At 70.1% G+C, this 57,671-nt stretch carries 7 protein-coding genes and 2 pseudogenes (1 of these 9 running past the window's edge); 8 read left to right on the forward strand and 1 reads right to left on the reverse strand.

The genetic code is table 11. The annotated features are described in order from the left end of the window. A partial coding sequence (locus tag ON37_RS06515) for an esterase/lipase family protein (protein WP_040717881.1) occupies positions 1-525 on the forward strand: 525 nt, incomplete at its 5' end. Positions 526-676: 151 nt separating this feature from the next. Continuing rightward, on the forward strand, positions 677-1,015 hold the full coding sequence (locus ON37_RS06520; protein WP_040717882.1) for a hypothetical protein: 339 nt from the start codon (positions 677-679) through the stop codon (positions 1,013-1,015). A gap of 21 nt (positions 1,016-1,036) precedes the next feature. On the opposite strand, the gene ON37_RS06525 is transcribed toward ON37_RS06520, so the two are convergent. Next, the gene (locus ON37_RS06525) at positions 1,037-2,410 is read right to left on the reverse strand and encodes an ABC1 kinase family protein (RefSeq protein WP_040717927.1); all 1,374 of its coding nucleotides are present in this window, start codon (positions 2,408-2,410) and stop codon (positions 1,037-1,039) included. 353 nt (positions 2,411-2,763) lie between these two features. Between ON37_RS06525 and ON37_RS06530 the strand changes: the two genes are divergently transcribed. The 6 genes and pseudogenes from ON37_RS06530 to ON37_RS33780 all read left to right on the forward strand — a co-directional run. Further along, complete coding sequence (locus tag ON37_RS06530) at positions 2,764-3,408, forward strand: maleylpyruvate isomerase family mycothiol-dependent enzyme (protein WP_040717883.1); 645 nt, start codon at positions 2,764-2,766, stop codon at positions 3,406-3,408. A 662-nt stretch (positions 3,409-4,070) separates the two neighbouring features. After that, positions 4,071-18,425, forward strand: coding sequence for a type I polyketide synthase (locus tag ON37_RS33615; protein ID WP_281004674.1), 14,355 nt, complete (start codon positions 4,071-4,073; stop codon positions 18,423-18,425). A 27-nt stretch (positions 18,426-18,452) separates the two neighbouring features. Beyond that, positions 18,453-29,267, forward strand: coding sequence for a type I polyketide synthase (locus tag ON37_RS06540; protein WP_051031271.1), 10,815 nt, complete (start codon positions 18,453-18,455; stop codon positions 29,265-29,267). Continuing rightward, positions 29,264-38,380: pseudogene (locus tag ON37_RS06545) on the forward strand (SDR family NAD(P)-dependent oxidoreductase); the annotation flags it as partial. The gene ON37_RS06540 and the pseudogene ON37_RS06545, both read left to right, overlap by 4 nt. Before the next feature lie 306 nt (positions 38,381-38,686). Continuing rightward, positions 38,687-38,880 (forward strand): annotated as a pseudogene (locus ON37_RS34810) (acyl carrier protein); the annotation flags it as partial. Between the two features lie 270 nt (positions 38,881-39,150). Further along, positions 39,151-57,671, forward strand: partial view of a type I polyketide synthase gene (locus ON37_RS33780; protein WP_051031273.1) — the 5' portion only. It continues 3,034 nt past the right edge of the window; the window shows 18,521 of its 21,555 coding nt (coding positions 1-18,521); the start codon lies at positions 39,151-39,153; its stop codon lies off the right edge, out of view.

The following is a 57,671-nucleotide window of genomic DNA, read 5'->3' on the forward strand; positions in this document are numbered from 1 at the left end:
GGGCACTCGCAGGGTGGCGCGATGTCGCGGTGGTATCTGAAGTTCGATGGTGGGGCGGCGAAGGTGCATCACATGATGACGTTCGGTGCGACCAATCATGGGACGACGCTGGATGGTATCGGTGCGTTGGGTCGGGCGATCAATAATTTCGGTATCGATGTGCTGGGGTTGGTGGAGATCTTCGTCGGGCATGCGGGTATTCAGCAGACGGTGGGGTCTGATTTCGTGAATCAGCTCAATGCCGGTGGGGATACGGTGCCGGGGGTGGATTACACGGTGGTGGGTAGTCGGTACGACGAGATCACCACGCCGTATGATTTGACGTTCTTGCAGCCGGGTCCGGGTGCGACGGTGCGTAACATCACGTTGCAGGACGGGTGTGAGCAGGATCTGTCGGATCATTTGACGATGATGTATTCGCCGCGGGTCCTGTCGATCATCTTGAATGCGTTGGATCCGGCGCAGACCCCGGCTCTGACGTGCAGCTTCAACCCGTGGCTGCTGGGCGGCGGCGGCAAACTCTGAGGCCTCGCAGCCCCTTGCCCTCCGCCACGACCGCAGAGTTCGTCCGACACTCCTCACAAGCCGGATTCGTGGCGGCGGGTGCCCGCCGGGTGGTTCACCACCCGGCGGGCGCTTTCGCAACCGCGACGGCGGTTATCGATCGGAGGTTTCGATGGTCGAATTCGATTCCCGCTCAGCCGGTCTCGGCATCGACGAGCTTTTCGGCGGATACTGCTACGGCGTTCGGATCCATCCACTCGACGACGGTTACGGCTGGGTCGCTTATGGTCATCCGCCGCGGCGGCGCATCGTGGCCGCCATTCTTCGCGCGGTTCGGCAATCCGCGGCCTTTCCGCCCGTGCGCGACACCTACACCTATGCCGACCTGTGCGACGGAATCGAACGGTGGTGGGTGACGAATCTGCTCCGCGACGGCGACGGCTATCTGAGCTGGCGTCCGGAGATCGCCGGATACCCGGGAGCGGTGCCGATCACCACCGTCACGCCGTAAGCCGGCGCGACCGACCGTGCCTCACGAGGACCGTGCGCGCCAATCCGCCACGGCCAGGCCGATTTCCGTGGTCGGCGGCTCGTCGTAGAGCCATTCCCGGGCCAGGCGGTGCCAGTTGTTGGTGGTGTGCAGCTGGCCGAGGACGGCGTAGGTGAACAGGTCGGCCCGCCGGGAGAACACGTGCTCCGGTGGCAGCCGCTGGCGCCGCATTCCGCTGAAGTCGGACGCGCGCGGATCGACCGCCAGGACGACGGCACTGGTCGCCAGCTCCGGTGTGACCGTGATGTCCTCGTCGATGAGATGCCAGCCGGTGGCGGCCAAGATGTAGCCGAGACATTCCTCGGGTGTCACTCCCGCATCGGGATCGACGATGCCCTGCTCGACCCATGCCCGGTAGATCTCGTCGGCGCGGTCTTCGCCGGCGGCGCGGATGATGACGCGCTCGAGTTCGACATCGGCCGCGCTCATCCGGGTGTAGAGGCCGAAGTCGACGAAGGCGAGCCGTCCGTCCGGGGCCAGCAGGATGTTGCCGGGATGCGGATCGCCGCAGAACTCGTGCTCGGTGAACAGGGCGGTGATGTAGAAGCGGTAGATCAGCTCGCCGAGCCGGGTGCGCTCGGCGTCGGGCAGGCTCCGCAGCTCCTGGAACGGGCGGCCGTCGACCAGGTCGGTGACCAATACGTTGGGCCCGCAGTGGTTTTCGATGGCATCGGGCACCGTGATGTAGGGGTGTCCGCGGTAGCGGGTGGCCACGTGGTGCTGGGTCCGCGCCTCGCGGGCGTAATCCAGTTCGCTGCCGATATTGCGGGCGATCTCGGCGAGCACCTCTTCGTCGGCGGCGCTGGGGAGGATGGCCTTCCAGAGGCGGCTGATCATCATCAGATTGCGCATATCGGCCTCGACGGCCCGATCGACGCCGGGGTACTTCACCTTGACCGCCACCTGGCGCCCGTCGTGCAGTTGCGCGCGATAGACCTGTCCGATCGAGGCCGCCGCGATGGGCGTCGGGTCGAAATCGGCGAAGGTCCGGCTCAGCGGTCCGAGGTCGTCCTCGATGACGTTCTGCATGGCGGCGAAGGGAAAGGCCGGAGCTCGATCGCGCAGTTCGGCGAGTTTGGCGCGGAACATCTCGCGTTGTTCTTCCGGCAGCAGGTCGAGATCGAGCACCGACAGCATCTGCCCGAGCTTCATCGCGGCGCCCTTCATACCGCCGAGTACCGTCACCAGCTGCTGCGCCGCCTGCATCGCCGACCGCTCACTGAGCCGCCGGCGGGCCTCTTCGGTGCGCCCCACCATCGACAACCGGGTCCCGACACCGCGGATCGCTTGACCCGCCGCCAGCCGGCCGAGCCGGCCGCCGCGCGCGATCCGCCCGTTGGGCACACGGTTGCTCACTGCTGGGACCTCCATCGGCTCGGCGCGGGCGCCGACGGTCGATGCCGGACGACATCCACAGGTGCGTCGACGCCACGCTAACGATCGCATGCGGCGCCGCCGTCCGGACCCGTTCGAATCGCGTGAGGTTCACCAGATCGCGCCGCCGGATTCGGGCCCGTGCACAAAACGTTGTCGCCACCGCGGAACGTACGGCCGGTCGGCCGCGACGGCCGGACTCCACGGGCTCGTATCGCTGCCGGCCGAGACGGCGCAGATGACTTTTCGGGCGCCGCACCGTCTGCATTGCCGAAGATCCGCCGTCGGGACCCCACGACGCCGCGGCGGGCGGGTATCCGAATCGGAGGTTGACCATGACGAATGTTGTTGCTCGGGAGGAGATTTGGGCGATGGTGCGGGCCGAGCGCGCCGCCCTGGCCGATGATCTCGCCGAGTTGGACGAGCAGCAGTGGAAGGCGCCGACACTGTGCGGGCAGTGGACCGTCGAGGAAGTCGTCGCCCACCTCACCGCGACGGCACGCATCGGGCGGCTGCGCTGGCTGCGCAGTGTCATCGGGGCCCGCTTCGATTTCGACAAGCACAACGCCCGGCGGCTCGCCGAGTGCCGCGGCGCGACCCCGGCGGAGACGCTGGAATTGTTCCGCGCGAGTATCCACAGCACCGTCGCGCCGTCCGGGCACACCCCGGCGTGGCTCGGTGAGGTGGTGGTCCATGCCCAGGACATTCGCCGTCCGCTCGGGCTGTCCAGCGCCCCCGGCATCGCGGCCGCCACCGAGGTCGCCCGCTTCTACGCCGCACGCGATTTCACCGTCGCCAGCCGCAGCGCGATCGACGGCCTGCGGCTGGAGGCGACCGACGGCCCGTTCGCTGCCGGGACGGGACCGCTGGTCAGCGGTACGACGATCGCCCTGACGATGGTCATGGCCGGACGTGCGGCATATTGCGAGGATCTCTCCGGACCGGGCCTGGCCACGCTGCGCGAGCGGATCGCCCGGTAACGACAGGACTCGGCGGGGCTTGCCGGGAAACCGTCCGGCAAGCCTTCGGTCCGCACCGGCGAGGTGCGCACATCCGGTCGCACGGCTGCCGATACCGACTCCTTCGCGGACGGGCGTCATGGCGACCTGTGCTCTGGTGCGGGTCGGCGCGGACAGCTGACGCGGCCCCCGGCATCCAGGTGAGGTCGGGCTCCGCAATGTTCGTAGCGGCTGGTCGCCGGGCCCGACCCAGGCCCTCGGTAGGGGGTATTCCCATTGTTGACAAGGCCGAGAACGGCCAAATACTGTTCGGTAACTATGAGTTCCTGTGTTGTAGCCCGAAGCCCGAAAGGGATCATTGTGATATTCCACGGCGTCGTTTCGTAAGTACGACGCACCCTTCTTCCTCGGGCACCACCTCCTCACAGACGCCGATTCTCCGGCAAGGCCGGTAGCGCTCCCGCTTTCCCGTGCAGGCCGTTCGCCGCACCGAACCCGCGGCGTACGGCCTTCGGTATCGCCGGCTTCGTGCCGGTCCAGCGGATGATGCCCCACGGATCGTCCCGGACCTCGCGGGTCCTGGGCGTATCGAAATCGATTGTGCCGAAGCAGGATTCGTCCTCGTGCCCGCCCGGCGGCCGAGGACGTGGGTCCGTGCGTTCGTCCAGGAAGGCTTGTCAAAGGTGACCGGATCGGCATTTGCCGTCGCTATCGTCGGCATGTCCTGCAGAATCCGGGGGGTAGTGGAGTTCGGGGCGGGGACCGTCGGCGCCGGGGTATCCGAGCCGGGGGAGTTGGGCGCCGAGGGGTTCGGCGCCTTGGGATTCGATGCCGAGGGGTTCGACGCCGAGGGGTTCGGCGCCGAGGAATTCGACGCCGAGGAATTCGACGCGGACTTCTTCGGGATCGCGCCCGAGGAGGCGGGGGAGCTCGGTCCGCGGCCGCTGTCGGCGCTCGAACTCGGCTGGCAGGCACTCGAGAACGCGGGCCTGGTCGCCACGCCACTCGGCGGTCTGCGATGCGGCGTGTTCGTCACCGGCGCCGGGCCTCGGACCGCCGAGCGCATCTCGACCTACTTCGGATTCGAGGGTCCGAGCATCGCGCTCGACGGCCCGCAGCCCTCCTCGCTGGTCGCGGTCCGAATGGCCTACGACAGCCTGCGCAGTGGCGACAGCGATCTCGCACTGGCCGGCGGTATGCCGACCGCGGGTGAGCTGATCGAGCGGTCGGGCGAGTCGCCGGAGGCCGGCGCGATGGTGGTGCTGAAACCGCTCACCCGGGCGATCGCCGACGGCGATCTGATCCACGCCGTGCTCCGCGTCGATCCGGTCGATGACGAGAACCGAGCGGCGAGCGCCTCCGAGGAGGCGCGGGAGACACCGCAGGCCGTCGGCTCGGACTCCGCGGCGGTCGGCCGTCGTGGCGATGGACAGGGCATCGCGAGCCTGCTCGAGGCCGTGTTCCGGGTGCGCCGGGATCGACGAAATCGGTTCGGCAACAACGTAGTTCATGACGAGAGTGACGGTGCGGAATGCTCCGTCGCGGAATTCCGGGTGACGAGCGTGTCGCCGTCCGGCACGGGCCGCACCGACACCGCCGCGATCGTGGCGGAGCCCGCGGCCACCGAATCCACCGCCCCGGCGGACGGTACCGCCCCGGTGGTGCCCTGGGTGGTCTCGGCTCGAAGCGAGGGCGGTGTGCGGGCCCAGGCGGCCCGGTTGCGGGAATGGCTGCTGCATCACCCGGATGACGCCGCGACCGACGTGGCCTACTCGCTGCTCACGACGCGAGCCCAGATGCCTTGGCGGGGAAGTGTCGTCGGAGCGGACCGGGCGGAGCTGCTGGCCGGTCTGGCGGCGCTGGCCGATCCGGCCGCCCCCGCGCCGGCGCGAAATCCGATCACCGGCCGGGCCGAGCGGCGACGGATCGCCTTCGTCTTCCCCGGCAACGGCAGCCAGTGGGCGGGCATGGCGCGGGATCTACTCGAGTCGGATCGCGCCTTCGCGGAGTCGATCGCCGAGTGCGAGGCTGCCCTCGCCCCGCACGTGGACTGGTCGCTGACCGCGGTGCTGCGCGGCGACGCGGACGCGCCCGCGCCGGAGACCGCGGATGTGGTGCAGCCCGTTCTCTTCGCGGTGATGGTCTCGCTGGCCCGGATGTGGCAGGCGGCCGGTGTGCGGCCGGACGTCGTGATCGGCCATTCCCACGGCGAGGTCGCCGCCGCCCACATCGCCGGTGGGCTGTCGTTGGCCGATGCGGCCCGGGTGGTGGCGCTGCGATCCCGGGCGATCGCCGACGACCTGGTCGGGCGGGGTGCGATGGCCTCGGTCGGGCTGGACGCCGAGGCGGTGCGCGAACGCCTGTCGAGGTACGCGGGCCGGCTGGCATTGGCCGCGGTGAACGGCCCCGCGCAGAGCGTGGTCTCCGGCGAGGTGTCGGCGGTCGAGGAGTTCCTGGCCGACTGTGCCGGCGAGCAGGTCCGGGCTCGCCGGGTCGCGATCGATTACGCATCGCATTCGACGGCGGTCGAGCGGATCCGTGCCCGGTTGCTCGCGGACCTGGCGCCGATCCGGCCGCGGTCCGGCTCGGTGCCGTACTTCTCCCCGGTCGTCGCCGACCGGCTGGATACGGCGGAACTGAACGCCGAATACTGGTATCGGTCGGAACGGGAACCTATCCGATTCGCCGATTCCGTGGCGGCCTTGATCGACGGGGGCGTCACCGGATTCGTCGAAATCAGTCCGCATCCGGTGCTCACGATGGGTATTGCCGGGACCGCCGAGGCGGCCGGAGCCGCCGACCGGGTGGCTGTCGTCGGATCGCTGCAGCGCGGCGCGGGCGACCGAGCCCGATTCCTGGTCTCGCTGGTACAGGCCTACTGCGCCGGTCTGCCGGTGGATCCGGCCGTGCTGGTGCCCGGCGGAGCACGGGTAGAGCTGCCGCCGTACGCGTTCCAGCGGCGCGGCGCCCGGTCCGGCGCGTCGTCCGACTCCGCAGCATCGGCCGCGGCGGGTCCCGCCGCCGCGGGCGACGGCACGTGGGACGACAGCCCGCTGGCCCGCAGCTTGGCGGCGGTCCCCGACTATCAGCGTCACTCCCTGGTCCTCGATATCGTTCGCGAACATGCCGCGGCGGTGTCGGGCCACGACTCGGCCCGCTCGATCCGGCCCGACCTGCCGTTCACCGACCTCGGTCTCGACTCCGTCACCGGGCTGGAACTACGGAACCGGCTGGCACGGGTCACCGGGGTGGCGCTGCCGGCATCGCTGGTCTTCGACCATCCGACCGCGAATGCGGTGGCCGCCCTGCTGCAAGCCCGGGTTACCGGCGCCGACCGGGGGCCGCATCGGGTGAACCGACGGACGACCACGGACGAACCGATCGCCATCGTCGGCATCGGCGCCCGATTCCCCGGTGGTGTGCGGTCGGCCGAGGACCTGTGGGATCTCACCGACGCGGGCCGGGACGTGATCGGCGATTTTCCGACCGACCGGGGATGGGATCTGGACCGGTTGTTCGATCCCGATCCGGACAAGCCCGGAACGGTGTACACCCGGCGCGGCGGATTCCTCGGCGACGCAGGTGATTTCGATCCCGGGTTCTTCGGCATCAGCCCCCGCGAGGCCTGGGCGATGGACCCGCAGCAACGACTGTTTCTCGAAACGTCGTGGGAGGCACTGGAGGACGCGGGCATCGACCCGACGTCGTTGCGCGGCAGCGATACCGCGGTCTTCGTCGGCGCCTGCGCCTCGGGCTACTCCCGACGGGTGAGCGGCGAGCTGGAGGGATACCGGCTGACCGGCACCTCGCACAGCGTCGTCTCGGGCCGGGTCGCCTACGTGCTCGGGCTGGAAGGTCCGGCCGTGACGGTGGATACGGCCTGCTCGTCGTCGCTGGTGGCGCTGCACCTGGCCTGCCGGGCGCTGCGCCAGGGCGAGACCTCGCTGGTGCTCGCCGGCGGTGTGACGGTCGCGGCGAGTCCGTATCTGTTCGTGGACTTCGCCCGCCAACGTGGCTTGTCTCCCGACGGCCGGTGCAAGGCGTTCTCGGCCGACGCGGACGGCGTGGTGTGGTCCGAGGGTTCGGGCGTGCTCGTGCTCGAGCGGCTTTCGGACGCGCAGCGGCTCGGCCATCACGTGCTGGCCGTCGTTCGCGGCAGCGCGGTGAACCAGGACGGCGCGAGCAACGGATTGACCGCACCGAACGGGCCGGCCCAGGAGCGGGTGATCGCGCAGGCCCTCGCCGACGCCGGGATCTCGCCCACCGAGGTGGACGCGGTGGAGGCGCACGGCACCGGCACCAGGCTCGGCGATCCGATCGAAGCGCAGGCGTTGATCGCCGTATACGGCCAGGGCCGCGACGCCCGCGAGCCGGTGCGGATCGGTTCGGTGAAGTCGAATATCGGCCACACCGTCGCGGCCGCCGGCGTCGCCGGTGTGATCAAGATGGTGCAGGCCCTGCGACACGAGCGGTTGCCACGGACATTGCACGCCGAAACGCCTTCGCCGCACGTGGATTGGTCCGCGGGCGCGGTGCGGCTGCTCACCGAATCCGAACCCTGGATCGCCGGGGACCGGGTGCGCCGGGCCGGGATCTCGTCGTTCGGAATCAGCGGGACCAATGCGCATCTGATTCTCGAGGAAGCGCCGACGCCCGCGCTCCCGGCGGCCGAGGACCACCACCCGGCTCCACTGCCGGTCGTGCCGCTGCTGGTGTCGGGCAAGGGCGAAGCCGCGCTGCGGGCGCAGGCTGCTCGACTGCGGGCTTGGCTCACCGAGCGCCCCGAGCTGGATATCGCCGATGCGGCCTACGCGCTCGCGACATCGCGGGCGCAGCTCGAATCCCGCGCCGTGGTCCTGGGCCGCGACCGCGCCGAAGTGCTCGAGCGGCTGGCGACCGTCGCCGAGGCCGGGGCCGGCGCCGGGGTGGTCGAGGGTGTCGTCGGTTCGGGGCGTACTGCCTTCCTCTGCACGGGGCAGGGCGCCCAGCGGGTCGGGATGGGTGCGGGCCTGTACCAGGCGTTTCCGGTATTCGCGGCGGCCCTGGACGAGGTGTGTGCGCACATCGACCCGTTGCTCGGCCGTTCCCTGCGCGAGCTGATGTTCACCGATGCCGAGGGCGTGCTGGATCGGACCGAGTTCACCCAGCCCGCGCTGTTCGCCTTCGAGGTGGCGCTGTATCGGCTGCTGGAATCGTTCGGCGTCACCCCGGACGTCCTGATCGGCCACTCGATCGGAGAGGTCGCGGCCGCCCATCTCGCGGGCCTGTGGTCCGTGGCGGACGCCTGCCGGTTGGTGGCGGCCCGCGGTCGGCTGATGGGTGCGCTGCCGCCGGGTGGCGCGATGCTGGCCGTCGCGGCGGCCGAACCGGAGGTGAACGAGGTCGTCGCACGGTATTCCGGGCGGGTGTCGGTCGCCGCGGTGAACGCGCCCGAGGCCCTCGTGGTGTCGGGAGTGGAGGCGGCGATCGCCGAGATCGAAGCGCTGTTCGTCCGGCGCGGGCGCAAGACGTCGCGACTGCGGGTCGGGCACGCGTTCCACTCGGCGCTGATGGAGCCGATGCTGGACGAATTCGCCGCTGTCGCAGCGGAGTTGACCTATCACCGGCCCCGGCTGCCGGTGGTGTCGAACCGGTCCGGCCTGCTCGCCGGTGACGAGCTGATGGAACCGTCCTACTGGGTGCGGCACGTGCGCGACGCGGTCCGCTTCGCACCCGGGATCGAGACGTTGCTCGCCTCGGGCGTGCGTCGGTTCCTGGAGGTCGGTCCCGACGCGGTGCTCACGGCGCTGACCCGGCAGATCCTCGGAGACAGCGCGGAGTCGGTGGTGACGGCCGCCGCTCGCCGCGACCACGACGAGGCCCTGCAACTGTGCACGATGCTGGCCCAGGTCCACACGTCCGGTGTCCGGGTCGATTGGACGGCGCTGCTCCGGCGCCGCCCCGGGCACCGAGTTCCCTTGCCCACGTACGCTTTCCAGCGTCGGCGGTACTGGCTGCCGGAGGTCGTGGCGAGCGCCGACGTGCGGCTGACGGGTCTGGATCGCATCGATCATCCGCTCCTGGGTGCGGCGGTGTGGTTGCCCGATGCGGACGGGGTGGTGCTGACCGGCCTGCTCTCGTCGGCGAGCCACCCGTGGCTCGCCGATCACGTGATCGACGGTGCCGTCCTGCTGCCGGGGACGGCCTTCGTGGAGCTGGCGCTGCACGCCGGGGCGGTCGTCGGCAGTCCACGCCCGGCCGAGCTGATCGTCACCGCCCCGCTGATCGTGCCGGCGGCGGGCGCCGTCGAACTGCGGGTGCTGGTGAGCGGGCCCGATGCGGGCGGTTCTCGGCAGCTGTCGGTGCATTCCCGGCCCCGGCACGACGGTGCCGCGGAGCAGGCGCCGTGGGTGCGCCATGCCACGGGAACGCTGGTGGCACCGGGGGATTCGGCTGCCGCGCAGCAGCCGGAGAGCTGGCCACCGGTCGCGGCGCAGCCCGTGCCGATCGAGGACGCCTATGCGGAGCTGGCCGAGCGCGGCTACGACTACGGTCCCGCGTTCCGTGGGCTGACCGCACTGTGGCGGCGTGACGGCGAGGTCTTCGCCGAAGTGACATTGCCGGAGCCGGTGCAGTCCCCGGATGCCCGCACGACCGGGCACGCCTCGGCGGACGGATTCGGGCTGCACCCGGCTCTGCTGGACGCGGTGCTGCACGCGCTGCTGCTCGGCGGCCTGGCCGAGGGTGCGGCGCCGGGCACGATTCCGGTGCCGTACTCGTGGGAGAACATCGACATTCACGCGGTGGGCGCCACCTCGTTGCGGGCCCGGCTGGTGGCCGACCGCGACGGGGACGATCGGCGGATCACGGTGTCGCTCACCGACCCGCACGGCGCGCCCGTGGCCGAGATCGGTGCGGTGATCATGCGCCCGATTCCCACCGGAACGCTCGGCGACGAGGCGGCGGATCGATCCGGCGTGTACCGAATCGGTTGGGAGCCGGTGCTTCCGGTGCCGGCCGGTCCGTCCGCGGCCACCATCGCTGCGCTGGCGGGCGCCGATATCTCCGGCATCGCCGATACGTATCCCTCGCCGGCCGACCTCGATGCGGCTCGGTCCCTTCCGGATGCGGTCGTCTGGCGGGTTCCCGTCGGTCCCGCGGCGACCGAACCGGGCACGGTCCGCGCGGCAGTGCACACCACGATGACGATGGTGCGGGCGTGGCTCGCGGTGGAACGGCTTTCCGATGTCCGCTTGGTGGTCGTCACCACGGGCGGAGCCGGACCGGTGGACGCGGGCCCACACCTCGGCGCCGCGGCGGTGTGGGGCGCGATGCGCAGTGCGCAGTCGGAGTATCCGGATCGGTTCGTGCTGATCGACGAGGATCCCGCCGCACCGCTGTCGGCCGACCGGATCGCCGAGGTTGTGCGTTCGGGCGAGCCCCAGGTCGCGGTGCGCGAGGGGCAGATTCTGGTGCCCCGGCTGACCCGAGCGCCCGCGCCGGCGGCAGATCTGCCGGGGTTGGCGGCCGCGACGGTGCTGATCACCGGCGGTACGGGTGGTCTCGGCGCGGTCTTTGCCCGCCACCTCGTCGCCGAACACGGGGTGCGACGCCTGGTGCTGACATCGCGGCGTGGTCTCGAAGCACCCGGTGCGGCCGCACTGGTGCGCGAGTTGACGCAGGCGGGCGCCGACGCGCGAGTGGTCGCGTGCGATGTCGCCGATCGTGCTTCGGTACGAAACCTGCTGGGCACCATCGCAACCGACGAGCCGCTGGCGATCATCCATGCCGCCGGGGTGCTGGACGACGGCACCGTGTCGTCGCTGACCCCCGAGCAGGTGGATCGGGTGCTGGCGCCGAAGGTGGACGGCGCGTGGCATCTGCACGAGCTGACCCGGGACCGCGATATCTCGGCGTTCGTGCTGTTCTCGTCGATCGCGGCATCGGTCGGCTCGGCCGGGCAGAGCAACTACGCCGCGGCCAACGCCTACCTGGACGCGCTGGCACAGCAGCGGAGGGCAGCCGGGGCGACCGCGACAGCGCTGGCCTGGGGGCCGTGGCATCAGGGCAGCGGGATGACCGGTGAACTCGACCGCGCGGCCGTGGCGCGTTGGGAGCGAATGGGTTTCGGCCAGCTCGAGAACGCCGACGGCGTGCGACTGTTCGATCGTGCCCTCGGCCACGCCGAGGCGCAGCTGGCTCCGATCCGCTTCGACGCGGCGGCGGTGCGCCGGCAGACCGATGCCGCCGCGGTTCCCGCGATACTCCGCGGCTTCGTGCGGCGGGCACCCGCGCCGGTTGCCGCCCGGACGCCCGGGTCGCTCGGATCCCGATTGGCGGCGGTACCCGACGCCCGGCGCGGTGAGCTGGTGCTCGACCTCGTGCGCGAGCACGCGTCCGCGGTGCTGGGGTACGCCTCGCCGGGCGAGGTCGATGTCGAGAAGCCTTTCGGCGATCTGGGTCTGGACTCGCTGGGCGGTGTGGAATTCCGTAACCGGCTCGGCAAGGCGACGGGCGTGCGGCTGCCCTCGACCCTCGTTTTCGACCATCCCACCCCGGCGGCGGTGGCGACATTCCTCCGGTCGCTCGTGGAATCCGAGAAGGCGGACGACTCCGCCGACACCTCCCGAAGCCGGGTAGCCACACCGATTCGCGCGGACGAACCGATCGCCATCGTCGGAATGGCGTGCCGGTATCCGGGCGGTGTCGGATCGCCGGACCAGCTGTGGGATCTGCTGGTGTCGGAGACCGACGCCATCGGCGAGTTTCCCGCGGACCGCGGCTGGGATCTCGAGCGACTGTTCGACCCCGATCCGGAGCACTCCGGCACGTCGTATATCCGCGAGGGCGGATTCCTCACCGGCGCAGCGGATTTCGACGCCGGATTCTTCGGCATCGGTCCTCGGGAAGCGTCCGCGATGGATCCGCAGCAGCGCCTGCTGCTCGAGGTGTCATGGGAGGCGTTGGAGGATGCGGGAATCGACCCGGCCTCCTTGCGGGGCAGCGATACCGGCGTCTACACCGGCGTGATGTACCAGGACTACGCGGAGGTGACACGCAAGGCCGGGGCCGAGGTCGAGGGCTATGCGGTCACCGGTGTCATGGGCAGCGTGGCCTCCGGACGGGTGTCGTACGCGCTGGGTCTGGAGGGACCGGCGCTGACCGTCGACACCGCGTGCTCGTCCTCGCTGGTGGCATTGCACACCGCCTGCCGCGCACTGCGCCAAGGCGAGAGCTCGCTGGCTCTCGTGGGCGGCGCGACGGTGATGGCGACACCGATGGTGTTCGTGGAATTCTCGCGCCAGCGCGGTCTGGCCCGGGATGCTCGGTGCAAGTCGTTCTCCGCGGCCGCCGACGGGATCACCTGGTCGGAGGGCGCGGCGATGCTCGTGGTCGAGCGCCTGTCCGATGCTCGCCGGCTGGGTCACCGGGTTCTCGCCGTCGTGCGGGGCTCGGCGGTGAATCAGGACGGGGCGAGCAACGGTTTGACCGCGCCGAACGGTCCGGCACAGGAGCGGGTGATCATGGCGGCGTTGGCCGATGCCGGCCTGACACCGTCGGATGTGGATGCGGTGGAAGCGCACGGCACCGGGACCCCGCTCGGTGATCCGATCGAGGCGAACGCACTGCTCGCCACCTACGGACAGCACCGGTCGCGGCCGCTGCTGCTCGGCTCGTTGAAGTCGAATATCGGCCACGCGCAGGCCGCCGCCGGGGTGGGCGGCGTGATCAAGATGGTGCAGGCGCTGCGGCATCGGATGCTGCCCCGCACCCTGCACGTGGACGAGCCCAGCCCGCACGTGGATTGGTCGGCCGGTGCGGTCGAGCTGCTGACCGAGGCGCGGCCGTGGCAGGACAACGGACGGGTCCGGCGTGCCGGGGTGTCCTCGTTCGGGATCAGCGGCACCAACGCGCACGTGATTCTCGAGGAAGCGCCCGCCTCGGCCGAGGTATCGGCCGCCGGGCCGGAGCGTCCGCGACCGGCCGACGCCGGCGAAATCGACCGGCCCGTCACCTGGGTGGTGTCCGCGCAGAGCCGGGAAGCGCTGCGGGAGCAGGCGGTTCGCCTCGCGCAGTGGTTGGGGACGCATCCGGATGCGAAGCCGGGCGATATCGCGCATTCATTGTTGCGGCACCGGTCGCAGCTGGAGTGGCGCGCTGCGGTGGTGGCCCGGAACCCGGCGGACCTGGTCGCCGGGGTGGCGCGGCTGGCCGAATCGGGCTCCGGCGCCGACGGCGTCGTCTCCGGGCGTGCCGTGTCGCGTCGGGTGGCGTTCGTATTTCCGGGGCAGGGCAGCCAGTGGGCGGGTATGGCCGCCGAATTGCTCGCCGCCGGTGGGGTATTCGCGGATGCGATCGCCGAGTGTGAGGCCGCACTGGCACCGTTCGTCGATTGGTCGTTGACCGCGGTGCTGCGCGGGGAACTCGGCGCGGCGGCGCTGGAGCGGGTGGATGTGGTCCAACCGGTGCTGTTCGCGGTGATGGTGTCGCTGGCGCGGCTGTGGCGCGCGAACGGTGTCGAACCCGTTGCGGTGCTGGGACATTCGCAGGGGGAGATCGCGGCGGCCGTGGTCGCCGGTGGGTTGTCGACGGCCGACGGCGCCCGGGTGGTCGCCCTGCGGTCCCGGATCGTCGCCGAGGAGCTCGCCGGCCGCGGCGGCATGGCCTCGGTGCGGCTGACCACCGCGGCGGTCGAGCAGCGGGCCGCCGAATTCGGCGGCCGGATCTCGGTGGCGGCGGAGAACGGTCCGGGCGAAACCGTGGTGTCCGGCGAGGCATCCGCCGTGGACGAGTTCGTCGCCGCGTGTGCGGCCGACGGGGTGTGGGTGCGACGGATTCCGGTGGACTACGCGTCGCATTCGGCGGCGGTGGAAGCGATCCGGGATCGGGTGACGGCCGAACTGTCCGCCGTCGAGCCGGTGCCGGGTTCGGTGCCGTTCTTCTCGACCGTGTCCGCGGACTATGTGGATACCGCGCGGTTGGATGCGGACTACTGGTACCGGGGGCTGCGCGAGCAGGTGCGGTTCGCGGAATCGGTGGCGGCGCTGGCCCGGGCCGGGGTGAACGCCTTCATCGAGGTGAGCCCGCATCCGGTCCTGACGGTCGGGATGGCTTCGACCGTGGACGCGCTCGGGATGGCCGATCGGGTGGCGGTGTTCGGCACCTTGCAGCGCGATCGGGGCGGGCCGGAGCAGGTCGCCGTGGCGTTGGCGCAGGCGCATTGCGCGGGCGTGACGGTGGCGCCCGCGGCGCTCGCCCCGCCCGCCGAGCGGGTGGCGTTGCCGACCTACGCGTTCCAGCATCGGCGGTACTGGCTGCGGCCCGCCGCCGCGCACGATGTGCGGCAATCGGGCCTGGCCGACGCCGGACACCCACTGCTGGGCGCGATGCTGCGACTGCCGGATGCGCCGGACGTGGTCTTCACCGCCCGGCTGTCCACGACCGATCAGCCGTGGTTGGCCGACCACGCCGTCGCGGGCGTCGCTCTGCTGCCCGGCGCCGCGCTCGTCGAGCTGGCCTTGCACGTCGGAACGCTGCTGGGATCGCCGCGGGTGGCGGAGTTGGTGCTCGAGGCGCCGCTGCCGGTGCCCACCTCCGGCGCCGTCGAATTGCGGGTCATGGCAGGCGGTCCCGACGAGTCCGGGGCGCGCCCGGTATCGGTGTACTCCCGTGCGCACGACGCCGACGAAGCCGAGGAATGGACGCGGCATGCGGTGGGATCGGTCACCGCGCAGGCGGACGCACCGGCGGCCGATCCGGGAACGGCCGCCTGGCCGCCCGCGGGTGCGACCGCGATACCGGTCGCGGACGGGTATGCGGTCCTGGCCGAGCGGGGATACGAGTACGGGCCGGTGTTCCAGGGCCTCACGGCCCTGTGGCGGCGCGACGACGAAGTGTTCGCCGAGGTCGCACTGCCGGAAACGGCGCCGCACGGCGGCGAGTTCGCGATCCACCCCGCGCTGCTGGATGCCGCGCTGCACGCGATCCTGCTGGGCGGGTTGCTCCCCGAGGCCGGGCCCGATGTCGTGGCCGTCCCGTTCTCCTGGGAGAACGTCGAGCTGTACGCGACCGGCGCGGCGTCGTTGCGGGTTCGCGCGGTTCGCTCCGGCAGCGATCGGATCGCGGTGCGCGTGACCGATGCCGCGGGCGCCCCGGTGGCCGAGGTGGCCGCGCTGACGCTGCGGCAGCTGTCGACCGACACCCTCCTGGGTGCTGCCCGCCGGCGCAGTGACGGCGTCGGTTACCACGTGGAATGGGTGGCGCTGCCGTCCCCGGACGAACCGGGCGACCTCGATGTCGAGGGCTCCGGCCGGGACGAGGACGTCGTCACGGTGGCCGGTCGGCGGGTGACCGTCGTGCGGTTCGATCCCGCCCGTTCTTCGAGCGGCAGTGCCGACGGGGATCTCCCTGCGGCCGTGCGGGATTCGGTCACCGACCTGACCGTGCGCATGCAGCGGTTGCTGGCCCGCGAGGAACCGATCGTGGTGGTGACCCACCACGCGGTGGCCACCCATCCGGGCGAAGCGGTGGATCTGGTCGCGGCCGCGGCGTGGGGGCTGTTGCGCACGGCGCAGAGTGAGCACCCGGATCGAATCCTGGCCGTCGACATCGACGATCGGGACGGTTACGGGTGGGCCGTGGCGGTCGCGGTGACGCTCGGTGCCGAACCCCAACTGGCCATCCGGCGCGGGGCGCTGTACGCACCCCGGCTGACCCGGGGTCCGGGCGATATCGTCGGCGCGAGCGAGCTGATTCGCGCGCGGGCCTGGCGGCTGACCCATGCCGGCAAGGGCACCTTGACCGGTGACAACCTCGCCGTGGTGGAGACGCCGGAGGAGTTGCGCGAGCTCGCGCCCGGGCAGGTTCGGATCGCGCTGCGCGCGGCGGGCGTGAACTTCCGCGATGTGCTGATCACCTTGGGCATGGTGTCGGATGCGATGACCGGAGACCGATCGATCAGCCCGACCATCTGCGTCGAGGGCGCCGGTGTCGTGCTGGAGGTGGCGTCGGATGTCACCGAATTCGCGCCCGGCGACCGGGTTTTCGGATTCACCTCCGGGGCGGGCTCGGTGACGGTCACCGATCATCGCCTGCTCGCCCGGATTCCGCGCGGCTGGTCCTTCGCCCAGGCCGCCGCGGTGCCGGTGGTGTACGCGACCGCCTATTACGGCCTCGTCGATCTGGCCGGGGCACGACCGGGCCAGACGCTGCTGCTGCACGCCGCCACCGGCGGAGTCGGGCTGGCGGCGATTCAGCTGGCTCGGTATCTGGGGTTGCGGGTGTTGCCGACCACGAGCCGATCCAAATGGGATGTGTTGCGCGAGTTGGGATTCGACGATTCCGAGATCGGTGATTCGCGGACTCTCGACTTCGAGCGGAAGTTCTTCGACGCCACGGCCGGCCGCGGCGTGGACATCGTGCTGAATTCGCTGACCCTCGACTTCGTGGACGCGTCGTTGCGGTTGCTGCCGCACGGCGGCAAGTTCATCGAGATGGGTCACCTCGACGAGCGCGACGCCGAGCAGGTGGCCGCCGATCACCCCGGCGTGGACTACCACCACTTCATGCTTCTGGACGTGCCGCCGGACCGGCTGGGGCAGATCCTGCGGGCCGTCGTCGGGCTCTTCGAAGCCGGTGCCCTGACGCCCTCGCGGATCACCGCGTGGGACCTGCGTCAGGCGCCGGAAGCGTTCCGGCACATGAGTCAGGCCCGGCATATCGGCAAGAACGTGCTCACCGTGCCGGCCCCGCTGCGTCCCGAGGGCACCGTGCTGATCACCGGTGGTACGGGCGGTTTGGGTGCCGTGGTCGCGCGGCAGCTGATCACCGAATACGGTGTGCGCCACCTGGTGCTGGCCGGCCGGCGGGGTCCGGCGGCGCCCGGTGCGGCCGAATTGCGGGACGACCTCGCCGCGCTGGGCGCACAGGTCGAGGTGGTGGCGTGTGACGCCGCCGACCGCGACGCCGTGGACCGGGTGCTGGCGGCCGTTCCGGCGGACCATCCGCTCACGGGCGTGGTTCATGCGGCGGGTGTGTTGTCGGACGGTCTGCTGGCCACCATGACACCGGAGCGAATCGCCGAGGTCCTGCGTCCGAAGGTCGATGCGGCATGGAATCTGCATGCGGCGACGAAGGATCTGGATCTGTCGATGTTCGTCCTGTACTCGTCGATCGCGGGTGTGATCGGTAACCCGGGCCAGGCGAACTATGCCGCCGCCAACGTCTTCCTCGACGCGCTGGCCCAGCATCGGCACATCCACGGACTGCCCGCGACGTCGATGGCGTGGGGGCTGTGGGCCGAGAGCACCGGAATGACCGGCGACCTCGGTGCCGCCGACATCGCCCGGTTGCGCCGGGACGGTTTCCCGCCGCTGGAGATCGAGGACGGTGTGGCGCTGTTCGACGCGGCCGTGGCGAGTGGTCGCGCGGAGGTGGCCGCGGTCCGGATCGACCGGTCCGCGCTCGCCGCGCACGGCCGATCGATCATGCGCGGGTTGGTGCGGCCCACCCGTCGGCGGGCGACCGCCGCGGCGGCGAGCGAGTCGTCGACGTTGGCCGCGCTGGTGGCGGGCCGCACCCCGGCCGAGCAGGAACGTATCGTGCTCGACGTGGTCCGCACCCAGGCCGCGGCGGTGCTGGGCCACGACGGTAGCGGGTCGATCGCACCGGATATGCCCTTCAAGGACATCGGTTTCGATTCGCTCAGCGTCATGGAGTTCCGCAATCAGTTGGTCCGGGCGACCGGTCTGCAGTTGCCCGCGACGCTGGTATTCGACTATCCGACCGCCGAGGATCTGGCCGGGTTCGTGTACCGGCAGCTGGTTCCGGCCGAGGATCCCGCGGAACGCATTGCGGCCGAGATCGATTCGCTGACCCGAAGCTGCGCCGCGGCCGAGCTGTCACCCGAGGACCGGTCGGACGTGGCGCGCCGGTTGACCGTACTGCTGCGCCAACTCGAGGACGGCGCCGCCGACGACCCCGGCGCCGACAGCGTCGTCGACCGGCTCGACACCGCGGACGATCGCGAGCTGTTCGACTTCATCGACAACCTCGGCTGAGCCGACGTTCTTAGGAGTTACCCACCGATGGCCGACAACGACGAGCTGCGGCAATATCTCAAGAAGACCGCGAAAGAGCTGTACGAGACCAAACAACAACTCCGCGAGCTCACCGACCGGTCGACCGAGCCCATTGCCATCGTCGGCATGTCCTGCCGGTATCCCGGCGGCGTGCGGTCACCCGAGGACCTGTGGCGCCTGACCGCCGACGGGGTGGACGCGATCGGCGGCTTTCCCACCGACCGCGGATGGGATCTCGAGCGGCTGTACCACCCGGATCCGGATGTGCCGGGCACGGTGTACACCCGCGAAGGCGGATATCTCGACGACGCCGGTGACTTCGACGCGGCCTTCTTCGGCATCAGCCCGCGGGAGGCCGCGGCGATGGATCCGCAGCAGCGCCTGATGCTGGAAGTGTCGTGGGAGGCCCTGGAGGACGCCGGGATCGATCCGACGTCGTTGCGCGGCAGCGGAACCGGCGTGTTCGCCGGTGTCATCCACCAGAACTACGGGCCGCGCATCGGCGCCCCGACCACCAGCGGTGAAACGGAGGGCCACGCCTACTTCGGCGTCGCGAACAGCGTGCTGTCCGGCCGGATCGCCTACAGCCTGGGCTTCAAGGGGCCGGCGATCTCGGTCGATACCGCGTGCTCGTCGTCGCTGGTGGCGATTCACCTCGCGTGCCAGGCGTTGCGCAACGGGGACGCCACGCTGGCGCTGGCCGGGGGTGTCACGGTGATGTCGGATCCCTCCCTGCTGATCTCGTTCGCGCGCCAGCGGGGGCTTTCGCCCGATGCCCGGTGCAAGGCGTTCGCGGCGGCCGCCGACGGCACCGGCTTCTCCGAGGGCGTGGGCATGCTGGTGCTGGAGCGGCTCTCGGAGGCCCGCCGGCTCGGTCACACCGTGCTCGCGGTGGTGCGTGGGAGCGCGGTCAACCAGGACGGGGCGAGCAACGGCCTGACCGCTCCGAACGGTCTGTCCCAGGAACGAGTCGTCGCGCAGGCGTTGACGAATGCGGGCCTGGTGGCCGCGGACGTCGACGTGGTGGAGGCACACGGCACCGGCACGAAGCTGGGCGACCCGATCGAGGCGTCGGCACTGATCAGCGTCTACGGGAAGGGCCGCGAGCACGGGCCGCTGCGACTGGGCTCGCTGAAGTCGAATATCGGGCACACGCAGGCCGCCGCGGGGGTGGCCGGCGTGATCAAGATGGTGCAGGCGATGCGGCACGAGATGTTGCCGCGGACACTGCATGTGGATGCGCCGTCGCCGCATGTGGATTGGTCCGCGGGCACGGTACGACTGCTGCGCGGCAGTGAGCCGTGGCCGGCGGGTGAGCGCGTGCGCCGGGCGGGGGTCTCCTCGTTCGGCGCCAGTGGTACCAACGCCCATCTGATCGTGGAGGAAGCGCCCGCCGATCAGGTCCCCGCCCGGGCGAGCGTGGCCGCGTCGGGTACCGATCCCATCGCATCCGATGTGGTCCCGCTGGTGGTTTCGGCCAAATCCGGCGACGCGCTGCGGGCACAGGCGGATCGCTTGCGGCAGTGGATGATCGGGGATCCGGCCGCCGATCCGTGGGATCTGGCCTATTCGTCGGCGACGTCGCGGGCGCTGCTGGACCACCGCGGCGTGGTCCTGGGACGCGACCGCACCGAACTCCTGGCCGGGCTGGCCGATCTGGCCGCCGGTGCGCCGATTACGATCGCGTCGACGGCGAGCGCGGGACAGACCGCTTTCCTGTTCACCGGGCAGGGCGCCCAGCGGTCCGGGATGGGTGCCGGTGTGTACCAGGCGTTTCCGGTGTTCGCGACCGCGCTGGACGAGGTGTGCGCTGAGTTCGACCCGCTGCTCGGCCGTTCCCTGAAACAGGCGATGTTCACCGATCCCGATGCGGTGCTGGATCGGACGGAATTCACGCAGCCTGCGCTGTTCGCATTCGAGGTGGCGATGTTCGGGCTGCTCGAATCGTTCGGTGTGACACCGGATGTGGTGATCGGGCATTCGATCGGAGAGTTGGCGGCCGCGTACGTGGCCGGGGTGTGGTCGCTGCCGGACGCGTGCGCGCTGGTGGCGGCGCGCGGCCGGTTGATGGGTGCGCTCCCCGCGGGTGGCGCGATGCTCGCCGCCGCGGTCGAGGAGACCCGGGCGGTCGAGCTCGCCGCCGATTTCGGTGGCGCGGTAGAGGTTGCGGCGGTGAACGGTCCGTCCTCGACGGTCCTGTCCGGAGATGTCGACGCCATCGCGGAGATCGAGCGGCGACTCGGCGCTCTCGGTGTTCAGACGCATCGCCTGCGGGTCACGCGGGCGTTTCATTCGGCCCGGATGGATCCGATGCTGGCCGAGTTCCGGTCGGTGGCCCAGCGCGTCACCTACCGCCCGCCGCGTCTGCCGGTGGTCTCGAACGAGTCGGGCGAGTTCGCCGGGGACGCGGTGACGGACCCGGAGTACTGGGTGCGTCAGGTACGTGGCTGCGTGCGGTTCGCGCCGGGGGTCGCGGCACTGGCGGCGACGGGGGTCCGGCGTTTCGTCGAGCTCGGTCCGGATGCGGTGCTGGCGGCGATGACCCGCGAGTGCCTGGCCGAGAACCCGGAGGCCGAGTCGGCCGCCTCGGTGGTGGCGGTAGCACGGCGCTCGGCGGACGAGACGATGCGCTTCGTCACCTCGTTGGCGGAGCTTCAGGTGGCGGGCGGGCCGGTGGATTGGCGTCCGTGGTTCGCGGGCCGCGACGTCCGCCGGGTTCCGTTGCCGACCTACGCGTTTCAGCACCGACGGTACTGGCTGCAACCGAGCGACGAGGTGTCGTCGGCATCGGATCATCCGATTCTGACCGGCGTGGTCGGATTGGCGGGTACCGACGAGTGGTTGTTCACCGGCCGGCTCTCGTTGCGCACGCATCCGTGGATCGCCGATCACACGACCTACGGCGTCGTGGTGGTGCCGAGCGCGGCGCTGATCGAGTTCCTGCTCGTCGCCGGCGGCCGGATCGGCTTCGGGGTGGTCGACGACCTCACCCTGCAGGCGCCGATTCTGCCGACCGCGGACGACGAGGTCGAGTTGCAGGTATTGGTGCAAGCGCCCGACGAATCCGGGCGTCGCCGGTTCGAGTTCTATTTCCGCAACTCCCCGAACGACGAATGGGTGCACAACGCCACCGGCGCGCTGGCGGCGGACCGGGACGGCGGCTCGGAGTTGTCGGCGCGGTTGCGGGCGGAGCAGTGGCCGCCGGCCGATGCCGAATACATCGATACCGCGGGCCTGGCCGAGCGGATCTACCAGGATGCCGGACTCGAATACGGTCCGGCGTTCATCGGGGTGCGCGCCGCATGGCAACGCGACGACGCGGTCTTCTCCGAGGTCGTCCTCGATACCGCGGCCGCTCCGGAGGCCGGCCGGCACGCGCTGCATCCGGCCCTGCTGGATCTGGTCCTGCACGCGGGCTTCTCGCGGTTGATGTGGCGGGACGCGGATTTCCCACCCGATACGGGCAGGTTGTTGTTCCGGTGGGGCGGTGCGCGATTCCATCGGCCGACGGGCGGCCGGCGAACCGAGGTGACCTCGCTCCGGGTCGTCGCGATCGCGAGCGGGAACGAAACCATCTCCGTGGCGGCGGTCGACGCGAGCGGTGAACCGATCGTCTCGGTCGACGCGGTGGTGATGCGCCCGTACGACCTCGCCGAGTTCCGGCGCACGCTGGCGCGCGACGCGGCCGAGCTCTACGAGGTGCAGTGGGAGCCCGTGGCGGCGAGCCCAGCTCCCTCGCCGGTCTCGTCGATGGCGGTGCTCGCGGGCCCGGCGCTGCCGGGAATCGGCGCCTGCTACGGGTCCGTTGCCGATATCGTTGCGGCCGAACAGGTTCCGGATGTGGTGGTGTGGCGTGCCCCTGCGCGGGCCACGGCCGACGTCACCGATCTCGCGGCGGCGACGCGGGCGCACGTGGCGGACACGCTGGCGCTGCTGCAGTCCTGGCTCGCGCAGCCGTCACTGTCCGCCGCGCGGCTGGTCGTGGTGACGGCGGACGGAGCCGGATTGCCCGGTACCCGACCGGACGTGGTGGCCGCCGCGGTGGCGGGATTGGTGCGGAGTGCGCAGTCGGAGCATCCGGGGCGGTTCGTTCTGCTCGACGCCGATACCGCCACATCGTTGGACGGTGATCGCATCGCGGCGGTGATCCGGTCCGGCGAACCTCAGGTCGCCCTGCGCGGCGGGCAGCTGCTGGTTCCTCGGCTGACGCGTGCGTCCGCAGCCGACAACGGCGAGGTGCCGGAGTGGCCGGCGGACACGACGGTGCTGATCACCGGCGGCACCGGCGGCCTGGGCGCCGTGTTCGCCCGCCGTCTGGTCGCCGAGCACGGCGTGCGGCGGCTGGTGCTGACCTCGCGTCGCGGCCCCGCCGCGCCCGGCGCCGACACCCTGGTCGCCGAGCTGACGCGGGCCGGAGCCGACGTGCGGGCGATCGCCTGTGACGTCGCGGACCGCGAGTCCGTGCGAAACCTGTTGGCGGCCATCGCTCCCGGCGCCGCGCCGATCGCGATCGTGCATGCCGCCGGAGTCCTCGACGACGGCACCATCGAATCGGCGACCCGGGAACAGGTGGACCGGGTACTGGCGCCCAAGGTCGACGGGGCGTGGCATCTGCACGACCTGACCCGGGATCGCGAGGTACCGGCGTTCGTGCTGTTCTCCTCCGTCGCCGGCGTGCTCGGATCGGCCGGGCAGGGTAATTACGCGGCGGCGAACGGTTTTCTGGATGCCCTCGCCCACCGGCGGCGAGCGGCGGGGCTGACCGCGACCGCGGTGGCGTGGGGGCCGTGGCATCAGGGCAGCGGTATGACCGGCGCCCTGGACGGCGCGGCGCTGTCCCGCTGGGAGCGGTGGGGTCTGGGGCAGCTGACCGACGCCGACGGCCTGCGCCTGTTCGATGCGGCTCTCGCGCACGCCGGCGCGCGGCCGATACCCCTGCGATTCGACCCGACGGTCCTGCGGCGCGCATCCGAGGCCGGCGCGGTGCCCGCCGTACTGCGTGGCTTCCTGCCGCGCTCGGTGCGGTCGGCGCGGACCGAATCGGCCGCGGCCGCCTCGCTGGGCGCGCGGTTGGCCGGAGTGCCCGCGGCGCAACGTGGTGAGGTCGTGCTGGCGGTGGTGCGCGAGCAGGTGGCCGCCGTACTGGGGCACGACTCGGCCGAGGACATCGCCCCCGACCAGCCCTTCGACGAGATCGGATTCGATTCCCTGGCCGCGGTGGAGTTCCGCAACCGCCTGGCCGAGGCCACCGGCGTACAGCTGGTGTCGACGCTCGTGTTCGACCACCCGACCCCGTCGGCGGTGGCGAAACTCGTGCACTCCCGCCTCGCGCCGGTCGTGGCCGACCGACCCGCCGTCGAGCCCGCACGCCGGGTCCGGGCCGACGAACCGATCGCGATCGTCGGAATGGCCTGCCGCTTCCCGGGCGGTGTCGGATCACCGGACGACCTGTGGGAGCTCGTCGCCGCCGGAACCGACGCCACCGGTGAGTTTCCGTCGGACCGGGGCTGGGAGCTCGAGAAACTGTTCCACCCGGATCCGGACGAGCCCGGTACCGTCTACACCTCCCGCGGCGGATTCCTCTCCGACGCAGCGGATTTCGATCCGGGATTCTTCGGGATCAGCCCCCGCGAAGCCGTCGCGATGGATCCGCAGCAGCGATTGCTGCTGGAAGTGTCGTGGGAGGCGTTGGAGCACGCGGGTATCGACCCGGTGTCGCTGCGCGGCAGCGATACCGGCGTGTTCGCCGGCGCCGGCGCCTCGGGCTATGTCGATCGCGTCGACGGCGAACTCGAGGGCTACCGCCTCACCGGCAACACCAGCAGCGTGATTTCCGGGCGAGTGGCCTACGTCCTCGGGCTGGAGGGGCCCGCGGTCACCGTGGACACCGCCTGCTCGTCGTCGCTGGTGTCGTTGCATCTGGCCTGCCAGGCGCTGCGTCAGGGAGACAGCTCACTGGTGCTGGCGGGCGGTGTCACCGTGGCCGCCAGTCCCTATCTGTACGTGGATTTCGCACGGCAGCGCGGACTTTCGCCCGACGGGCGCTGTAAGGCCTTCTCCGCCGAAGCCGACGGCGTCGCCTTCGCCGAGGGCGTCGGCGTGCTGGTGCTCGAGCGACTCTCCGACGCCCGGCGCCGGGGCCACGACGTGCTCGCGCTCGTGCGCGGAACGGCCGTGAACCAGGACGGTGCGAGCAACGGTTTGACCGCGCCGAACGGTCCGTCCCAGGAACGAGTGATCGCGCAGGCGCTCGCGAACGCCGGCCTCGCTCCAGCCGACGTGGACGCGGTGGAGGCGCACGGAACCGGCACGCCGCTCGGTGATCCGATCGAGGCCCATGCGCTGATCGCCGCGTACGGGCAGGACCGCGGAGACCGGGAGCCGTTGCGGATCGGCTCGATCAAATCGAATATCGGGCATACCGTCGCCGCGGCCGGGGTCGGTGGCGTGATCAAGATGGTGCAGGCGTTGCGCCACGAAACGCTGCCCCGGACCCTGTACGCGGATACGCCGTCCCCGCACGTGGATTGGTCCGCGGGCGCGGTCCGGTTGCTGACTCGCCCGGAACCGTGGCCCGCGGGGGAGAGGGTGCGCCGGGCCGGTGTGTCGTCGTTCGGTGTCAGCGGCACCAACGCGCACGCGATCCTCGAGGAGGCGCCGGCCAGCCCGCCGATCGATGCGGCGCCGGTGGCCGACGGCCCCCGGCCGGCAATGCCGTGGCTGGTGTCGGCCAAGAACGAGACCGCCCTGCGGGCGCAGGCGGCGAAGCTGCGGAACTGGCTGCTCGACCACCCGGAGGTCGACCCGGCGGATGTGGCGTATTCCCTGGCGACCGCCCGCACGCAACACGAGTGCCGCGCGGTGGTGCTCGGTGGTGATCGCGAGCAGATGTCGGCGCGTCTCGCGGCGCTGGCGGCCGGAACACCCTCGGCCGCAGTGATCTCCGGCACGGTAGGCACGGGCAGGACGGCCTTCCTGTTCACCGGCCAGGGCGCGCAACGCGTGGGAATGGGCGCGGAGCTGGCAGCGGCGTTCCCGGTGTTCTCCCGGGCGCTGGACGAGGTGTGCGCCCGGTTCGACCCCCTGGTGGGATGTTCGCTGCGGCAGGCCATGTTCACCGGCCGTGGAAGCGACGCGGACGTCGCGGAGGCCGGGATCCTGGATCGGACCAGCGTGACCCAGCCCGCCCTGTTCGCCTTCGAGGTGGCGATGTGCCGGCTGCTGGAGTCGTTCGGTCTGCGCCCCGACCTGGTGATCGGGCATTCGATCGGCGAATTGGCCGCGGCGTATGTGGCCGGGGTGTGGACTCTGGACGACGCTTGCACACTGGTCGCGGCCCGCGGGGGGTTGATGGCGGAGCTGCCGGAGGGTGGCGCGATGCTCGCGATCGCCGCATCGGAAGCCGAAGTCGCTTCGGCCACAGCCGAATTCGGGGATCGAGTGGCGATCGCTGCGGTGAACGCCCCGGCGGCCGTGGTGGTCTCCGGTGACGAGGACGCCGTCGGCGAGATCGAGCAGCGGTTCACCGAGCAGGGGCGCCGGACGAGCCGATTGCGGGTCTCGCACGCGTTCCATTCCGCCCGAATGGAGCCGATGCTGGCCGAATTGGAGAAGGCGGCCGCCGGAGTGTCCTTCGCCGCCCCACATATTCCGCTGGTGTCCGATGTCTCGGGCGGGATCGCCGGGGAGGAGATCACGGCTCCGGAGTACTGGGTGTCGCAGGTGCGTGCCGCGGTGCGGTTCGCGCCGGGGATCGAGACTCTGGTGGCGGCCGGCGTGCGCCGCTTCCTCGAGGTCGGGCCCGACGCGGTGCTGGCGGCGATGACGCGGCAGACCCTGCCCGCGGAGATCGAGGCGCGCTCCGCGGTCGCCGCGGCTGCCCGCCGAGAGCACGACGAGGTCGAGCAGTTCCTCACGCTGCTCGGCCACGCCCACATCGCCGGGCTGCCGGTCGACTGGACCCGCCTGTTCGCCGATCGCCGCAATACCCGGGTTTCCTTGCCCACCTACGCCTTCCAGCATCGCCGGTACTGGCTGGAATCCGCGGCCGGCACGGCGCGGAATGCTTCGGAGCATCCGCTGCTCACCGACGTGGTGCGGGTGGGGGATCGCGACGAATGGCTGTTCTCCGGACGCCTGTCACTGCGCACCCACCCCTGGATCGCCGATCACACCAGTTACGGCGTGGTGCTCGTCCCGAGCGCCGCGCTCATGGAGATGCTGCTGGTCGCCGGTCGGCGGATCGGTTGCGGCACCGTGGACGAGCTCACGCTCGAGGCGCCGATCCTGCCGCCGGCGCAGGGCGATGTCGAACTTCAGGTGCTGGTGCGGGAACCGGATGCGACCGGGCGCAGGCCGTTCACCTTCCACTACCGCCTGCCCGGGCGGGATCTCGACTGGGTCCGCAACGGCAGTGGTGTGCTGAGCGTCGGACAGCCCCCCGCCCACGGGCTCGCCGATGTCCTGCGGACCGAGCCGTGGCCGCCGGTGGGCGCCGAACCGGTCGATCCCGACTGGATTCCCGCGCAGGTGGCGCGGGTCGCGGGCCTGGAATACGGGACCTCGTTCCTCGGCATCGAGGCGGCCTGGCGTCGGGGTGACACGATCTTCTCCGAGGTCACGCTGAATCAGGAGGTTTCGGCCGATCGGTTCCAGCTGCATCCGGCGCTGTTCGATATGGCGTTGCATGCCGGGCTCGTCTGCCTGATCTGGTCCGACGACCCCGGCGACCGCAGCGAGGGCAAGCTCCTGTTCCGCTGGGGCGCAACGCGATTGCACACCACCTCGCGAGTAACCACGCTGCGGGTGATGGCCGTGCAGCGCGGGAGCGAGACGACCAGCGTCGTCGCCGTCGATCCGGACGGCAATCCGGTGTTCTCCGTCGACGAAGTGGTGATGCGTTCCTACGATGTCGGGCAGTTGCGCGCCACGCTGCCCGACGACTGGGCCGGCCGGTACGGGTTGCGCTGGTCGGTGGTCGAGCCGGGCGAACCGGTATCGACCGGACGCATCGCTCTGCTCGGGAGTGCGCGGGTGCCCGGAGTCGAGGAGCGGTATCCGGATCTCGCCGCACTCGCAAAGGTGCCGGCCGTCCCGGATGTCGTGGTCTGGACCGAATTCTCCGGCGCGCACGATGGTTCGGCTGCGGCGAGTGATCGTGTGACGACGGCCTTGCGCACGCTGCACGACTGGCTGGCGGACGCTCGATTCACGCGGTCGCGACTCGTGGTGACGACCGAGAATGCGGCCGCCCTGCCCGGCGAGGCGCCCGACCCCGCGTCGGCGGCGATCTGGGGATTGATCCGCAGCGCCCAGACCGAATATCCGGACCGGTTCGTGCTGCTCGACACCGCCGCGGCCGACGCGGCGCAGAACATCTCGGCCGAGCGGATCGCGGCCGCGATCGCGACCGGCGAACCACAGGTGGCGCTGCGCGCCGGCCGCGTCCTGGCGCCGCGCCTGGAGCGGGTGACATCCGGTGCGGGCGAGCAGATTTCGTTCGGTTCCGGAACCGTCCTGATCACCGGCGGCACCGGGGGACTGGGTGCGCTGCTGGCCCGGCATCTGGTCGACACGCACGGCGTGCGCCGACTGCTGCTGGTATCGCGGCGCGGTGAAACCGCCGCGGGCGCACCGGAACTCGCCGAGGAATTGGCGCGCCTCGGTGCCGACGTGCGGATCGTCGCCTGCGATGTCACCGATCGCGAGGCGGTGCGGGAATTGCTGGCCGGCATACCCGCCCAGCACCCACTCACCGGGATCGTGCACGCCGCGGGCGTTCTCGACGACGGGACTTTCGATGCGCTCACCGGCGCGCAGGTGGATCGGGTATTCGCGCCCAAGGCGGCCGCGGCCGAATATCTGCACGAACTCACCCGCGAGATGGGCCTTTCGGCGTTCGTGATGTTCTCCTCGATCGCCGGAATTCTGGGATCGGCGGGGCAGGCGAATTACGCGGCCGCGAACGCCTTCCTGGACGCGCTCGCCGCGCGCCGCCGCGCCGAAGGACTGCCGGCCGTCGCCCTCGCCTGGGGGCCGTGGCAGGCGGACGTCGGTATGACCGGCGGTCTGGATCGCGCCGCGCTCGGCCGATTGGAGCGACTGGGCCTGGTGCCGCTGGACCGCGCCGAGGGCCTGCGGTTGTTCGACGAGGCACTGGCCGCGGGTGACGCGTCCGTGACGCTGGTGCATCTGGATACCGACACGTTGCGAGCGGCGGGATCCGGCGGCCTGGTGCCGCCGGCACTACGCGGATTCGTTCGCGCCGGCGCCCGCTCGGCCACCGCGCCCGCCGGACCGGCACCCGGTGCGCGGCTGCACGACGTGCCGGAGGCGAAACGCCCCGGCGTCGTCCTGGACCTGGTGCGCGAACAGGTGGCTGCCGTACTGGGCTACGGATCGCCCGACGACGTCGGGCCGGATCGTGGATTCGACGAACTCGGCTTCGATTCCCTCGGCGGAGTGGAGTTCCGGAACCGGTTGTCGAAGGCGACCGGATTGTCGTTGCCCTCGACCCTGGTGTTCGACCACCCGACCGCACGAGAGGTCGCCGATTACGTGTCGGCGCAGATCGCGACCGCCGCGCCCGCCCCGGCGCCGGCCGCGGTGTCCGACGACATCGCCCGGCTCGAGGCGCTGCTCGACCGGATCATCTCCGCCGGCGCCGACAACGACGAGGTCGTGGCCGGATTGCGCGGAGTCGACGAGCGCCTGCGTACCTTCCTCCGTGGCGAGCCGTCCGATCCCGAGTACGACGATCTCGAATTTTCCTCCGACAGTGAGCTCTTGGACTTGATCGACAAGGAGTTCGGCCCGGCATGAGCAACCCCGAGACCAGCAACGAGGAACGGCTCAGCCGGTATCTGCGGAAGGTCACCGCGGAGCTGCGCGCCGCCAAGAAACAGATTCGGCACCTGGAAGACCGGGCCGCCGAACCGATCGCGATCGTCGGGATGAGTTGCCGATATCCGGGCGGCGCCGACACGCCGGAGCGGTTGTGGGAGTTGGTCGCCACCGGCACCGATGCCGTCGGCCCGTTCCCTGCCGACCGTGGCTGGGACCTCGAGCGGCTGTTCGACCCCGACCCCGGCACGCCGGGCACGGTCTGCACCCGGGAAGGTGGATTCCTCGACGCCGCAGGCGATTTCGATCCCGGCTTCTTCGGTATCGGTCCGCGCGAGGCCGCGGCCATGGATCCGCAGCAGCGGTTGTTCCTGGAAGCGGCGTGGGAGGCGCTGGAGGATGCCGGGATCGATCCGATCTCGCTACGCGGCGGCGACACCGGGGTGTACGCCGGGGTGATCCATCAGGACTACGGGCCCCGCGTCGGTTCACCGGGCCTGACCGCGGAGGCGGAAGGCCATGCCTACCCGGGTGTTTCGTCCGCGGTCCTGTCCGGGCGGGTCGCCTTCACCTTCGGATTCAAGGGCCCCGCGCTGTCGGTGGATACCGCGTGTTCCTCCTCGCTGGTCGCGCTGCACCTCGCCTGTCAGGCACTGCGTCAGGGCGACACCTCGCTGGCCCTGGTCGGCGGGGTCACCGTGATGTCGGACCCCACCCTGCTGATCGCCTTCGGCCGGCAGCGCGCGCTGTCCCCGGACGGACGGTGCCGGGCATTCGCGGCCGGAGCCAACGGGACCGGATTCTCCGAGGGGCTCGGCATGCTCGTCGTGGAACGCCTGTCGGATGCGCGCCGCAACGGTCATCAGGTCCTCGCGCTCATCCGGGGCAGCGCGGTCAACCAGGACGGCGCGAGTAACGGCCTGACCGCACCGAACGGCCCCTCGCAGGAAAAGGTGATCACCGATGCGCTCGCCAACGCCGGTCTGACCCCCGCCGATATCGACGTGGTCGAAGCGCACGGCACCGGCACGACGCTCGGCGACCCGATCGAGGCGCAGGCGTTGATCGCCACCTACGGCCGCGAGCGGGTCGCGGGCCCGCTCCGGCTCGGCTCGCTGAAGTCGAATATCGGACACACGTCCGCCGCGGCCGGGGTCGGCGGGGTGATCAAGATGGTGCAGGCGCTCCGGCACGACCTGTTGCCCGCGACATTGCACGTCGATGCCCCGACCCCGCATGTGGACTGGTCGGCCGGGACGGTGCGGCTGCTCACCGCCGCGGAACCGTGGCCGGCGGGCGAGCGGGTGCGCCGCGCGGCGGTGTCGTCCTTCGGTGCCAGTGGTACCAACGCCCACCTGATTCTGGAGGAGGCGCCCGCGCCGGAGGTGGCGTCCGACGACCCGGACGGCGCCGATCGGGTACCGGTGGTGGCGCCCGGCCTGTCACCCTGGCTGATCTCGGCGAAAACCGAGTCGGGTCTGCGCGCGCAGGCGGCCGCGCTGTTGACCTGGGTGACCGACCATCCCGACCTGGCCGTCGACGACATCGGCTGGTCGCTGGTGACGACCCGGGCGCGGCTGGAGTGGCGGGGCTCGGTCGTGGGCGCGGACCGGGCGACGATGCTCGCCGGGCTGGCGGCACTCGCCGAGCACGGCGCCGCGGCCACGGCCGGCGCGGTCGCGACCGGACAGGCGGTCGACCGTAAGGCGGCCTTCCTGTGTACCGGTCAGGGGGCGCAGCGGGTCGGCATGGGCCGGGAGCTGTACGCGGCGTTCCCGGTGTTCGCCGCCGCGGTGGACGAGATCTGCGAGCAGTTGGATCCGCTGCTGGGCGGCTCGCTCGCCGAACTGATGTTCACCGGACGATGGTCCGGCGGCGCTCCGGACGACGTCGACGGCCCTGTGCTGGACCGGACCGAGTTCACCCAGCCGGCGCTGTTCGCCTACGAGGTCGCGCTGGGCCGGCTCCTCATCTCCTTCGGCGTGACACCCGACGTGCTACTGGGGCATTCGATCGGCGAGCTGGCGGCCGCGCACCTCGCCGGCGTGTGGTCGCTGCCCGATGCCTGCCGGCTGGTGGCGGCCCGCGGGCGGTTGATGGGACGGTTGCCGCGGGGCGGCGCCATGCTCGCCGTCGCGGCGAGTGAGGCCGAGGTGGCCGCGGCGCTCGCCGACGACACCGGCCGGGTAGCCGTCGCGGCCGTGAATTCCCCGGTGTCGGTGGTTGTTTCCGGTGACGAGGACGCCGTGACCGCACTGGGCCGGCGGTTCGCCGCGCGCGGGCGCAACACATCGCGGCTGGCGGTGTCGCACGCCTTCCATTCACACCGGATGGAACCCATGCTGGCCGAATACGAGGCCGTCGCGCGGGATCTGACCTATCACCGTCCGCAGATTCCGCTGGTATCCACCGTGTCGGGGCGGCTCATGGGCGACGAGGTACTCGATCCCCGGTACTGGGTCGAACAGGTCCGGGCGACGGTGCGGTTCGCCCCGGGCGTCGACGCCCTGGTGGCCGCGGGTGTCCGCCGATTCGTGGAGGTCGGCCCCGACGCCGTCCTGACGGCGATGACTCGCGAATGCCTGCCGGAGCACATCGAATCGCAGGCGTCGGTCGTCGCGGGCGCTCGCCGGGGGCGCCCGGAGGTCGAGCAGTTCGTGAGTTGCCTGGCGCACGCGCATGTGGTGGGCGCCGACGTCGACTGGCCCGCGTTCTTCGCCGGACGGCGGGTGAGCCGAGTTCCGTTGCCCACCTACGCCTTCCAGCGCCATCGCTACTGGCTGGACTCGGGCCCCCGCACCGCCGTCGTCGACGTGGCCGGTCTCGCCGCGGTCGACCCTGCGCTGCCGGGCGCGGCGAACTCGGTCCCCGAATCCGAGGTGCTGCTGTCGACCGTGGAGTGGGTGGCCGCCGCGCAATCCTCGGCCGCGACCGTCGCGCCGGAACGTGTCGCCGTGCTGGGTGCGGCGGCCGACCATCCCGACCTCGCGGCGCTGATCGACACGCTGTCCGCGGCCGCGGATCCGGTTGTTCCGGAGATCGTGCTGTGGCAGTGCCCCGAGCCCGAGGGCGCGCCGCCGGAGGCGGCCCGGCAGGTCGCGGCCGGTGTGGTCGACACGCTCCAGCGGTGGTTGAGCGATTCGCGCTTCGACCGCTCCCGCCTGGTCGTGGTGACCCGTTCCGCCGTGGCCGTCGACGCTGCCGAACCGGTGAGCCTGAGCCAGGCCCCGGTGTGGGGCGTGGTGCGCGCCGCACAAGCCGAACACCCGGACCGATTCCAGGTACTCGACCTGGACCGCACCGAACCGGCTCGGGACCCGATCGCGGTGGCGTCGCTGTCCGCCGCGGTGACCGGCGAACCCGAGGTCGCGGTGCGGGGTGCGACCGTGTTGGTTCCCCGGTTGCGGCGACGGGAGGCCGGCACCGAGGTGCGGCCGGTGGAACCCGGCACGGTGCTGATCACCGGCGGGACCGGTGGTCTCGGCGCGGTGATCGCCCGCCATCTCGTGGCGAATCATGGTGTGCGGCAGCTGCTTCTGGTATCCCGCCGCGGTCCGGATGCTCCCGGCGCGACGCGGTTGCGCGACGAGCTGGCCGAACTCGGCGCGCAGGTCGATATCGCCGCCTGTGATGTCTCCGATCGGGACGCTCTGGCCGCGGTGATCGACGGTATTTCCGACGACCGCCGCCTCGTCGGAGTCGTGCATGCGGCCGGGATCGTCGACAACGGCGTGATCGAGTCGATGACCGCAGATCGGATCGACGCCGTTTTCGCTCCGAAGGTCGATGCGGCGTGGCACCTGCACGAGCTCACCCGCGATCGTCCGCTGTCGCTGTTCGTCTTGCTGTCCTCGGCGGGTGGTCTCGTCCTGGCGGCAGGGCAGGCGAATTACGCTGCGGCGAACGTCTTCCTGGACGCACTGGCCGCCTATCGTCATCGTTCGGGGTTGCCCGCGACATCGGTGGATTTCGGTTTGTGGGCGCGGTCGAGCGGTCTCGGCACGGAGCTGTCCGAGGCCGATTTCGAGCGGATGCGCCGGCAGGGCTTCCCGCCCTTGACCGAGTCCGAGGGTGTGGCGCTGTTCGATGCGGCGGTGGCCGCCGATTCGGCTCAGCTGGTGGCGCTGCGGATCGATCCCGCGATGCTTCGAGCCCACGGTGCGCGGATCCCGGCGCTCGCCCGTTCGATCGTCACGGACCGCGCGCCGCGAGTGGCGATACCCGCTGCGGCACAGGAATTCCGGCGGCGACTGGCCGCGTCGTCGGACTCCGAGCGGACGGCGGCGGTGCTCGACCTGGTTCGGTCGGTGGCCGCCGCTGTTCTCGGGCATCCGTCCGCGGATGCGGTGGAACCACAGCGGGCGTTCCGGGAATCGGGGTTCGATTCGCTCGGCGCGGTCGAGTTCCGGAACCGGCTCGATGCCGCGACCGGTCTGAAACTGCCGGCGACACTGATCTACGACTATCCGACGCCGGAGGCCGTCGCGGACTTCATCCGCTCGGAACTCGACGGTGCGGCCGGGACCGATACCGTTGCGGTGGAACGGGTTGGGACGAGTGCGGATCCGATCGCGATCGTCGCGATGAGCTGTCGATATCCGGGCGGGGTCGGCTCACCGGAAGACCTGTGGCGGGTGGTCGAATCGGGCGCCGATACCACCGGTGATCTGCCCACGGATCGAGGCTGGGAGATCGACTCCCTCTACGATCCCGAGCCCGGAAAGGCGGGTCGCACCTACACCCGGAAGGGTGGATTCCTCTACAGCGCGGCCGAATTCGATGCCGACTTCTTCGGCATCAGCCCCAACGAGGCCACCACGATGGATCCACAGCAGCGATTGCTGCTGGAGACCTCGTGGGAAGCGCTGGAGCGGTCGGGGATCGACGTGACCGCGCTGCGCGGCAGCGCGACCGGCGTCTTCACCGGCGTGTCGTTTCACGACTATCCCACCGGTGCGACCACGGGATCCATTGTGTCCGGGCGGGTTTCGTACGTATTCGGCTTCGAGGGTCCGGCGGTCACGGTGGATACGGCGTGTTCGTCGTCGCTGGTGGCCATGCATCTGGCCGCGCAGTCGCTGCGATCCGGCGAATGCGATCTGGCCTTGGCCGGCGGCGTGACGGTGATGGCGACACCGGATGTCTTCGTGGAGTTCAGTCGCCAGCGTGGGCTTTCGCCCGATGGGCGGTGTAAGTCGTTCGCGGATGCGGCCGATGGTGTGGGCTGGTCCGAGGGTGTCGGTGTGTTGGTGTTGGAGCGGTTGTCGGACGCGCGCCGGAATGGGCACGATGTGCTTGCGGTGCTTGCGGGTTCGGCGGTGAATCAGGATGGTGCGTCGAATGGTTTGACCGCGCCGAATGGTCCGTCGCAGCGTCGGGTGATTCGGCAGGCGTTGGCCAACGCCGGGATTTCACCGGCCGATGTGGATGCGGTGGAGGCGCACGGTACCGGCACTACCTTGGGTGATCCGATCGAGGCGCAGGCCCTGTTGGCGACCTACGGGCAGGACCGTGATCGTCCGTTGTGGTTGGGTTCGTTGAAGTCGAATATCGGTCATGCTCAGGCTGCGGCGGGGGTGGGTGGTGTGATCAAGATGGTCATGGCCATGCGCCACGGCGTGTTGCCGCGCACTCTTCATGTGGATCGTCCGAGTACGAAAGTGGATTGGTCGCAGGGCAATATCGAGTTGCTGACCGAGCCGGTCGAGTGGCCGGAGGTGGATCGTCCGCGTCGGGCCGGGGTGTCCTCGTTCGGAGTCAGCGGCACGAATGCGCATGTCATTCTCGAAGAGGCCCCCGACCCCGATATGGCACCGACGCCGGATGCGAAGAAGGCGCTGCCGGGCGGCGTCGCGCCGTGGGTGATTTCGGCGCGTACGGGTAACGCACTCACCGAGCAGGCGCGGCGGTTGGCGGCGCACCTTGCCGACCGGGACGACGATCCGGTGGATATCGGGTCTTCCTTGTCGTCGCGGGCGGTGTTCGAGCATCGCGCGGTGGTGTTGGGGGAGCACGGTGGCGATTTGCTGGCGGGTGTGCGGGCATTGGCTGCTGGTGAGTCCGATGCGCGTGTGGTGGCGGGCCGGGTGGTGTCGGGTTCGACGGGTGTGGTGTTTTCCGGTCAGGGCGCGCAGTGGGCCGGGATGGCTGCCGGGTTGCGTGTGTATCCGGTGTTCGCCGAGCAGTTCGATGCGATCGTCGCGGAGCTGGATCCGCTTCTGGGGCAGTCTGTTTCGCTCGCGGAGGCGTTGGGGTCCGAGTCTTTGGTGGATCGGACGGTGTTTGCGCAGGCGGGTTTGTTCGCGTTCGAGGTGGCGTTGTTCCGTTTGCTCGAGTCGTGGGGGATGCGTGCGGATGTGGTGGCGGGTCATTCGATCGGTGAGGTCGCGGCGGCGCATGTGGCTGGTGTGTTGTCGTTGTCGGATGCGTGTGTGTTGGTCGCGGCTCGTGGTCGTTTGATGCAGGCCCTGCCGGTCGGCGGGGCAATGGTTGCCGTCGGTGCCTGCGAGGCCGATGTTCTGTCGTTGCTGGGCGAGGTTGGGGTCTCTGCCGGCCAGGTGTCGATCGCTGCGGTGAATGGTCCGTGGTCGGTGGTGGTTTCGGGTGTCGAGGATGCGGTGGGGGCGGTTGTCGAGGGTTGTGTGGGGCGTGGTTGGCGGACGCGTCGGTTGCGGGTGTCGCATGCGTTCCATTCGGTGTTGATGGAGCCGATGCTGGATGAGTTCGCTTCGGCGATAGCCGGTTTGACGTTCGCTGCGCCGTCGTTGTCGGTGGTGTCGACGGTGTCGGGTGCTGCGGTCGGTGCGGAGATGTCGGATCCGGCGTATTGGGTGGGTCAGGTTCGGGAGGCGGTGCGTTTCGCGGATGCGGTGACGACGATGGCGGAGTTGGGTGTCACCCGGTTCGCCGAAATCGGCCCCGATGCCGCACTTTTCCCGATGATCAACCAAATCTTCGACGGTGGGCGAGGATCCGATTCCACCGGCGCGGAGCCGGTCGTGGTGGCGCTGGCGCGGCGGGACCGCGCGAATGCGGCCACGATGCTCGCCGGGGTGGCCGAACTGTTCGTCGGCGGCGCCGACGTCGATTGGGCCGCAATATATTCCGGTACCGGAGCCCGCCGCGTCGACCTGCCCACCTACGCCTTCCAACGTCGGCGCTACTGGCTGGCCGACCGGGCCGCCGCCGACGGCGGCGCCCGGGCGCTGGGCTTCGCCGCCACCGGACATCCGTTGCTGTCGGCGGTGGTGTCCCAACCGGATTCCGGCGCGGTCACCTTCAGCGGTCGCCTGTCGGTGCAGTCGCAGCCGTGGCTCGCCGATCACCAGGTGCTCGATACCGTGCTGTTCCCCGGTACCGGATTCGTCGAGCTCGTGCTGCACGCCGGGGAACGGATCGGCTGTGCGACGGTCGCCGAGTTGGTTCTGCAAGCGCCCATGGTGCTGCCACCGACCGGCGGGGTCGCGGTCCGGGTGGTCGTCGCCGACCGGGACGAGACGGGGCAACGCGCCGTGCGGGTCTACTCGTGCCCGGACGGCGACGTCGAAACGGCCGCGTCGTGGACCTTGCACGCCGAGGGGGTGCTCGCCCCCGCGGAACCGGTGGCCGCCGTCGATCTGGTGACCTGGCCGCCGGCCGGCGCTACCGCCGTCGACATCGGCGGCGTGTACGACGCGCTCGCTGCGCAGGGTTACCGCTACGGTCCGGTATTCCAGGCGTTGACATCGGTGTGGCGCGCGGGCGACGCCATCTATGCCGAGGTCGCCCTGCCCGAATCGGCGGGTGCCGATGCCGGCGGGTTCGGTCTGCATCCGGCCTTGCTGGACGCGGCACTGCATGCCGCGCAGGTCGCCGGAGATTCCGCAACCGACGAGGTCGCGCTGCCGTTCGAATGGTCCGGTGTCAGCGTGCACGCGGCCGGGGCCGATGCGTTGCGGGTTCGGCTCACCCCGACGGGCGAGCACGCGCTCGCAGTGGACCTCGCGGATTCGGCGGGCGCCCCGGTGGCGTCCGTGCGGCAGCTCGCGACCCGGCCGATCGAGCGCGCCCAGCTCGACGGCGGAGCCTCATCCACCCGGAATTCGCTGTTCCATGTCGACTGGACACCGATCTCCGTTCCCGACGCCGCCGTCGACGCGGTGCCGTGGGCGGATCTCGGCGAGGACCTGCCCGCCGCCGTGACGGTCGATTGTCCGACCGGCAACGATCCGGAGGCCGTCCGCGCCGCGATCCACGAGATACTGCCGGTGCTGCAGGCCTGGACGACCGATCCTCGGTTCACCGACGCCGTCCTGGTGATCCGCACCGCGGGTGCGGTCTCCGTTGCGGGAGAGGACATCACGAACCTCGCCGGCGCGGCTGTCGCCGGTCTGGTCCGTTCCGCCCAGACCGAACATCCGGACCGAATCCTGTTGGTGGACGACGATTCCGGAGATTTCGGTGTGCTGGGCGGGATAGTCGCCGCCGCGGAGCCGCAGACCGCGGTGCGCGCGGGCCGGGTGTACGTGCCCCGTCTGGTCCGAACGCCGGCCGATCCGGCGTCCGCGGTGGCGAGCGACTTCGGCCCGGCGGACACCGTGCTGGTCACCGGCGCGAGTGGACTGCTCGGCGGGTTGTTCGCCCGGCATCTGGTGACCGCATACGGGGTGCGGCGGTTACTGCTGTCGAGTCGTCGCGGCGCGGACGCGCCCGGCGCCGCCGAGTTGCGCTCCGAGTTGCGTCGGCTCGGCGCCGAGGCCGAGTTCGTCGCGTGCGATGTCGCCGACCGGGACGCACTGGCCCGGATGCTGGCCGACATTCCGGTCGACCGCCCACTGGCCGGTGTGTTCCATCTGGCGGGTGTGCTCGACGACGGCGCGATCGGTTCGCTGACCCCGGACCGGGTGGACACGGTCCTGCGTCCCAAACTCGATGCCGCGCTGCATCTGCACGAACTCACCCGGGACCTGTCGTTGAAGGCGTTCGTCCTGTTCGGTTCCGTGGCCGGGACGTTCGGCAACGCGGGACAAGGCAACTACGCGGCGGCCAACGCGGCCCTGGATGCGCTGGCGGTCCACCGCCGGGCCACCGGACTGCCGGGGCAAGCGCTCGCCTGGGGGCTGTGGGGCATGGACGGCGGTATGGCGGCCGACCTCGATGCCGTCGACCGGCAGCGAATCGCGCGTGCCGGTGTGCTCCCGCTGACCGAGTCGCAGGGACTCGCGCTCTTCGACGCGGCGACCGGAATCGGCCGGGCCACAACGGTTCTCGCTCGGGTCGATCTGGCGGGTATGCGTGCCGCGGATGCGGTCTCGCCCTTGTTCGCCGAGCTGATCCCGCAGCGCCGCAAGGCGGCCTCCGGTGCGGCGGCGGCCTTCCGGGCGCGGGTGGCCGGCATTCCCGAGGCCGAGCGCGTCGGGATGCTGCTGGAGCTCGTTCGCGGGCAGGTCGCGACCATCCTGGGGCACGCGAATCCGAATGCGATCCAGGCGGACCGGGCCTTCAACGACCTGGGTTTCGACTCGGTCACCGCTGTCGAATTCCGCAACGCCCTGAAGGCCGCGACGGGTTTGCCGCTCCCCGCGACCCTGGTCTTCGACTATCCCACGGCCCAGGCACTGGCCGAGCACCTCGCCGACAGCCTCACCGAGCGCGGCTCCGGCGACAGCCCGGATCTGCCCGAAGACGACATTCGTCGAGCCCTGCAGACGATTCCGCTGACCCGGCTCCGCGAGGCCGGCCTGCTGGAGGCACTGCTGCAGCTCGCCCAGGGCCAGGACCGAACCGACGACACCGATCGGGACCGCACCGGCGACTCGATCGACGCGCTGGATATCGACGACCTGATCGACCTGGCGTACCACAGCTCATCCGAGGACTGAGAATGACGAACCCCGACGACAAGACCCAGAAGCTGGCGCAGGCGCTGCGTGTCTCGCTCAAGGAGACCGAACGTTTGCGGGCGCGAAACCGCAAACTCGACGCGGCCCTGCGGGAGCCGATCGCGATCGTCGGGATGGCGTGCCGGTACCCGGGCGGGGTCGATTCGCCGGAGGCGCTGTGGCGGCTGGTAGCCGAGGGCGGCGACGCGACCTCGGAATTCCCGGCCAACCGCGGGTGGGATGTCGAACGGCTCTACGACCGGACCGGCGAGACCCCGGGGAGTACGTACACCCGCGAGGGCGGATTCCTGCATTCCGCCGGCGAATTCGACGCCGCGTTCTTCGGGATCAGCCCCAACGAGGCCGCGATGATGGACCCGCAGCAGTTCCTGCTGCTGGAGACCTCGTGGGAAGCGCTGGAGCGCTCCGGTATCGATGCAGCCTCGTTGCGCGGCAGCTCGACCGGCGTCTTCACCGGCATGATGTACCACGACTATCCGGCCAACGCGAACTCCGGAGCCATTGCGTCCGGGCGGGTTTCGTACGTTCTCGGGTTCGAAGGGCCGTCCGTCACGGTGGATACGGCGTGTTCGTCGTCGCTGGTGGCCATGCATCTGGCCGCGCAGTCGCTGCGGTCGGGTGAATGCGATCTGGCGTTGGCCGGCGGCGTGACGGTGATGGCCACGCCGGAGACGTTCATCGAATTCAGTCGCCAGCGTGGCCTGTCGCCCGATGGGCGGTGTAAGTCGTTCGCGGATGCGGCCGATGGTGTGGGCTGGTCCGAGGGTGTCGGTGTGTTGGTGTTGGAGCGGTTGTCGGACGCCCAGCGTAACGGGCATCGGATTCTTGCGGTGCTTGCTGGTTCGGCGGTGAATCAGGATGGTGCGTCGAATGGTTTGACGGCGCCGAATGGTCCGTCGCAGCGTCGGGTGATTCGGCAGGCGTTGGCCAATGCTGGGGTTTCGCCTGCGGATGTGGATGTGGTGGAGGCGCACGGTACCGGCACTACCTTGGGTGATCCGATCGAGGCGCAGGCATTGCTGGCGACCTACGGGCAGGACCGTGACCCGGGTCGTCCGTTGTGGTTGGGTTCGTTGAAGTCGAATATCGGTCATGCTCAGGCCGCGGCGGGTGTGGGTGGTGTGATCAAGATGATCATGGCCATGCGTCATGGTGTGTTGCCGCGCACTCTTCATGTGGATCGTCCGAGTACGAAAGTGGATTGGTCGCAGGGCAATATCGAGTTGCTGACCGAGCCGGTCGAGTGGCCGGAGGTGGATCGTCCACGTCGGGCCGGGGTGTCCTCGTTCGGGATCAGTGGCACCAACGCACACGTCATCATCGAACAGCCCCCGGTCATCGAACCGGCGCCGGACCCGGTGGTGCGGACCGCTCCGGCCGGCGGCGTTCTGCCGTGGGTGGTCTCGGCGCGCAGTGGTGTCGCGCTGCCCGCACAAGCGGCACGGCTGGCGACCCACCTCGCCGGCTCGGGATCGACAGCGGGGGAGCAGGATCCGCTCGACGTAGGGTTTTCGCTGGCCTCGCGGGGACTGTTCGAGCATCGTGCGGTCGTGTTCGGTGAGCACTGGGACGAATTGCTGGCGGGTGTGCGGGCATTGGCTGCTGGTGAGTCCGATGCGCGTGTGGTGACGGGCCGGGTGGTGCCTGGTTCGACCGGTGTGGTGTTTTCCGGTCAGGGCGCGCAATGGGCCGGCATGGCTGCCGGGTTGCGTGTGTATCCGGTGTTCGCCGAGCAGTTCGACGCGATCGTCGCGGAGCTGGATCCACTGCTGGAGCAGGGCATTTCGCTGTCCGAGGCGGTGGAGTCCGAGGAAATCGTGGATCGGACGGTGTTCGCTCAGGCGGGATTGTTCGCCTTCGAGGTGGCGTTGTTCCGTTTGCTCGAGTCGTGGGGGATGCGTGCGGATGTGGTGGCGGGTCATTCGATCGGTGAGGTCGCGGCGGCGCATGTGGCTGGTGTGTTGTCGTTGTCGGATGCGTGTGTGTTGGTGGCGGCTCGTGGTCGGTTGATGCAGGCCCTGCCGGCCGGTGGGGCGATGGTTGCCGTCGGTGCCTGCGAGGCTGATGTTCTGTCGTTGTTGCCGCAGAATGTGTCGATCGCGGCGGTGAATGGTCCGTCGTCGGTGGTGGTTTCGGGTGTCGAGGATGCGGTGGGGGCGGTTGTCGAGGGTTGTGTGGGGCGGGGTTGGCGGACGCGTCGGTTGCGGGTGTCGCATGCGTTCCATTCGGTGTTGATGGAGCCGATGCTGGATGAATTCGCTTCGGCGATAGCCGGTTTGGCGTTCGCTGCGCCGTCGTTGTCGGTGGTGTCGACGGTGTCGGGTGCTGCGGTCGGTGCGGAGATGTCGGATCCGGCGTATTGGGTGGGTCAGGTTCGGGAGGCGGTGCGTTTCGCGGATGCGGTGACGACGATGGCGGAGTTGGGTGTCACCCGGTTCGCCGAAATCGGCCCGGATGCGGTCCTGACCCCCATGATCACCCAGACCCTCGACGAGACGCAGATCGCCGCCCTCGCCGACGCCACGCCGACCGTCACGGCGCTGGCCCGAAAGCAGCGGGCCGACGCGAGGACGGTGCTGGCCGGGGTGGCCCGATTGTTCGTCGCCGGTACCGAGGTCGATTGGGCGGCACTGTATTCCGGTACCGGAGCCCGCCGCATCGACTTGCCCACCTACGCCTTCCAGCACGAGCGGTACTGGCTCGATGTGCGGCAGGTCCTGGCCGGGTCGTGGCTGGGCGCCGAACTGGGCGGGGTCACCGCCGCCGGTCTCGATGTCGTGGACCATCCGCTGCTCGGCGCCGCGGTGCCGCATCCCGAATCGGGCGGGGTGAGCTTCACCGGCCGCTGGTCGGTCGATTCCGTCTCCTGGCTCGCCGATCACAGTGTGTTCGGCGTGGTGCTGCTGCCGGGTACCGGATTCGTCGAGTTGGCCGCGCATGTCGGCGGGCTGCTGGGCTGTGGTGTGGTGGAGGAGCTCGTCCTGCACACCCCGCTGGTGTTGCCGCCGGACGGCGCCGTATCGGTCCAGGTTGTGGTGGCCGCCGCCGACGACACCGGTCGTCGCCGCCTGACCGTCCATTCGCGGCGGTCACCGGAGCAGCCGTGGACGATCCACGCCGAAGGCGTGCTCACCCCGGCCGCCGCGAGTGCCGATTTCGATCTGACCGCCTGGCCTCCAAACGATGCGCGACCGCTCGATATCGACGGCAGCTACGACGAGCTGCTCGATCTCGGCTACGGCTACGGCCCGGCGTTCCGAGGACTGCGGGCCGCCTGGCAGCGCGGCGACGAACTGTTCGCCGAGGTCGCGCTGCCCGATCCGGAGGACGCCGAGGGCTTCGGTATCCACCCCGCCCTGTTCGATGCCGCGCTGCATGTCCGGATCGTGCATGCGCTGCGCACCCACGGGGGGACGTCCCCGGCGCTGCCGTTCAGCTGGAACGGGGTCGCCGTGCACGCGGCGGGCGCCGCGGTGGTCCGGGTCCGGATCGCCCTCGAGGGCGACACCTTCGGCGTGCAGGTCGCCGATGAGCAGGGACGACCCGTGCTGTCGGTGGCCGCACTGCTGTCTCGTACCGTATCGGCCGAGCAGCTCGACGCGAACCGGGTCGCGCAGGATCTGTTCGCGGTGGAGTGGGTGGCGGCGTCCCGGGCGGCGACGGCCGCACCCGAACGGGTGGCGGTGCTGGGCTACGGCCCCTCCGCCGCACCGGTGTCCGAATACCGCGATCTCGCCGCGCTGATCGCCGAGCTGAACGCCGCCGAGGCACCGGCCACGCCGGATATCGTGCTGCTGCGCTGCCCGGATTCCGCCGGGACGCCGCCAGAGTCGGCGCGTCGAGTGGTCACCGACGTACTCGAGACCGTGCAGCTGTGGCTCGGTGATGCGCGCTTCGCCTCCTCCCGGTTGGTCGTGGTGACCGAAGGCGCTGTGGCCGTGGGTATTTCCGATCGGATCAACCTGGGTCAGGCGCCGGTATGGGGTTTGCTGCGGGCGGCGCAGGCGGAGCATCCGGATCGTTTCCAACTCCTCGACCTCGATCCCGGCGCCGATGCGGCCCATGATCCGATGGCCCTGGCCGCGCTGGCCGCCGCCGCGGCGGGCGAGCCCGAGATGGCGGTGCGGGGCGGTGCGCTGCTGGTGCCGCGATTGAGCCGGCAGCCGGTCGGTACCATCGCCGGCCCCGACCTACCGGGCACGGTGCTGGTGACCGGGGGGACCGGCGGCCTGGGCGCGGTGATCGCCCGGCATCTGGTGACGAAATACGGTGCGCGACAGCTACTTCTGACATCCCGCCGCGGGGCCGACGCGCCCGGCGCCGCGGAGTTGGCCGACGAGCTGGCGGAGCTGGGTGCGCAGGTGCGGATCGCGGCCTGCGACGTATCCGATCCGGCCGCGGTGACGGCGCTGATCGACAGCATCCCGGACGAACATCCCCTGGTCGGGGTGGTACATGCCGCCGGCGCCGCCGACAACGGCGTCGTCGAGTCCATGACCGCGGACCGGATCGATCATGTCTTCGCGCCGAAGGCCGACGCGGCATGGCATCTGCACGAATCGACCCGTGATCGGCCGCTGTCGATGTTCGTACTGGTGTCGTCGGCGGGTGGCCTCGTGCTGGCCGCCGGACAGGCGAATTACGCTGCGGCGAACGTGTTCCTGGACGCGCTGGCGGTGCATCGCCGCTCCGCTGGTCTGCCTGCGACATCCATCGATTACGGGTTGTGGGCGCGATCGAGCGGGCTGGGCACCGAGCTGTCGGAGGCCGATTTCGAGCGGATGCGCAGACAGGGCTTCCCGGCACTGACCGAGGCCGAGGGGCTGGGCCTGCTGGACGCGGCGCTCGCGACCGACGCCGCTCAGCTGGTGGCGCTGCGGATGGACCCAGCCGTGCTGCGGACCCGCGGCGAGCAGCTCCCCGCGCTGATGCGTCGGATCGTCCCCGCCCCGGTGCGCCGCACCACCGCGACCTCCGGGGCGGCTCGCGCCTTCCTGGATACCCTCGCCGGTTTGTCGGGCGCCCAACGCCGGGCGGCCGTCCTCGATCTGGTTCGGTCGGTCGCCGCCGGTGTGCTCGGGCACGCCTCCGCGGAGGCGGTCGAGCCGCAACGGGCCTTCCAGCAGTTGGGATTCGATTCGCTCGGTGCGGTGGAGTTCCGCAACCGGCTCAATGCGGCGACCGGCCTGAAACTTCCGGCCACCCTGGTCTTCGATTATCCGAACGCGCAGATCGTCGCCGAATTCATCGAATCGGAACTGGGCGGGACGACGACCGCCGTCGAGCCGGTGGTCGACCGGGTTCGGGTGGGTGATGATCCGATCGCGATCGTGGCGATGAGTTGTCGTTATCCGGGTGGGGTGGCCTCGCCGGAGGATCTGTGGCGCTTGGTGTTCGAGGGCGTCGATACCACCGGTGAGTTGCCGGTCGATCGGGGCTGGGATATCGACGCCCTCTACGACCCCGAGCCCGGTAAGGCCGGGAAGTCCTACACCCGCCGTGGCAGCTTCCTGTATTCCGCCGCGGAATTCGATGCCGATTTCTTCGGCATCAGTCCGAACGAGGCGACTCTGATGGATCCGCAGCAGCGTTTGCTGCTGGAGACGTCGTGGGAAGCACTGGAACGCGCGGGGATCGATCCGTCCGTCCTGCGCGGCAGTGCGACCGGGGTGTTCACCGGGGTGATGTACCACGACTACGGCCACGCGAGCGAAAGCGGCAACAGTGCCGGTGGCAGCCTGGTCTCGGGCCGGGTCGCCTACACGCTGGGGCTGGAAGGTCCTGCGGTGTCGGTGGATACGGCGTGTTCGTCGTCGCTGGTCGCACTGCATCTGGCCGCCGGATCGCTGCGGTCGGGGGAATGCGATCTGGCCTTGGCCGGTGGTGTGGCGGTGATGTCGTCGCCGGAGATGTTCATCGAATTCAGCCGGCAGCGCGGGCTGTCCCCGGACGGACGCTGCCGCGCCTTCGCCGATGCGGCCGATGGTGTGGGCTGGTCCGAGGGTGTCGGCGTCCTGGTGCTGGAGCGGCTGTCGGACGCGCGTCGCAACGGCCACGATGTTCTTGCGGTGCTTGCTGGTTCGGCGGTGAATCAGGATGGTGCGTCGAATGGTTTCACGGCACCGAACGGCCCCTCGCAGCGCCGGGTGATTCGGCAGGCGTTGGCCAATGCCGGGATTTCACCGGCCGATGTGGATGCGGTGGAGGCGCACGGTACCGGAACTACCTTGGGTGATCCGATCGAGGCGCAGGCCCTGTTGGCGACCTACGGGCAGGACCGTGACCCGGGTCGTCCGTTGTGGTTGGGTTCGTTGAAGTCGAATATCGGTCACGCTCAGGCCGCGGCGGGTGTGGGTGGTGTGATCAAGATGATCATGGCCATGCGCCACGGCGTGTTGCCGCGCACGCTTCATGTGGATCGTCCGAGTACGAAAGTCGATTGGTCCCAAGGCAATATCGAGTTGCTGACCGAACCGGTCGAGTGGCCGGAGGTGGATCGTCCGCGTCGGGCCGGGGTGTCCTCGTTCGGGATCAGCGGCACCAACGCCCACGTCATCATCGAACAGGCGGATGTCGTGACGGGTGCGGTCGAACCGGTCCGCAGTGCGCCCGCCGGCGGCACAGTGCCATGGGTCGTCACGGCACGCGGTGCCGATGCCCTCGCCGAACAAGCCGACCGGCTGGCGGCCGGTGTCGCCGATCGTGATCCGGTGGATGTCGGTTTCTCGTTGGTGTCGTCGCGGGCGGTGTTCGAGCATCGCGCGGTGGTGCTGGGGGAGCACGGTGGCGATTTGCTGGCGGGTGTGCGGGCATTGGCTGCTGGTGAGTCCGATGCGCGTGTGGTGGCGGGCCGGGTGGTGTCGGGTTCGACGGGTGTGGTGTTTTCCGGTCAGGGCGCGCAGTGGGCCGGGATGGCTGCCGGGTTGCGTGTGTATCCGGTGTTCGCCGAGCAGTTCGATGCGATCGCTGCGGAGTTGGATCCGCTCCTGGGGCAGGGGATTTCGCTGTCGGACGCGTTGTCCGATGAGTCTTTGGTGGATCGGACGGTGTTTGCGCAGGCGGGATTGTTCGCGTTCGAGGTGGCGTTGTTCCGTTTGCTCGAGTCGTGGGGTGTTCGGGTTGATGTGGTGGCGGGTCATTCGATCGGTGAGGTTGCGGCGGCGCATGTGGCTGGTGTGTTGTCGTTGTCGGATGCGTGTGTGTTGGTCGCGGCTCGTGGTCGTTTGATGCAGGCGCTTCCGTCGGGTGGGTCGATGGTTGCGGTCGGTGCCTGCGAGGCAGATGTTCTTGGGTTGCTGGGGGAGGTTGGTGTTTCTGTCGGCCGGGTGTCGATCGCTGCGGTGAATGGTCCGTCGTCGGTGGTGGTTTCGGGTGTTGAGGATGCGGTGGGGGCGGTTGTCGAGGAGTGTGTGGGGCGGGGTTGGCGGACGCGTCGGTTGCGGGTGTCGCATGCGTTTCATTCGGTGTTGATGGAGCCGATGCTGGATGAGTTCGCTTCGGCGATTGCTGGTTTGACGTTCGCTGCGCCGGTGTTGTCGGTGGTGTCGACGGTGTCGGGTGTTCGGGTCGAGCGTGAGATGTGTGATCCGGCGTATTGGGTGGGTCAGGTTCGGGAGGCGGTGCGTTTCGCGGATGCGGTGACGACGATGGCGGAGTTGGGTGTCACCCGGTTCGCCGAAATCGGCCCCGACGCGGTCTTGACCCCGATGGTCACCCAGACACTCGAGGTCCGCGCCGAAACCGCCTCTGCTCCGGCTCCCACCGTCACGGCGCTGGCCCGAAAGCAGCGGGCCGACGCGAGGACGGTGCTGGCCGGGGTAGCCGAATTGTTCGTCGCCGGTACCGAGGTCGATTGGGCGGCACTGTATTCCGATACCGGAGCCCGCCGCATCGACTTGCCCACCTACGCCTTCCAGCGCCGGCGCTACTGGCTGGAGGCGACACCGTCGACCGGCGGTGACCTCCGGGCGAGCGGTCTGGCGGCCACCGGGCACCCGCTGGTCACGGCGGTGGTATCCCAACCGGACACCGCCACGCTGACTCTCACCGGCCGCCTGTCGGTGCAGTCGCAGCCGTGGCTGGCCGATCACCGGGTACTCGGCGCCGTGGTGTTCCCCGGCACCGGCTTCGTCGACGTGGCGTTGCACGCCGGGGAGCGAGTCGGCTGTCCGAATCTCGACGAGCTGGTGCTGCAGGCCCCGCTGGTCCTGCCGGAAACCGGCGGCGTCGCGCTCCGCGTGGTCGTCGGTGATCAGGACGAGACGGGCCGCCGATCGGTTCGAATCTTCTCCTGCCCCGACCACGAGGTCGATGCCACGCCGTGGACGCTGCACGCCGAAGGTGTGCTGACCGCGGAGGCGGTCGCCGATGTCGCTCCGCTGCCGTGGCCGCCTGCGGGTGCGTCCACCATCGACATCGAGGGCGTATACGACGAATTGCAGGACCTCGGTTACGGCTACGGCCCGGTGTTCCAGGGCTTGCGCGCGGCCTGGCGACGCGGCGACGAATTGTTCGCCGAGGTCGCACTTCCCGACTCGACGGACACCGACGGCTTCGGCATCCATCCGGCGCTGTTCGACGCCGCGCTGCATATCGGGATCGTCCACACCCTGCGCGCCGGCGAACTCGGCAACTCCCCGGCGCTGCCGTTCACGTGGAACCGGGTGGCGCTGGGTTCGGCGACCGCCAGGGTGGCGCGGGTTCGGATCGAACCGACCGACGGCGGCCTCGGCGTGCGGATCGCCGATGAGCACGGGCAGCCGATGCTGTCGGTCGCCGCCCTCGTTTCCCGGCCGGTCTCCACCGAGCGTCTCACGACGAACCCGGTCTCGGACTCGCTGTTCGGCGTGGAGTGGAGCGCCGTGTCCACCCCATCGGCGGCGGCCGATCCGACGCGGGTGGCCGTCGTGGGCCCACCCGGGTCCGGCGACGCGCCGGGCCATCCCGATCTCGAGGCGTTGATCGCCGATCTGGACGCGACACCGGATGCGATCGTTCCCGAAGTCGTCCTGTACGCATGCCCGGAACCCGCGGCCGCGCCGCCGGATGCCGCACGGGAGGCCGTCACCGAGGTTCTCGCGACCGTGCAGCGGTGGCTGCGCGAACCGCGTTTCGCCGGCTCCCGGCTGATCGTGGTGACGAGACAGGCTGTCCGCGTAGGTGTTTCGGACCCGGTGCATCTGGCACACGCGCCCGTGTGGGGTCTGGTGCGTGCCGCGCAGGCCGAACAACCCGGCCGCTTCCAGCTGCTGGATGCGGGGCCGGACCTCGACCTCGCCGTGGTGGCCGCATCGGTTTCGGGCCATACCGAACCCGAGATGGCGCAGCGAGGTGCGGAGGTGCTGGTGCCCCGCTTGCGCCGCCACAGCGCCGGCACCGCCGTGCGTGAGCTCGGCTCGGGGACCGTGTTGATCACCGGTGGAACGGGTGGTCTCGGTGCGTTGTTCGCGCGGCATCTGGTCGCGAATCATGGTGTGCGCCATTTGATTTTGACCTCCCGCCGGGGGCCGGACGCACCCGGCGCCGACCAGCTGCGTGCCGAGCTGACCGGACTCGGCGCCCAGGTGCGCATCGTGGCCTGCGACGTATCCGATCGTGCCGCGCTGGCGGCCGTGCTCGACGACATCCCGGCCGCACATCCGCTGGCGGGTGTGGTGCATGCGGCCGGGACCGCGGACAACGGGTTGATCGAATCGCTCAGCGCGGACCGGATCGGTCCGGTCTTCGCGCCGAAGGTCGATGCGGCATGGCATCTGCACGAATTGACCCGTGATCGGTCGTTGTCGCTATTCGTACTGGTGTCGTCGGTAGGTGGTCTCGTGCTGGCCGCCGGACAGGCGAACTACGCCGCGGCGAACGTCTTCCTGGATGCGCTGGCCGCGTACCGCCGAACCGCGGGCCTGCCCGCCACCTCGATCGATTACGGATTGTGGACCGCGACCACCGGACTGGGCTCGATGCTGTCGGAAACCGACGTCGAGCGGATCCGTCGGCAGGGCCTGCCACCGCTGTCCGAGGCCGAGGGCCTGGCACTGTTCGATCTGGCGATTGCCACCGAATCCGCGCAGCTCGTCGCGTTGCGGGTCGATCCGGTTGCCCTGCGCGATCGGGGTGACCAGCTTCCGGCGCTGCTGCGCGCGATCGCTCCGGCACCGGCGCGGCGACGGACCCGGACGCCGAGTTCGGAACGGACGCTGGCAAGCAGGCTGGCCGGCCTGGCGGAGCCGGACCGGCACACCGCGATACTCGACCTCGTCCGATCGGTGGCCGCCGGAGTACTCGGGCACGAGTCCGTGGCCGCGATCGAGCCACAGCGGGCGTTTCAGCAGTTGGGATTCGATTCGCTCGGTGCGGTGGAGTTCCGCAACCGGCTCAATGCGGCGACCGGTCTGAAACTTCCGGCCACGCTGATCTTCGATTATCCGAATGCGCAGATCGTCGCCGAATTCATCGGCTCGGAGCTCGCCGGTGCGGTGGCGGCCGACGAGCAGCCGGCCGCCACCGTTCGGGTGGATGACGATCCGATCGCGATCGTGGCGATGAGTTGTCGTTATCCGGGCGGGGTGGCCTCGCCGGAGGATTTGTGGCGGTTGGTGTTCGAGGGCATCGAAACCACCGGTGAGATGCCGGTCGATCGGGGCTGGGATATCGACGGAATCTACGACCCCGAGCCCGGTAAGCCGGGTAAGACCTATGCCCGGACCGGTGGATTCCTGTATTCCGCCGCGGAATTCGATGCCGATTTCTTCGGCATCAGTCCGAACGAGGCGACTCTGATGGATCCGCAGCAGCGGTTGCTGCTGGAGACATCGTGGGAGGCACTGGAACGTGCCGGTGTCGATCCGGCCGTCCTGCGCGGCACCGCGACCGGGGTGTTCACCGGTGTGATGTACCACGACTACGCACAGGGGACCGGCAAGGCGGGCAGCGCCGGCGGCAGTATGGTTTCCGGCCGGATCGCCTACACGCTGGGGCTGGAAGGTCCTGCGGTGTCGGTGGATACGGCGTGTTCGTCGTCGCTGGTGGCCATGCATCTGGCCGCGCAGTCGCTGCGATCCGGCGAATGCGATCTGGCCTTGGCCGGCGGCGTGGCGGTGATGTCCACCCCGGATATGTTCCTCGAATTCGGCCGCCAGCGCGGGCTCTCCCCGGACGGGCGGTGTAAGTCGTTCGCCGATGCGGCCGACGGCGTCGGTTGGTCCGAAGGCGCGGGAATGTTGGTGTTGGAGCGGTTGTCGGACGCGCGTCGCAACGGCCACGATGTTCTTGCGGTGCTTGCTGGTTCGGCAGTGAATCAGGATGGTGCGTCGAACGGTTTCACGGCGCCGAACGGCCCCTCGCAGCGCCGGGTGATTCGGCAGGCGTTGGCCAACGCCGGGATTTCACCGGCCGATGTCGATGCGGTGGAGGCGCACGGCACCGGCACCACCTTGGGTGATCCGATCGAAGCGCAGGCGTTGCTGGCCACTTATGGGCAGGACCGTGACCCGGGTCGGCCGTTGTGGTTGGGGTCGTTGAAGTCGAATATCGGTCATGCTCAGGCTGCGGCGGGTGTGGGTGGTGTGATCAAGATGGTCATGGCCATGCGCCACGGTGTCTTGCCGCGCACGCTTCATGTGGATCGTCCGAGTACGAAAGTCGATTGGTCCCAGGGCAATATCGAGTTGCTGACCGAACCGGTCGAATGGCCGGAAACCAACCGTCCACGTCGGGCCGGCATTTCGTCCTTCGGCCTCAGCGGTACCAATGCCCACGTCATCGTCGAACAGCCGCCGGCTTCGGGGCCGGCATCCGCACCGGTGGACAAGACGGTTCCCGCCGGAGGGCTACTGCCGTGGGTGACTTCGGGCCGCACCGCCGAGGCCCTCACCGAGCAGGCCCGGCGTCTGGCCGCGCATATCGGCCATCACCACCCCGTCGACATCGGTTTCTCGTTGGCGTCGTCGCGGGCGGTCTTCGAGCATCGCGCGGTCGTGCTGGCGTCGACGCTCGACGGGCTGCTTGCGGGTACGCAGGCGTTGGGGCGTGGTGAGTCCGATGCGCGTGTGGTGGCGGGCCGGGTGGTGTCGGGTTCGACGGGTGTGGTGTTTTCCGGTCAGGGTGCGCAGTGGGCCGGGATGGCTGCCGGGTTGCGTGTGTATCCGGTGTTCGCCGAGCAGTTCGATGCGATCGTCGCGGAGCTGGATCCGCTTCTGGGGCAGTCTGTTTCGCTCGCGGAGGCGTTGGGGTCCGAGTCTTTGGTGGATCGGACGGTGTTTGCGCAGGCGGGTTTGTTCGCGTTCGAGGTGGCGTTGTTCCGTTTGCTCGAGTCGTGGGGGATGCGTCCGGATGTGGTGGCGGGTCATTCGATCGGTGAGGTCGCGGCGGCGCATGTGGCTGGTGTGTTGTCGTTGTCGGATGCGTGTGTGTTGGTCGCGGCTCGTGGTCGTTTGATGCAGGCGCTTCCGTCGGGTGGGTCGATGGTTGCTGTGGGTGCGTCGGAGTCGGATGTTCTTGGGTTGCTGGGCGAGGTTGGTGTTTCTGCCGGCCGGGTGTCGGTCGCGGCGGTGAATGGTCCGTCGTCGGTGGTGGTTTCGGGTGTCGAGGATGCGGTGGGCGCCGTTGTCGAGGAGTGTGTGGCGCGGGGTTGGCGGACGCGTCGGTTGCGGGTGTCGCATGCGTTCCATTCGGTGTTGATGGAGCCGATGCTGGACGAGTTCGCTTCGGCGATAGCCGGTTTGGCGTTCGATTCTCCGGCGTTGTCGGTGGTGTCGACGGTAACCGGCGCTCCGGTCGAGCGTGAGATGTCGGATCCGGCGTATTGGGTGGGTCAGGTTCGGGACGCGGTGCGTTTCGCGGATGCGGTGACGACGATGGCGGAGTTGGGTGTCACCCGGTTCGCCGAGATCGGGCCGGATGCGGTCCTGACTCCGATGATCACCCAGACACTCGAAGACAGCACGGCAACGTCGCCCGCTCCATCTCCCACGGTGGTGCCATTGGCGCGTCGCCTTCAGGCCGACCCGGCCACCCTGTCGGCGGGCGTGGCCCGATTGTTCGTCGCCGGTACCGAGGTGGACTGGGCTCGCTGCTACGCCGGCACCGGTGCGCGCCGAATCGACCTGCCCACCTATGCTTTCCAGCGCCGTCGCTATTGGCTGGCCGACTCCTCGGCAGTGGGCAGCGGGGGCGCCCGGGCGATGGGCCTGGACGCCACCGGCCACCCCGTGCTCTCGGCGGTGGTGTCGCAACCAGATTCGGAGGAGGTCGCGCTCGCCGGCCGGCTGTCGCTGCAGACGCATCCCTGGCTGGCCGATCATGCGGTGCTGGACACCGTGCTGTTCCCCGGTGCCGGCATTGTCGAACTCGCCCTCGCCGCGGGTGAGCGGGTCGGCTGCGCGACCCTCGAGGAACTTGTTCTGCGGGCGCCCCTGCCGCTGCCGGACACCTCCGGCCTCGCGGTGCGTGTGGTGGTCGGCGCCGCGGACGAGACCGGCCGACGTCCGGTGCGGCTCTATTCCCGCCTGGACGATGAGGCCGAGCCGGCGCCGTCGTGGACGGTGCACGCCGAAGGCGCGCTCGTACCGGGGAATCCGGATGTGCCCGGCGATCCGGTGCAGTGGCCGCCGGCCGACGCGGCCGCCGTGGATATCGACGGCGTGTACGCCGCGCTCGATGCGCAGGGCTATCACTACGGTCCGGCATTCCGAGCCCTGCAGGCGGTCCGGCGCGCGCCGGACGGGACGCTCTACGCCGAGGTCGAACTGCCCGAATCGGCCCGCGCCGACGCGACGCGGTTCGGCATCCACCCGGCACTGCTGGACGCGGCCCTGCACGCGCTGCGCGTCGCCGACGAAGGGGCGGAGACCGCCGGCCCGGCACTGCCGTTCGAATGGTCGGGAGTGACGGTGCACGCCGCCGGCGCCGATGCCGTGCGGGTTCGGCTCACCCGAGTCGGCGAACGAGATGTGGCCCTGGACCTGGTGGATGCGACCGGAGCGCCGGTGGCGACGGTTCGGCGCCTGGCTTCCCGTCTCTTCGATGCCGGGCAACTGGCCGGGGGTGTCGCCGCCGTGCGGCATGCCCTGTTCCGGACCGACTGGACGCCGATCCCGGTGAGCGCGACCGACGTCGCGGTGGCGACGTGGCCGGACCTCGGTGACCGGGTCCCGCCGGCAGTGGTGTTCGACTGCCCCTCCGGCAACGACCCGGCCGCCGTGCACGCGGCCACGGCCGAGGCTCTCGCGGTCCTGCAATCCTGGACGGCGAGTGACCGGTTCGCCGACTCCGTGCTGGTGATCCGGACCGGCGGCGCGGTATCGGTGGCGGGCGAGCCCGTCACGAACCTCGCGGCCGCGGCCGTGGGTGGTCTGGTGCGGTCCGTGCAGGCCGAACACCCCGGCCGTGTCGTACTCGTCGACACCGACTCCGCACTCGACGGCCTGCTCGGTGGCATTCTCGCAGCGGCCGAACCGCAAGTGGCCGTGCGCAACCGGAACGTGTACGGCGCGCGGCTGGTACGGGCGGTGCCCGCGGCAGCCGACGGACCTCGCTTCGATCCGGACGAGACGGTACTGATCACCGGTGCGGGCGGACTGCTGGCCGGGTTGCTCACTCGGCATCTGGTCGCCACCCGCGGCGCCCGGCGCCTGCTGTTGGTCAGCCGCCGCGGCGAATCCGCGCCCGGCGCCGCGGAATTGGCTGCGGAGCTGGCCGAACTCGGCGTCGTCGTGGAATTCGCCGCCTGCGACGTCGCCGATCGCGGCGCGCTCGCCGCGGTGCTGGCCCGCATCCCCGCCGACCATCCGCTGACCGGGGTGTACCACCTGGCCGGGGTACTCGACGACGGCGCTCTCGCATCCCTGACCCCGGCCCGCATGGAGACGGTGCTCGGACCCAAGGCGGACGCCGCGCTCCATCTCCACGAGTTGACCGCCGACCTGCCGTTGCGTGCGTTCGTCCTGTTCAGTTCGGTGGCAGGTGTTTTCGGCAACCCGGGGCAGGGCAACTACGCCGCGGCCAACGCCTGCCTCGACGCATTGGCCACGCACCGCACCGCATCCGGTCTGCCCGGCACATCCCTGGTGTGGGGCCTGTGGGACGGCGGCATGGCCGAGGGACTCGGCGACGCCGACCGGCGGCGCATGTCGCGCTCGGGCATCCTGCCGCTCGCGGCGGAACAGGGACTGGCCCTGTTCGATGCCGCGATGAGCGTCGACGCACCGGCGCCGGTGCTCGCGCGCCTCGACATCGAGGGCATCCGGTCGGCGGAAACGGCTGTGCCGGTGCTGCTTTCGAGTCTCGTCCCCGCTCGTCGCACCGCGGCCTCCGGCGCCTTCACGGCGCTGCGTGCCCGGTTGTCGAGCACCCCCGACACTGAGCGATTCGATGTCCTCGCGGAGATCGTGCGGGCCCAGATCGCCGCGACTCTCGGCCACCAGGATCCGAATGCGATCGCGGCCGACCGCGCGTTCAACGAGCTGGGCTTCGATTCGATCACCGCGGTCGAGTTCCGCAACGCCCTCAAAGCCGTGACGGGATTGCAGCTGCCCGCCACCCTGGTATTCGACTACCCGACCCCGGCGGCCCTGGCCGGATATCTGGCCGACGAGCTCACCGGCGGCCGTCGGGACACCGAGGCCACCGCCACCCGGGCGGTCGACGACGATCCGATCGCCGTGGTCGGAATGGCGTGCCGCTACCCCGGCGGGATCACCTCTCCCGAGGAACTGTGGGATCTGGTGCGCACCGGCAGGGACGCGATCACGCCGCTGCCGGACGATCGTGGCTGGGATATCGACGGCATCTACGATCCCGAGCCCGGTCGCCCGGGCAAGTCCTACACCCGGGAAGGCGGATTCCTGCACAGCGCAGCCGAATTCGATCCGGACTTCTTCGGTATCGGTCCGAACGAGGCCACGATGATGGATCCGCAGCAGCGCCAGCTGCTGGAAACGACGTGGGAGGCGTTGGAACGCGCCGGTGTCGACCCGACGGTGCTGCGCGGCAGCGCGACCGGCGTGTTCGCGGGCGTGATGTACCACGACTACGCCCAGGGCAGCGGAAACAGCGCGGCCGGCAGCCTCGTCTCCGGCCGGATCGCCTACACGCTGGGGCTGGAAGGTCCCGCGGTGTCGGTGGATACGGCGTGTTCGTCGTCGCTGGTGGCCATGCATCTGGCCGCGCAGTCGCTGCGATCCGGCGAATGCGATCTGGCATTGGCGGGCGGTGTGACGGTGATGGCGACACCGGAGACCTTCGTGGAGTTCAGCCGCCAGCGCGGACTGTCACCGGACGGGCGGTGCAAGTCGTTCGCCGATGCGGCCGACGGCGTCGGGTGGTCCGAAGGCGCGGGAATGTTGGTGTTGGAGCGGTTGTCGGACGCCCAGCGTAACGGGCATCGGATTCTTGCGGTGCTTGCTGGTTCGGCGGTGAATCAGGATGGTGCGTCGAATGGTTTGACGGCGCCGAACGGCCCCTCGCAGCGTCGGGTGATTCGGCAGGCGTTGGCCAATGCCGGGATTTCACCGGCCGATGTGGATGTGGTGGAGGCGCACGGTACCGGTACTACCTTGGGTGATCCGATCGAGGCGCAGGCCCTGTTGGCGACCTATGGGCAGGATCGTGACCCGGGTCGTCCGTTGTGGTTGGGTTCGTTGAAGTCGAATATCGGTCATGCTCAGGCTGCGGCGGGTGTGGGTGGTGTGATCAAGATGATCATGGCCATGCGCCACGGCGTGTTGCCGCGGACCTTGCATGTCGACGCGCCCAGCACCAAGGTCGACTGGTCCGAGGGACATGTACGCCTGCTGACCGAACCGGTGCCGTGGCCGGCGACGGACCGGCCGCGCCGTGCCGGGGTGTCGTCCTTCGGGATCAGCGGCACCAACGCCCATCTCATCGTCGAACAGGCCCCGGCCGAGGACGTCGCGTCCGTGACCGAGGTCGTCCCGGCCGTGCTGCCGTGGGTGGTGTCGGCACGAGGAGACGAGGCGCTGGCAGGGCAGGCCGCCCGGCTCGCCGCGCATGTGGAGCGGCACGACCCGGATCCGGTGGATGTCGGTTTCTCGTTGGTGTCGTCGCGGGCGGTGTTCGAGCATCGCGCGGTCGTGCTGGGGGAGCACGGTGGCGAGTTGCTGGGGGGTGTGCGGGCATTGGCGGCTGGTGAGTCCGATGCGCGTGTGGTGACGGGCCGGGTGGTGTCGGGTTCGACGGGTGTGGTGTTTTCCGGTCAGGGTGCGCAGTGGGCGGGTATGGCGTCGGGTTTGCGCGCGGCGTATCCGGTGTTCGCCGAGCATTTCGATGTGATTGTGGCGGAGTTGGATCCGCTGCTGGGGCAGTCTGTTTCGTTGCTGGAGGCGTTGGGGTCCGAGGATTTTGTGGATCGGACGGTGTTTGCGCAGGCGGGTTTGTTCGCGTTCGAGGTGGCGTTGTTCCGTTTGCTCGAGTCGTGGGGGATGCGTCCGGATGTGGTGGCGGGTCATTCGATCGGTGAGGTCGCGGCGGCGCATGTGGCTGGTGTGTTGTCGTTGTCGGATGCGTGTGTGTTGGTCGCGGCTCGTGGTCGTTTGATGCAGGCGCTTCCGTCGGGTAGGTCGATGGTTGCTGTGGGTGCGTCGGAGTCGGATGTTCTTGGGTTGCTGGGCGAGGTTGGTGTTTCTGCCGGCCGGGTGTCGGTCGCGGCGGTGAATGGTCCGTCGTCGGTGGTGGTTTCGGGTGTCGAGGATGCGGTGGGCGCCGTTGTCGAGGAGTGTGTGGCGCGGGGTTGGCGGACGCGTCGGTTGCGGGTGTCGCATGCGTTCCATTCGGTGTTGATGGAGCCGATGCTGGACGAGTTCGCTTCGGCGATAGCCGGTTTGGCGTTCGATTCTCCGGCGTTGTCGGTGGTGTCGACGGTAACCGGCGCTCCGGTCGAGCGTGAGATGTCGGATCCGGCGTATTGGGTGGGTCAGGTTCGGGACGCGGTGCGTTTCGCGGATGCGGTGACGACGATGGCGGAGTTGGGTGTCACCCGGTTCGCCGAAATCGGGCCCGACGCGGTACTGACCCCCATGGTCGCTCAAACCGTCGAGGCGGCAACCACGATCGCCCTCGGCAGACGCCACCACACCACACCGGCGGCCCTGCTGACCGGACTCGCCGGCCTGTACGTGTCGGGCGCGACGGTGGATTGGGCGAGCTACTACGCCGGTACCGGTGCCACTCGGATCGATCTGCCGACCTACAGCTTCCAGCACCGTCGCTTCTGGGCCACCGGACCGTTGCGTACCGGAGAGCCGTCGGCGCTCGGTTTGCGATCCACCGAACACCCGATGCTGGGTGCGCTGGTCGCGCAGCCGGAGGGTGGCGGCGTCCGGCTCACCGGCCGACTGTCCACGGTGACCCATCCGTGGTTGGCCGATCACGACGTGCTCGGTGCGGTGCTGTTGCCCGGCACCGGATTCGTCGAGCTGGCGATTCACGCCGGAGATCAGGTCGGCTGCCCGGAGCTGGCAGACCTGACGTTGCGGGAACCGTTGGTGTT

Origin of the sequence: Nocardia veterana NBRC 100344 (assembly GCF_000308855.1) — a bacterium.
GTDB lineage: Bacteria > Actinomycetota > Actinomycetes > Mycobacteriales > Mycobacteriaceae > Nocardia > Nocardia veterana.

Excerpts from the sequence above, each read along its gene's own strand:
- ON37_RS06530 (WP_040717883.1), top strand. The coding sequence starts at position 2,764 with ATGACGAATGTTGTTGCTCGGGAGGAGATTTGGGCGATGGTGCGGGCC.
- ON37_RS06520 (WP_040717882.1), top strand. The coding sequence starts at position 677 with ATGGTCGAATTCGATTCCCGCTCAGCCGGTCTCGGCATCGACGAGCTT.
- ON37_RS06540 (WP_051031271.1), top strand. The coding sequence starts at position 18,453 with ATGGCCGACAACGACGAGCTGCGGCAATATCTCAAGAAGACCGCGAAA.